Genomic DNA, 55897 nt, shown 5'->3' on the forward strand with positions numbered 1-55897 from the left:
CGAAGGGCAGGGTGACGAACGTCAGCGCCAGGGTGATGCCGATCGGGGTATAGGCGATCTTCACGCCCAGTTCGGCGGCCAACCGGCCGATCACGCCGTTGGGTGCATACAGGGCGGTCAGGGCGATGCCCGCCACGGCGGTGGGCAAGGCGAAAGGCAGGTCTATCATCGCCTCGATGATTTTGCGGCCGGGGAAGCGATAGCGCACCAGCACCCAGGCCAGCAGCGAACCGATCACGCCGTTGATCAGCGCGGCGACAAAAGCGGTAGCGAAGCTCAGCTTCAGCGCCGCGACCACGCGTGGCGCGGTGACGATGGCCCAGAACTGGTCCCAGGTCAGCTGTGCCGCATGGACGAACAGGGCACCGAGTGGGATCAGTACCAGCAGGCTGAGGTACACCAGGGTGTACCCCAGCGTCAGCCCGAATCCGGGTATGACGGGGGACGTGCGGGTAGACATCGAAAAGGTCTCGGTCAGGGTAAACGCAAGCCGGCAAACGCGGGCGGTGCGAACCGCTCCCGCGTGGGCGTCCAGCTGGACATGTCAGTGCGCCTGGTAAATCTCGTCGAACACGCCGCCATCGTTGAAGAACTTCGGCTGGGCGTTGCTCCAGCCGCCGAAGTCCTGGTCGATGGTCACCAGCGTCAAGGCTGGAAACCGATCGGCGAACTCGGCTGCGACCGCCTGGTTGCGGGGACGATAGAAGTGCCTGGCGGCGATGCGCTGGCCCTCATCGCTGTAGAGATAGTTCAGGTACGCCTGCGCCACTTCGCGAGTCCCCTTGCGCTCGACATTCTTGTCGACCACCGCAACCGGAGGCTCGGCGAGGATCGACAGTGACGGCGCGACGATTTCCAGGGCATCGCCGCCCTCTTCCTTGAGCGCCAGGAAGGCTTCGTTCTCCCAGGCCAGCAAGACGTCGCCAATCTGGTTGTTGACGAAGGTGATGGTCGAGCCACGCGCGCCGGTGTCGAGCACCGGCACCTGCTTGTAGAGTTGGGCGACGTACTGCTTGGCTTGCTCTTCGCTGCCGTACTGCTGCCTGGCCCAGGCCCATGCGGCAAGGAAATTCCAGCGCGCGCCGCCGGAGGTTTTAGGATTCGGGGTGATCACCTCGACGCCAGGCTTGACCAGATCGTCCCAGTCCTCGATGCCCTTCGGGTTGCCCTTGCGAACCAGGAATACGATGGTCGAGGTATAAGGTGTGCTGGCATCCGGCAGGCGGCTCTGCCAGTCGGCAGGGATCAATTTTCCGATCCGGTGCAGCTCATCGATGTCGCCCGCCAGCGCCAGCGTCACCACGTCGGCGCGCAGGCCGTCGATCACCGCGCGGGCCTGCTTGCCCGAGCCGCCATGGGATTGCTGAATGCGCAGCGGTTCGTGGCCCTGCGCCTGCCAGTGTTTGTTGAAAGCGGCGTTGAAATCGACATACAGCTCGCGTGTCGGGTCGTAAGACACGTTGAGCAGTTCGCTGGCGGCAACTGCCTGGCCGACGATGAGGGTGCTGGCCAGAACGGCCAGGATGGATTTTCCGATGGACATGACGGCTCCTTCTCGCATCCGTGCGGACGCGTTGATGTGATGAGGTTGCAGCGTGGTCTGGCGGCGTCAGGGCCGCATTCGGCAACGACAAGGATGCGTCTGAAGGGCTTTTCGATATGGCGTGGACATGGTCTGGCTTCCTGGGTGATTGCGCATGTCACGCCCTCCGGTGGTCCGGTCGGGGTGGGCTGGGTCAGGCCTGCTTGCCGGAGGGCTGCAGGCGGAATTTCTCTTTTCGCTCGATCTGTACGACCAGGCCGTTATGCAGGGTGATCTCCACCGAGCCGAACCTGAGGTCCTGCAAAGCGCTGCGGATTTCACGCAGGACGCTGGCATCGTCCTGACTCTCCGGCGTGCGAAGCGTGTCGTTCATTGTTGTTTCCTCTGGGTATGCAGCCACACGATGGCGCGACGACTGGACCGGGGCAGGGCAAATCATAAAAGCGGTTACTTATTCTTTAAAATAATGTTTAGTAACATTTATAGACTGTTTTGGAATATATGGCTCGCGCGCGGGTCGGCCAACCCCGCGGGGTTCGTTACACTCGGGTTCCCTCGCCCGTCACCATGAGTTGTTGCATGCCCAATCCCGCGCCGTCCGATGCCGTTACGACTCTGCCGCTTGTGCTCGCCGGCCCGATCCTGCGGCGGCTCGAGGCCGGACGCCTGGTGCTCTGGCTGGTGGGCAGCGAGTCGCTGTCGCTGCGTCTGGCGCTGCACCCGGAGGGCGAGGCGGCGCGTGTGGTGACGCTGGACGAAGAGGGTTGCCGCCGCCTACGCCTGGGCACCTCGGCCTGGCTGCATCTGGTGGACGTTCGTCTGGAGGTGCCGCTGCCCCGGGATCGCCTGGTCGAGTACGACGTCCTGGTGGCGCGCAACGGCGTCACCCGGGGAGTCGCCGATTGGGCGCCGCACCTGATTCACGGGGGCACCGAACGTCCGGCCTTCGTCATCCGTTCGCGCTATGACGACCTGCTGCACGGCTCCTGCCGCAAGCCGCATTATCCAGCGGCGGATGGGTTGCTGGTGGTCGACGCGCTGGTGGCCGACGTGCGCCAGGACCCGCTGCGTTGGCCCGCGGCGCTTCTGATGACCGGCGATCAGGTCTACGCAGACGATGTCGCCGGGCCAACCCTGGTGGCCATCCACGCGCTTATCCGCCGTCTGGGCCTGTATGGCGAATGCCTGGAGGGGGCGGTGGTCGCCGACAGTGACGAGCTGATGACCCATCCGGCGACTTACTACCGGCGCGAGCAATTACTGCCGGCGTTCAAATCCAACGAGGCCTTGCGCGAGCGCTTCTTCGGCGGCGTGGAGAAGCCGGTATTCACGACCTCCAATGCGCATAACCATCTGGTCTCGCTGGGGGAGGTACTGGCCATGTACCTGCTGGTCTGGTCGCCGCTGCCCTGGCAGCTGATCGAGCTGCAGGCGCCGCCGCTGGACGGCGACCTGGCCGAGCGCTATGCCCGAGAGGCGCGCTGCATCGAGGCCTTCCGCGCAGGCCTGCCGCAGGTCGCGCGGGCCCTGGCACATCTGCCGTCGCTGATGATCTTCGATGATCACGACATCACCGACGACTGGAACCTTAGCGCGCGCTGGGAACAGACCGCCTACGGTCACCCGTTTTCGCGCCGTATCATCGGTAACGCGTTGCTTGGCTATCTTCTCTGCCAGGGCTGGGGCAATGCGCCCGATGGCTTTGCCGCACCGCTGGATGCAATCGAGACGCTACTGGCGAGCGGCGACGATGGCAGGCTCGACTGCGCCTTGCATGATCGGGTGGTGGACGAGGTGCTGCATCGTGGTGACTGGGGCTACGTACTGCCCAGCGATCCGCCGCTGGTGGTACTCGACACCCGCACCCGCCGATGGCGCAGCGAGCGCAACCTGAGCCGCCCGTCGGGCTTGATGGATTGGGAAGCGCTCACCGATTTCCAGCAGGAACTGCTCGATCATCGCTCGGTGATCATCGTCTCGCCGGCACCGATGTTCGGCGTCAAGCTGATCGAGACCGTGCAGCGTGTGTTCAGTTGGGCCGGGCTGTCGCTGTTGGTCGACGCGGAAAACTGGATGGCGCATCGCGGTGCTGCCCAGGTGATGCTCAACATCTTTCGGCATACCCGCACGCCGGGCAACTATGTGATCCTCTCCGGCGATGTGCATTACTCCTTTGCCTATGAGGTGCGCATTCGCGGCCGTGCTGAAGGGCCGCGCCTGTGGCAGATCACCAGCAGCGGGGTGAAGAACGAATTTCCGCGGCGCCTGCTGGATTTTTTCGACCGCCTCAACCGCTGGCTGTACTCGCCCCGTTCGCCGCTGAACTGGTTCACCAAGCGCCGCCGTGTCCGGGTCCAGCCGTGGCTGCCGAGTCGCAGCCAGTCCGGCGAACGGTTGTGGAACGGCGCCGGTATCGGGCGCGTCCGGCTCGACGCCGAGGGTCGGCCGGTGCGTGTGGAACAGCTCAACGCCGACGGCTCGCCCCCGGTGGCTTTCGCGCCCGAGCGCGATGAGCGCAACCTCAGCTGAACGCGTCGCGCAGCTGCGCAAGTGTCGCGTAGTAATAGGCGGGCGACTCGGCCATCAGTTCGGCGTGGCTGCCGAAGCCGTAGCCCACCGCCGCCGCGCGCAGCCCGTTGCGGTGCGCCCCGATCAGATCGTGCTTGCGATCGCCGATCATCAGGGTCTGGTCCGGCTCGAGGCGTTCCTCGGCGAGCACGTGGCGAATCAGTTCGCCCTTATCGGTGCGGGTGCCGTCCAGCTCGCTGCCGTAGATGACCTTGAAATGGTGATCGAAGGCGAAATGCCGGGCAATCTCACGGGCAAATACCGATGGCTTGGAGGTGGCGACATACAGTGTCCGCCCTTGGCCGCGCAGGTGCTCGAGCAATTCCAGGACGCCTTCGAACAGTAGGTTCTCGTAGAGTCCCAGCGTCTGGAACCGCTCACGGTAGAAGCCCACCGCCTGCCACGCGCGCGTTTCGTCGAAGTCGTAGAACTGCATGAACGCCTGTAACAGCGGCGGGCCGATGAAGGGCTCAAGCTTGCCCAGGTCAGGCTCATCGATGTCCAGCTTGGCCAGCGCGTACTGGATGGACCGGGTGATGCCCTCGCGCGGGTCGGTAAGTGTGCCGTCGAGGTCGAACAGAAGGGTGGGCTGGTGCATGGATTGACTCGTCGAGATGTGGGCGTCTGGCTGGCTTGCGGCACTGGATGGCTTCAGGTGCCTTCGGCCATGTGCAGGTTCTTCAACTTCACGTAGTTGCCGGCGGTGTAGCTGAAAAAGCTGCGCTCCTTGTCGGTCAGTGGGCGTGCCTGTTTCACCGGGCTGCCGACGTACAGGTAGCCGCTGACCAGCGTCTTGCCTGGTGGCACCAGGCTGCCGGCACCGATGATCACCTCGTCCTGCACCACGGCGCCGTCCATCACGATCGAGCCCATGCCGACCAGGATGCGGCTGCCCAGCGTACAGCCGTGCAGGGTGACCTTGTGGCCCACGGTGACCTCGTCGCCAATGGTCAGCGGAAAACCGTCCGGGTTGAACGGGCCGGCATGAGTGATGTGCAGCACGCTGCCATCCTGGATGCTGGTCCGCGAGCCGATGCGGATGCGGTGCATGTCGCCGCGGACCACGGTCAGCGGCCATACCGAACTGTCTGCGCCGATTTCGATGTCGCCGATGAGTACCGCGCTGGGGTCGACGAACACCCGCTCTCCGAGTTTCGGGGTGTGATCCTGATAGGTGCGTATGTTCACGGGCATCTCCTGAGGTCGCAGCGGGGTCATCGGCGAGCGGCCGATACCGGACGGTAGCCTGCGCGATGATTAATTGACACGGCCGCCTGGCACGCCGGGGCGAAAGAATTCGCCTGGCGTGGCGCCGAATTGTTCGCGAAACGCGGCGATGAATGCCGATAACGATTCGTAGCCGCAGCCCAGCGCCACGTCGGTCACGCGTTCGCCGCGCTCCAGAGCGGGCAATGCGCTGAGTAGCCGCAGGCGCTGGCGCCAGGCGCGAAAGGTCAGCCCGGTTTCGCGCAGAAACAGCCGGCTCAACGTGCGTTCGGACACGTTCAACGTGCGGCTCCAGTCAGCCAGCCCTTCCTGGGAGTCGGGATGGGCCTGCAGACGCTTGCACAGCCGTTGCAGGCGCGGTTCGGCCGGCAACGGTAGCACCAGCTCGACTTCCGGTGCGCAGCCAAGCTGATCGAGTAGCACCTGCACCAGCCGACCCTCGGCGCCGTCTTCGGCATAGGCTTCGGGCAAGGTGCTGAAATGGCGGATCAACTCGCGCAGCAGGGGGCTCACTTGCAGTACACGGCAATGCGCCGGTGCATCGCCTGCCACGCTGCGATCGATGTACAGGCTGCGGATGCAGGTGTCCGGCGCGCAGAATACCTGGTGCGAGACCCCGGCGGGTATCCACACGGCGCGCAGCGGCGGCGCAATGAAGCGACCCATCTCGGTGCGCACTTCGAGTACCCCTTCTACCGCATGGGACAGCTGCACCCAGGGGTGGCTGTGGCGATAACCCAGCTTGAGATTGGGCGGTGAGTCGAGTTGTCCATAGACAGGGCGAGGAAGCCGTTCGAGTTCGCTAAGGCGCGCCATCAAGGCGAGACTGTGTCCGTTTGAAGACATTTCGTGCCTGCTTGGCGTTAGTCGGAAACTGGCGTCCACGTTAAGGTCCATTTTCGTTGCCCGCAAGCCCTGAGGAATTCGTAGATGGCCAAGCTCCGCATACTGTTCGACAACTTCACGCTCGCCCTGCTCGCGGTCATGGCGATCGCCACGGTGTTCCCGTGTGAAGGTCGGGGCGCGGTGTTCTTCGATTGGCTCACCACGCTGGCGATTGCGCTGCTGTTCTTCATGCATGGCGCGAAGCTGTCGCGCGAGGCGATCCTCGCTGGCGCCGGCCACTGGCGTCTGCATCTGCTGGTGTTCGCCTGTACCTTCGTCCTGTTTCCGTTGCTTGGGCTGGCGCTCAAGCCGGTGCTGACTCCGCTGGTGGGCACCGAGCTGTACCTGGGCATGCTGTACCTCTGTGCCCTGCCGGCAACGGTGCAATCGGCGATTGCCTTCACCTCGCTGGCGCGTGGCAACATCCCGGCGGCGATCTGCAGTGCAGCGGCATCGAGCCTGATCGGCATTTTCCTTACGCCGGTGCTGGTGCTGTTGTTGATGGGCGTAGAAGGCGAAGCCGGCTCGACGCTGGATTCCATCGGCAAGATCGTCATGCAATTGCTGGTGCCCTTTATCGCCGGCCAGATTGCCCGTCGCTGGATCGGCGACTGGGTGACCCGCAACAAGGGCTGGTTGAAAACCGTGGACCAGAGCTCGATCCTGCTGGTCATCTATGTCGCCTTCAGTGGCGCGGTGGTCGAGGGGCTCTGGCGCCTGGTGCCGCTGACCCATTTGCTGGGTCTGGTGCTGGCCTGTTGCCTGCTGCTGGCGATCGTATTGTGGCTCACGCAGTTCCTCGCCAAGCGGCTGGGCTTCGATCTGGAAGACCGCATCACGATTCTGTTCGCCGGCTCGAAGAAGAGCCTCGCCACCGGCGTGCCCATGGCGCAGGTGCTGTTCGCCACCCATGCGGTGGGGATGATCATCCTGCCGCTGATGATCTTCCATCAGATTCAGCTGATGGTCTGTGCAGTGCTGGCTCAGCGCTATGCGCGACGCCCCGAATTGCCTGAGCAGGCGGCTGTCCAATAGCCGTATGGATGTCCGCACGCTGCGCCGTTTCGTTGGAAATAGAGCGGCGCTATCGCCTCGTTTCCAGGCTGCGCGGTCGGGCATTTGTCTTTAACATGCACGGGTGATTATTTCTTCAGAAGGGGCAACCGCCGTGACCGATACCAACCCGCTGCTTCGGGACTTCGACCTGCCGCCCTATTCCGAAATCGGACCGGAGCACGTCGAGCCGGCGATCGACACCATCCTTGGCGACAACCGTGTCGCCTTGCAGGAACTGCTCAGCCGCCCCGCCGAAAACCTCGACTGGTCGACCCTGGTGGTCGGCCTGGACGAAATGAACGAGCGCCTCAGTCGTGCCTGGGGCCCGGTCAGCCACCTCAATGCGGTGCGCAACAACCCCGAGTTGCGCAATGCCTACGAGGCCTGCCTGCCCAAGCTGTCCGCCTATGCCACCGAACTCGGCCAGAACGCCGATCTGTTCGCCGCCTATCAGGCGCTGGCGTTGAGCCCCGAGGCCGACGGCTTCGATGTGGCGCAAAAGACCATCATCGAGCACGCGCTGCGCGATTTCCGCCTGTCCGGTATCGATCTGCCGCCGGCCGAACAGCAGCGTTTCGGCGCGATCCGCATGAAGCTCGCCGAGCTTGGCAGCAAATTTTCCAACCAACTGCTCGATGCCACCCAAGCCTGGACCAAGCACGTCACCGATGAAAGCCTGCTGGCTGGCGTCACCGAGTCGGCCAAGGCACAGATGGCCGAAGCGGCCCAGGCCAAGGAACTCGATGGCTGGCTGATCAGCCTGGAATTTCCCAGCTATTACGCAGTGATGACCTACGCCGACCACCGCCCGCTGCGCGAAGAGGTCTACATCGCCTATTCCACCCGCGCCTCCGATCAGGGCCCGAATGCCGGTCAGTTCGACAACGGCCCGGTGATGGAAGAGATCCTCGACCTGCGTCAGGAACTGGCCCAGCTGCTGGGCTTCGGCAACTACGCCGAGCTGTCACTGGCGACCAAGATGGCCGATAGCACCGATCAGGTACTCGGCTTTCTGCGCGATCTGGCCACACGCAGCAAGCCGTTCGCCGAGCGCGACCTGAAGGAGCTGCGCGCGTTCGCCGCCGAGCAGGGCGTCAGCGACCTGCAGAGCTGGGACGTCAACTACTTCGGCGAGAAGCTGCGCCAGCAACGCTACAGCCTGAACCAGGAAGAGCTGCGCGCCTACTTCCCGATCGACAAGGTCTTGTCCGGGCTGTTCGCCATCGTCCAGCGCCTGTACGGGATCAAGATCCACGAACTGGAAACATTCGACAGCTGGCACCCGGATGTGCGTCTGTTCGAGATCCGGGAGAACGGTGAGCACGTCGGGCGGTTTTTCTTCGATCTTTATGCGCGCGCCAACAAGCGTGGCGGTGCCTGGATGGACGGTGCCCGCGACAAGCGCCGCACCTGCCTCGGTACGCTGCAGACGCCGGTGGCCAACCTGGTGTGCAATTTCACGCCGCCGGTAGGCGAGCGCCCGGCGCTGCTGACTCACGACGAAGTGACCACGCTGTTCCATGAGTTCGGCCATGGCCTGCACCATCTGCTGACGCAGGTCGAGCATGCCGGTGCTTCCGGCATCAACGGTGTGGCCTGGGACGCGGTGGAACTGCCGAGCCAGTTCATGGAAAACTGGTGCTGGGACCCCGAAGGCCTGGCGCTGATTTCCGGCCACTACCAGACCGGCGAGCGCCTGCCGCAGGACAAGCTGGACCAGATGCTGGCCGCGAAGAACTTCCAGTCGGGCCTGATAATGGTGCGTCAGTTGGAGTTCTCGCTGTTCGACTTCGAACTGCACGCCACGCATGGCGACGGGCGCAGCGTACTCGAGGTGTTGGAGAGCGTTCGCCAAGAGGTCTCGGTGATGCGTCCGCCGGCCAGCAACCGCTTTCCCAACAGCTTCGCGCATATTTTTTCCGGCGGTTACGCCGCCGGCTACTACAGCTACAAATGGGCCGAGGTGCTGTCTTCGGATGCCTTTTCGCGCTTCGAGGAGGAGGGCGTGTTCAATGCCGAAACCGGCCGCGCGTTCCGTGACGCCATCCTGGCGCGCGGCGGTTCCCAGGAACCGATGGTGCTGTTCGTCGATTTCCGTGGCCGCGAGCCGTCCACCGACGCCCTGCTGCGCCACCTCGGCCTGAGCGAGGAGGTCGCATGACCGATAGCCCCAGGGTAACCACCAAACGCTTCATTGCCGGTGCGGTGTGCCCGGCATGCAGCGCCACCGACAGCATCAAGATGTGGGACGTTGACGGCGTTCCGCATCGCGAGTGCGTCGAATGCGGCTATGCCGACACGCTCAACGCCCAGGGCCAATCGGTGCCCTCGGAGCTGGGTACGCGGGTCAACCAGGGCAAGCCGAAGGCGGCCGACCCGCAGGTGCAGGCGGTGCAGTTCTTTCCCAATCCCAAACTGAAGAAAAAGCCCGACTGATCGACGGGAGGGTCGCTCATGTGGCATCTCACCTGTGGCGACCTTGCGGCCGACTGCATACGACCGTTGCTGGGCGATGGCGAAGCGATCCATGTGCTGCGTGACGACCTCGCCGTCGGGCCGCTGGTCGACATCCAATCCCCACCGTGCGCGGAGCGCGTGGCGTTCTGGGAGCGCCTCTGGCCGGACGCGCTGGTGCCGCGACCGGATTTCACAGGGATTGGCGCCGACGCCGAGTGGCTGGCGCAGCTGGGCCGCCAGTCGCGCTCAGTGCTCGTCTGGCATGGCGACAGCGCCAGCGAACAATTGATGCTGGCCCGCGTGGCGGCGGCCCTCGACGCGTCGTCGTTGCGGTTGCGGGAGGTGGTTTGCGGTACTGGCGACAGCCGCGTCGGCACGCGGATGGCGGTGTCCATGCACTCGCCGGACGCGCTGGCGGCGCTCTATCAGCCACGCACGGTCGAGCCGCTCAGGCGCGCCGGGCTCGCCAGCCAATGGCGCACGGCGGTGCGGGAAAACGCGGCCGTACGGCGCTGGGTGGACGGGCGCTTCGTGAGTGAGGACTACGCGCGCATCGATCAGGCCTTGACCGCCGCCTGTATCGGCGACGAGAAACCACTGGCCCGGGCCATGGCCGATGTGATGGGCCACTGCGACGGATTCTTCCCCACTGACCTGTTCCTCTACTGGCGAGCTCGCGAGCTGGCCAGGCGGGGCGTGATCGAACTGAGCGACCGCGCCGCGGCGCACTACACCGGCGTGCAGGTTCGCGGCGCGGGCTGAGCGTCAGGTATCGCCAGTGCATGCCCCGGCCATCCGCGCCAACCGACCCAGGGGCGGGTTCATCCGAGGGTCTTGCGCGGCGCCAGCCCCAGTTGCGGCGCGCGTGCGAAGCGCTGCTTGAGCGTCATCGCCGGCGCCTCGACCAGATGCCAGGACAGGATGGCCAGCAGCAGGGTCGGCACGAGGCTGATGACGGTCAACCAGAAAACGCCGATCTCGTGCCCCAGCAGGTAAACGGTCAGTTGTTGAAACGGGAACGCGTAGATGTACATGCCGTAGGAGAAATCGCCGTACTTGCCGAACCGGGCAATCAGTGGAATCGGCGCATACGCGAGGTAGATCACCAGATAAGGCAGGGCGACCATGTAGACGTAGGGGCCGGCAGCGGTATGAAACGTGAGTACCAGCGCCGCGACGAACGCCGCCGCGATCCAGCCGCGCCAGGGTAGCGCCTCGCGGTAGAGAAAAATCGCGGCGCCGGTGTAATACAACAGCCCGAGCTTGAACAGATTGTTGATGAAGAACGACTCGATGCCGAGCCTCCCCAGCAGCCAGAAGTGGCCCAGGGCGAGGCCGGCGATCGGCAGGAAGATCAGGCGGCGTTTCAGCAATCCGGTCAGGCCCAGGACCAGGACACCCAGGTACATCATCACTTCGAGTGGCAGTGTCCACAGCGATCCGTTCACCACGTTCGGATAGATGTTCTGGCTGAACACCCCTGGCAATTCGAAGCGCGTCACGAGCAACAGGTTCTGCAGGTAGGTCCAGGTGATCGGGGACGCGAAATAGCCGCTCAGGGGACGCTCGGTGACCAGCGGGCCGATGACGAACACCGACAGCAGAACCGCCAGTATCAAGGCGGGAAAGACGCGCAGCGCCCGTTTGATCAGATAGCTTTTCGCGCTGCTGCTGTTCAGCCACGACGAGGTGATCAGGTAACCGCTGATCACGAAGAAGACCGCAACGGCGAATTCACCGCCATTCTCGTAGCCGGTCAGCCGCTCGATCGGCTCGTCCGGCCGTCGCCCGGTCAGCGGATAGCTGTGGACGAGCAGGACCAGCGTGGCGGCAAAGAATCTCAGGAAGTCGAAGTTGTTTTCGCGCGTAGACACTGCGCCTGGGTGGGCGGGCATCTTCACCTCCTTGTGGACACCGAAAAAACGGACTACCGCTTTGGTTTCGTTTGGCAGAAGCGAGGCGGAAAAATTCCCTGCCGTTCCGCTTTTTTTCCCGACGGCTGGCATGGAAGCACCGGTTCGATGCGGCATACTGTATATACAAACAGTAATCCAGAGGTCGCCATGCGCTCTCCTTCGAGCATCCCGCGCGGTCGCGGCACCGCGATCAATCCGGATAATCGTTTCGCCCCGACACGCAGCGAAGCCTATGACGATGGCTGGGAGCAGGACGTGCCGCCTACGCGTGCCACCGAGGTGCGTATCGAGACAGCCAAGACGGTGCTCACGCGCAACCAGTCGCCGGATGTCGGTTTCGATCGTTCGGTGAACCCTTATCGCGGCTGCGAGCACGGTTGCATCTATTGCTTCGCGCGGCCCAGCCATGCCTACTGGGATCTGTCGCCCGGGATCGATTTCGAGACGCGGTTGATCGCCAAGACCAACCTCGCCGAGCGTCTGGAGCAGGAATTGAGCAAGCCCGGTTATGTCCCGCAGCCCATCGCGCTGGGCGTCAATACCGATGCCTACCAGCCGCTCGAGCGCGAACAGCGGTTGACCCGCCAGGCGCTGGAAATCCTGCTTCGCTTCAAGCATCCCGTGCACATCATCACTAAAGGGTCGCTGGTGCTGCGCGACTTGGATCTGCTGATGCCACTGGCCGAGCAGCGACTGGTCAGCGTGTCGGTGAGCCTGACAACGCTGGACGACGAGCTCAAACGCATCATGGAGCCGCGTGCTGCATCGCCCTCGGCGCGGTTGCGAGTGCTGCGTACCCTGCACGAGGCGGGCGTGCCGGTCAGCGTGATGTGCGCGCCGATGATCCCGATGATCAACGACATGGAGCTGGAGCGCATGCTCGAAGCCGCGCGGGACGCCGGCGCGCGTTCGGCCGGCTACGTGTTGCTGCGCCTGCCGCATGAGGTCGCGGCCTTGTTCGACGACTGGCTGCAGGCGCATTTCCCCCAGCGTGCTGCCCATGTCATGAGCCTGGTGCGGCAATCGCGCGGCGGCAAGGACTACGACAGCCGCTTCGGCAGCCGCATGCGCGGCGAAGGTCAGTTCGCCCAGCTGCTGGCCCAACGCTTCCAACTGGCATGCAAACGGTTGGGATACAACCGCCGGGACCAGAATGACGGCCTCGATTGCAGCCGCTTCGCCCCGCCCGGCCAGCAGATGAGCCTGCTCTGAGCCGGCGGGCACAGGCGCTCGACGTTCCCTGCGGCGGCCGTTTGCGCCTGCACCGTAGGTCGGTTCGGACGCCGTGTCGCCTGGCGGGGCCATGCCGTGTCGGCGTTGCGATGGGCGAACAGGGAACTAACCCCGGCGGGCATGCCACCAATCCCTGTATTCCCACCGAGGAGGCATCGTGGATTGGATCGATCTGCTGCAATGGCCAGCCATGCTGGTCACGGTTCTCGCGGCGTGGCTGATCGGCTCGCTGAAGCCGAGACGTCGCACGGTGGGATTCTGGTGTTTTCTGCTGAGTAACCTGCTCTGGGTTATCTGGGGCTGGCACGCACAGGCCTGGGCGCTGATCACGTTGCAGGTGTGTCTGGCCCTTATGAATATCCGCGGTGTGAAGAAGAACGTGCGCCCCGCGGATGCAGAAGTCAGTGCCTGAATCCGACCGAATTGCCAGTCTTGGATCGCTGTCTATACTCCGATCGTAAGCGTACCGATTGAATCCGACTGCGCGTGCAGTGCGCGAGCTGGCTACCAGGAATTGGGGGGAGCCGGGTCGCAGCGTGGTCAGGCCGTCGAAACGAGCATCTGCTCCATTCGCGGCCGGACACAAGCAGTCGGCGGGATAACAAGAACCATAAGGGGAACCCGCAATGTCGCGACATCCACGAGTCTGGATGGGGATTGGGCTGTGGTCGCTATTCGGCCAGGCTCAAGCGGCCTGGGACGTGAATATGCGCTCCGGTGCCACGGACGTCAGTCGATCCGTGTTCGATCTGCACATGACCATCTTCTGGATCTGCGTGATCATCGGCGTGCTGGTGTTCGCGGCAATGTTCTGGTCGATGTTCGCCCACCGCCGCTCCAAGCGGCTGGAGTCGGCGAATTTCCATGAGAACACTCGGGTCGAGGTGCTCTGGACCATCATTCCTTTGCTGATCCTCATCGGTATGGCGATCCCGGCGACCCGCACGCTGATCCACATCTACGACGCGTCCGAGTCGGATGTGGATATCCAGATCACAGGCTATCAGTGGAAGTGGCACTACAAGTACCTGGGCGAGGACGTCGAGTTCTTCAGCAACCTCACCACGCCGCGAGACCAGATCAACAACCTCGAGCCCAAGGGCGAGCATTACCTGCTGGAAGTGGACGAGCCGCTGGTGATTCCGGTGGGCGCCAAGGTGCGCTTCCTGATCACCGCAGCGGACGTCATCCACTCCTGGTGGGTGCCGGACCTTGCGGTGAAGAAGGACGCCATACCGGGTTTCATCAACGAATCCTGGACCCGCATCGACGAGCCCGGGATCTACCGTGGGCAGTGCACCGAGCTGTGCGGCAAGGACCACGGCTTCATGCCGGTGGTCGTCGAGGTCAAGTCACAGGATGACTACGCCGCCTGGCTCGGCGAGAAGAAGGCAGAGGCGGCCAAGCTGGCCGAGCTGACCAGCAAGGAGTGGACGCTCGAGGAGTTGGTGGCGCGCGGCGAGACGGTTTACCAGACCACCTGCGCATCCTGTCACCAGCCCACGGGCGAGGGCCTGCCACCGATGTTCCCGGCGCTCAAGGGCTCGCCGATCGCCACCGGGGAGGCAGAAGACCACATCAGCATCGTCGTCAAGGGCTCGCCGGGCACGTCGATGCCGGCTTTCGGTCCGCAACTCTCGGAGGTCGACCTGGCTGCTGTGATCACCTACGAGCGCAACGCCTGGGGCAACGACAAGGGCGATATGGTCACGCCGAAAGACGTGCTCGACTTCAAACAGGCCGAAGAAGCCAGTCAATAGGGGTAGGCAGCGATGAGTGCAGTGATCGACGATCATGGTCATGTCGGGCATGACCATCACCATGGCCCAGCCAAGGGGCTGTCCCGCTGGCTATTGACCACCAACCACAAGGACATCGGCTCGATGTACCTGTGGTTCAGCTTCTGCGCCTTCCTGCTGGGCGGCTCGATGGCGATGGTGATCCGCGCCGAGCTGTTCCAGCCGGGATTGCAGATCGTGCAGCCCGAATTCTTCAACCAGATGACCACCATGCATGGCCTGATCATGGTCTTCGGTGCGGTGATGCCGGCGTTCGTCGGCCTGGCCAACTGGATGATTCCGTTGATGATCGGCGCGCCGGACATGGCGCTGCCGCGTATGAACAACTTCAGCTTCTGGCTGCTGCCGGCCGCGTTCGGGCTATTGGTTTCGACCTTGTTCATGGAAGGCGGCGGGCCGAACTTCGGCTGGACGTTCTATGCGCCGCTGTCGACCACCTACGCGCCGGAGTCGGTGACCTTTTTCATCTTCGCCATCCACCTGATGGGCATCAGCTCGATCATGGGCGCGATCAACGTGGTCGCCACCGTGCTCAACCTGCGCGCGCCGGGCATGACCCTGATGAAGATGCCATTGTTCGTCTGGACCTGGCTGATCACCGCTTTCCTGCTGATCGCGGTGATGCCCGTGCTGGCCGGTGTGGTGACCATGATGCTGATGGACATCCACTTCGGCACCAGTTTCTTCAGCGCCGCGGGCGGCGGTGACCCGGTGCTGTTCCAGCATGTGTTCTGGTTCTTCGGCCATCCGGAGGTATACATCATGATCCTGCCGGCGTTCGGCGCGGTCAGTTCGATCATCCCGGCGTTCAGCCGCAAGCCGTTGTTTGGCTACACCTCCATGGTCTATGCCACCGGAGCCATCGCCTTTCTCTCGTTCATCGTCTGGTCGCACCACATGTTCACCGTCGGCATCCCGCTGGTGGGCGAGCTGTTCTTCATGTACGCGACCATGCTGATCGCGGTGCCGACCGGCGTGAAGGTGTTCAACTGGGTGTCGACCATGTGGCGCGGCTCGCTGACCTTCGAAGCGCCCATGCTGTTCGCGGTGGCCTTCGTCATTTTGTTCACCATCGGCGGATTTTCCGGCCTGATGCTGGCCATCGCGCCGGCCGATTTCCAATACCACGACACCTATTTCGTGGTGGCGCACTTCCACTATGTGCTAGTGCCGGGAGCGATCTTCGGCATCTTCGCCTCGGCCTATTACTGGTTGCCCAAGTGGACCGGGCACATGTACGACGAAACCCTGGCCAAGCTGCACTTCTGGATGAGTTTCGTCGGCATGAACCTCGCGTTCTTCCCGATGCATTTCGTCGGCCTGGCGGGCATGCCGCGGCGTATCCCGGACTACAACATGATGTTCGCCAACTTCAACATGGTGTCCAGTATCGGCGCCTTCATGTTCGGTGCCACCCAGCTGTTGTTCCTGTTCATCGTCATCAAGTGCATCCGTGGCGGTCCCGCGGCGCCCGCCAAGCCCTGGGACGGTGCAGAAGGCCTGGAGTGGAGCGTGCCGTCGCCCGCGCCGTACCACACCTTCAGCGTTCCGCCGGACATGCATACCCTGCATGAGCACCGGACGGGACCGAAGCATGACTAGCCCGTCGGATTCGAGGAGGCGCCATGAACACTGAGTTGCCGCTGGGCCGCCTGGTTCGTCGACTGCTGCTGGTCGTCGTGGCGATGTTCGCGTTCGGCTTCGCGCTGGTGCCGATCTATGACGTGATGTGCAAGGCCTTTGGCATCAACGGCAAGACGGCCGGCGCCTATGACGGCGTGCAGATCGCGGACGAGGCTCGCGAAGTGCGGGTCCAGTTCCTCGCCACGAATGCCGCCGGGATGGTCTGGGAGTTCAAGCCGGCGGCCGATCAGCTCAGCGTGAATCCCGGTGCCAGCCGCGAGATGCGCTTCGTCGCCTATAACCCCACGGACAAGCCGATGACCGCGCAGGCGGTGCCCAGCGTGTCGCCGGCCAAGGCAGCGGCCTACTTCCACAAGACCGAGTGCTTCTGCTTTACCCAACAGGTTCTGCAACCCGGTGAACGCATCGAGATGCCGGTGCGCTTCATCGTCGACCGTGATCTGCCTGCGGATGTGCGTCACCTGACGCTCGCGTACACCCTGTTCGACATCACGTCTCGCCAACCGCCCGTCGCCGTCGTTGATCGGGCGTCCCGGGTGGTGGCCAAGGAGAGTCTGCAATGAGCCAACAGACCACCCCGCATGAGAATTACTACGTTCCTGCCCAGAGCAAATGGCCGATCGTCGGGACGGTGGCGCTGCTCACGACCGTCTATGGCTTGGGCACCTGGTTCAACGACCTCAAGGCTGATCGTGCCGAGTCCAATGGGCCGCTGATCTTTTTCATCGGCGGTCTGCTGATCGCCTACATGATGTTCGGCTGGTTCGGCTCGGTGGTGCGTGAAGGCCGCGCCGGGCTGTATAGCGCGCAGATGGACCGCTCGTTCCGCTGGGGCATGAGCTGGTTCATTTTCTCGGAAGTGATGTTCTTCCTGGCCTTCTTCGGCGTCCTGTTCTACATCCGCTACTGGGTCGGTCCGTGGCTCGATGGTGACGGCGCCAAGGGCGTCAGCGGAATGCTCTGGCCGAACTTCGAGTACACATGGCCACTGCTGAACAATCCCGATCCCAAGCTGTACCCGGCGCCGGAGGGCACCATCAGCCCCTGGGGATTGCCGTTGATCAACACGATTCTGCTGGTCTCCTCCAGCTTCACCTTGACCTGGGCGCATCACGCCCTGCGCAAGGGAAACCGCCAGCAGCTCAAGATGGGGTTGGGTGTCACCGTGCTGCTGGGCGTGATCTTCCTGATCCTGCAGATCGAAGAGTACGTACACGCCTACACCGAGCTTGGCTTGACCCTCGGTTCGGGAATCTATGGCGCGACATTCTTCATGCTGACCGGCTTTCACGGTGCCCACGTGACCATGGGCGCGATCATCCTGACAGTGATGCTGGTGCGCAGCTTTCGCGGCCATTTCACACCCGAACAGCACTTCGGTTTCGAGGCCGCAGCCTGGTACTGGCACTTCGTCGATGTGGTGTGGATCGGCCTGTTCGTATTCGTCTACGTACTCTAGCGCACCGCTCAGGCACCGAACCCCGGGTGTAGCTGCCCGGTATGGAAGCCCCAGGCGATCAGGGCGACGGTCAGCGCGGTCAGGGTGACGCGCACGAAGAGGGCGGTGACCAGGCGTGAGGTACGACCCTCGTCCTTGACCAGGAAGAACAGGCCACTGAACAGACTGACCAGCGTGGCCACTAATAACAGAACGATCGCCGCCTTGAGCATGAGCGAGTCCGTAGCAGGGGAAGTGGGGGTGCAGTATAGCCAGCCGTATCGATATGCCGTGGGGCGTGGCATGAACCGATTCAAGCCCGGCCTGCTGCCGACCCTGGTGGTCCTGACAGTGCTGCCGCTGCTCGTCTGGCTGGGCTTCTGGCAGCTGGAACGGGGCGAGCAGAAGCGCGACATGCTGGCCCGCCAGGAAGCGCGACAACAGGCCGAGCCCGTGGGCCCGGACCAGATCGAGCGCCTCGAGGATCCCGCCTACAGCCGTATCCATCTGCAGGGCAGTTTCGATGCCGAGCACAGCTTTCTGCTCGACAGCCGCACCCGCGACGGACAGGTCGGCGTGGAGCTGTTGCAGCCCTTTCAGGATCAGCCCAGCGGTCGTTGGGTGCTGCTCAACCGTGGCTGGATTCCCTGGCCGGATCGGCGAATCCCGCCGAAGTTCGACACCCCGGATCGTCCGTTGAAGTTGTCTGCGTGGGTCTATGCGCCGTCCGGAAAACCGTTTCTGCTCAACCGTCGCATGGCCGAGGGCTGGCCGCGGCTGCTCAATCATGTCGAGGTCGACGCGCTCTGGAAGTTGCTCGGGCGTGATGGGGTCGAATACGAACTGCGCCTTGAAGCCGGCCCGGCGGCATACCGGACAGACTGGCCGATCACCAGCATGCGACCGCAGCAGCATCTGGGCTATGCCGTTCAATGGTTTGCGCTGGCAGCGGCATTGCTGGCGCTGTTCATCTACTTCGGCGTGCATCAGGCACGAGGGAGCACCCAGTGACCGCAATGAATCCAACCTTCGAACCCGCACAACCGCAACGACGCCGTGGTCGGCTGCAACTGCTGCTGATCGTGGCTGTGGTGATCGGCCCGATGCTGCTGGCCGCTGCGATGTATCGCTTCGGCTTCTGGGTACCGGAGACGCGCAGCTACGATGGCGTGCTGGTGGCGACCGGGCAGGGCCGTGAAGCGCTGGGAATCGGGGTGCCAGCCACGGCCGAACCGCGCTGGGAACTGCTGGTCACCGCACCGCAAGGCTGCGCCGAGGACTGCCAGCAACTGGTCTATCTGGCGCGGCAGATCAACATCGGCCTGGCCCGTGAGTCCGGCCGTGCCAGCCATGCACTGGCGAGCGGGCAGGCACTGAGCGCTGACTACGACCAACGCCTCCAGCGCGAATACCCACAACTACAACGCTATGAGCTGGACCCGGTGGCCTATGCGCGCAACCCGGAGGCACCCGGTGGCGCCCAATTATGGATCGTCGACCCGCACGGCAATCTGGTGCTGCGCTACGACGCCAAGGCGAACGGCAAGGCGATTCTCGATGATCTCAAATACCTCCTGAAAATCTCCCAGATTGGTTGATCCCAGGCACTTGGCCGTCTCGCTGGAGTCCTAACGAGGCTGCCCAAGGAGAACCCGATGGCAAAACCCGGATACCGCCTCGCCCTCGTCGCTACGCTGTTGACCGTTGTGGTCGTGCTGCTGGGCGCCTATACGCGGCTGACCCACGCCGGTCTCGGTTGTCCGGATTGGCCCGGCTGTTACGGTTTTCTCAGCGTGCCGATGAGCGAAGACAAGCAGCATCTGGCCGCGCTGCGCTTTCCCGATGCGCCGCTGGAAGTGAACAAGGGTTGGAACGAGATGGTGCACCGCTACTTTGCCGGTGCCCTGGGCGTGGTGATCCTCGCGCTTGCGGTGCAGGCGCTGCGCCGGCGCGCGCAACCGGATCAGCCGGTCGGGCTGCCGCTGTTGCTGCTGGCGGTGGTCGTCACTCAGGCGGCGTTCGGCATGTGGACGGTGACCCTGCAACTCTGGCCGCAGGTGGTGACGGCGCATCTGCTGGGCGGATTCACCACCTTGAGCCTGTTGTTCCTGCTTTGCCTGCGTTTGTCGGGGCACCAGCCTGCCCTGGCTCCGATACCGGCTTGGGTCAGACGGTTCGCGGCAGTCGCGCTTTTGGCGGTGATTGCGCAGATCACCCTCGGCGGCTGGGTCAGCAGCAATTACGCGGCGGTCGCCTGCACCGATTTCCCGACGTGCCACGGGCGCTGGTGGCCGGACATGGATTTCGCCAATGCATTCAACCTGACCCACCACGATATCGGCCCCAACTACCTGGGCGGCATGCTTTATGGCGAGGCGCGCACCGCCATCCATGTCACTCACCGCCTCGGCGCACTGGTCGTCACGGCATTGCTGCTGGCGTTGAGCTGGCAGCTCTGGCGCAACGGGCTGTCGCGGCTCGCCGGGCTGTTGCTGGCGGCGTTGGCGCTGCAGGTCGGGCTGGGCATCAGCAACGTCCTGCTGAACCTGCCCCTGGCTGTTGCCGTCGCCCACAACGGCGGCGGTGCGTTGCTGCTGCTGGTGACCGTGCTGATCAACCATCGCCTTTACCTGAGCCGTCGGCACGCTGCCACGGCGGGCGACCCGGCGCGCTCGAACGCGAACACGATGGGCGGGCTCGACCTGCCCCGCGCATGACCCTAAGGAGAACCCCATGGCCACACTACTCAGCGAACGCAGCGCCCGGGTCAGCTGGCGCGACTACCTGGAACTGACCAAGCCGAAGGTGGTGCTGCTGATGCTCATCACATCGTTGGTGGGCATGTTTCTCGCAACGCGCGCAGGGGTTCCCTGGACCGTACTGGTGTTCGGCAACCTCGGCATCGCGCTTTGCGCTGGCGGCGCGGCGGCGGTTAATCACGTGGTGGATCGGCGTATCGACTCGGTGATGGCGCGCACCCACAAGAGGCCGTTGGCCGAAGGGCGTGTATCGCCGGCTTCGGCCTTGCTGTTCGCGCTGCTGCTGAGCGTTGCCGGCATGGGATTGCTGCTGGTGTTCACCAACGCGCTGGCCGCCTGGCTGACGCTGGCGTCGCTGATCGGCTATGCGGTCATTTATACCGGTTTTCTCAAGCGTGCAACGCCGCAGAACATCGTCATCGGCGGTCTGGCCGGGGCGGCGCCACCGCTGCTCGGTTGGGTCGCGGTGACCGGGCAGGTGACCGCCGAGCCGCTCTTGCTGGTATTGATCATCTTCGCCTGGACGCCGCCACACTTCTGGGCGCTGGCGATTCATCGCAAGGCCGAGTACGCCAAGGTCAACGTACCCATGCTGCCGGTGACCCATGGCGAGCACTACACTAAGGTGCATATCCTGCTGTACACCGGCGTGTTGCTGGCGGTGAGCTTTATGCCGTTCGCCATCCACATGAGCGGCCCGCTGTACCTGGCGGCAGCTGTGCTACTGGGCGCGCGCTTCCTGTACTGGACGCTCGTGCTGTACCGGGACAGCCGCCCCCATGCGGCCATCAAGACATTCAAATTCAGCATCTGGTATCTGTTCGCGCTGTTCATCGCGCTGCTGGTTGATCATTATCTGCTGTTGAATATCTAGTGGCCGCGCCCGCGCGTCTGGCCGGCCTGACCCCGTCATTACAGGAATTCCATGACCCGCATTCAGAACACCGTCTTCATTCTCGTGGCGCTGGTTGCGCTGGTCATTGGCCTGACGGTCTACAAGGTGCTCAATAGCGCGCAACCGCTCGATACGGCCGAGCTGCTCGATGCCGGCATCGTCATGCTGCCCCAGGGGCGGGACATGCCGGAGCTGACACTGACCAACCAGGACGGCGAGGCGATGGCGCTGAAGCAGCTCGAAGGCCGCTGGAGCCTGCTGTTCTTCGGCTATACGTTCTGCCCCGATATCTGCCCGGCCACGCTCGCCGAGCTGCGGCAACTGCGCGGCATGCTGCCTGAAGAGGCGTTGCCGCGGGTGCAGCCGATCCTGGTCAGCGTCGATCCGGAGCGCGACACGCCCGAGCAGTTGAAGAAATACCTGGATTACTTCGGTGCCGGGTTCATCGGCCTGACGGGGCCGCTGGACGATATCCAGACCCTGGCCAACGCAGCCGGCGTGCCGTTCATCCCTGGCGACACCTCGAAAGAAAACTACACCGTCGACCACGGCGGCAACCTGGCGCTGATCGGGCCGGACGGCCGTCTGCGCGGGTTCATCCGCGCTCCGCTTCGCACCGAGAAGCTTGCCACGCAATTGCCGGCGGTACTGGCGCTGGAGTAACCCGTGCGGCAATGGCGGGGCCGATCCGAAGCGCGGAGCGCTGCGTCATGAAAAAGGCCCGCACATGGCGGGCCTTGGTGTTGCCGGGCTGACGATCAGAACGCCGGGACGACGGCGCCCTGGTACTTCTCGCTGATGAACTGCTTCACTTCGTCGCTGTGCAGGGCCTGGGCGAGCTTCTGCATGGCATCGCTGTCCTTGTTGTCCGGACGGGCAACAAGGATGTTCACGTAGGGCGAGTCGCTGCCTTCGATGTACAGCGCGTCTTCGGTGGGGTTGAGCTTGGCTTCCAGCGCGTAGTTGGTGTTGATCAACGCCAGGTCGACCTGGGTCAGTACGCGCGGCAGGGTGGCGGCTTCCAGCTCACGGATCTTGATGTGCTTTGGATTTTCGGCGATGTCTTTCGGCGTCGCGGTGATGCCCGCACCGTCCTTGAGGGTGATCACGCCGGCCTTGGCCAGCAGCAACAACGCCCGGCCGCCGTTGGTGGCGTCGTTGGGGATGACCACGGTGGCACCGTCTGGCAACTCGTCCAGCGACTTCAGTTCACTCGAATAAGCGCCGAAAGGCTCGATGTGCACGCCGGCGACGCTGACCAGCTCGGTGCCCTTGCCCTTGTTGAATTCATCGAGGTAGGGCTGATGCTGGAAGAAGTTGGCATCCAGGCGCTTCTCGGCGACCTGGACGTTGGGCTGCACGTAGTCGGTGAATACTTTCACCTTGAGGTCGACGCCCTGCTGGGCCAGCTGGGGTTTGACGAACTCGAGTATTTCCGCGTGCGGAACGGCGGTGGCGGCGACGTTCAGCTCGTCGGCGGCCTGGGCGGAGAACGCCGCAACAGCGGCAAAGGCGGCAAGCAGTTTTTTCATGGAAAGCTCCTGTCTGATTCGACGAACATCTGTGATTGGAAACATCGCGAGCGATGGCTCGCCAGACCCGCTCGTTTCCTGCCGGTTAGGCCGTTATTTACGAGAAAAATGAGTGACCAGTTTGTCACCGACGCTCTGCAGTACCTGCACCAGCACCAGCAACAGGATTACGGTGACTACCATAACGTCGGTCTGGAAGCGCTGATAGCCGAAGCGGATCGCGAGATCGCCAAGACCGCCCGCACCGACCACCCCGGCCATCGCGGTGTAGGACACCAGCGTAATGGCCGTCACGGTAATCGCGGCAATGATGCCCGGGCGCGCCTCGGGCAGCAGTGCATTGAAGATGATCTGCCGGGTGCTGGCGCCCATCGCCTGGGTCGCTTCGATGATGCCGCGATCGACCTCGCGCAGGGCGGTTTCCACCAGCCGCGCGAAGAACGGCGCGGCGCCCACCACCAGCGGCGGGATCGCTCCGGCGACGCCCAGCGAGGTGCCGGTGATCAACACCGTGAAGGGAATCATCACGATCAGCAGAATGATGAACGGCAACGAACGCAGCACGTTGACCACGAACGAAAGGAAGGCGTACAGCGGGCCATTTTCGAACAGCTGACGCGGGCCGGTGAGGAACAGCAGCACGCCCAGCGGCAGGCCCAACAGGATGGTGAACAACAGCGAGCCACCGAGCATCAGCAGGGTGTCGAGGGTCGCCAGCCAGATTTCGTACCAGTCGACGTTTGCCAGCAGGGCTTCCATCAGCGCAGTACCTCCACATGCACGTCAGCGGCATCCAGACGGGCCAGCGCGGCGGCCATGTCGCCGCCGACCAGCGCCAGGGTCAACTGGCCGTAGGGGGTGTCCTTGATTCGGTCGATGCGCCCGGAAAGGATGCTGAAATCGACCCCGGTTTCGCGCGCGACAGTGCCCAGCAGCGGCTTGTAGGTGGCCTCGCCCTGGAACGTCAGGCGCAGAATACGGCCCGGTACATGCGCGAAGTCGTCGCGCTGTTCGCTTTCGTCGACGGCCTCGTCTTCGAGAACGAAGCGCTGTGTGGTGGGATGCTGGGGGTGCAGGAAGACCTCGGTCACCGGCCCTTGCTCGACGATTTCGCCGCCGTCCATCACCGCCACGCGATCACAGACGCGGCGGATCACGTCCATTTCGTGGGTAATCAGGACGATGGTCAGCTTCAGCTCGCGATTGATTTCGGCCAGCAGTTGCAGCACCGAGGCGGTGGTCTGCGGGTCGAGCGCGCTGGTGGCTTCGTCGCAGAGCAGAATGTCCGGCTCGGTGGCCAGTGCCCGGGCGATGCCGACGCGCTGCTTCTGCCCACCCGACAGCTGCGCCGGGTATTTGCGGGCGTGCTCCTTGAGGCCGACGCGCTCGAGCAGGGCGGCCACGCGGCTATCGATCTCGCTGCGTGAATAGCTGCCGGCCAGGCGCAACGGCATGGCGACGTTGTCGGCCACGGTCTTGGACATCAGCAGGTTGAAGTGCTGGAAGATCATCCCGACACGTTGGCGAAAACGCCGCAGGCCGTCGGCGTCCAGTGCGGTGACATCCTCGCCGTTGACCAGGATGCGTCCGCCCGAGGGTTCTTCCAGGCGGTTGATCAGGCGCAGCAGCGTACTCTTGCCAGCACCGGAGTGGCCGATCAGGCCAAACACTTCCCCGGCGCCGATCTCCAGCTGCGTCGGCTTGAGCGCGGGAATCTCGCGGCCGGCATCGCGGCGGTCGGTGCTCCGGTAGGTCTTATGGACTTGGTGAAATTCGATCACGGGCGAACCTTGTGGGTGCGTCGTCAAACAGCCGGATGATTCGGCCAAAGGTAGGCATTCTACGCGTTTGCGGCCCGTCGGCGTAGCGAAGCTGGCAGGTTTCGAGACGCGCCACCGGAGCGTGGCCCCAGCGCGGCCCGGCTATCGAGCGTTGCGCGGTCGAATCCTGGCGCGACGGGTTTCGCACGTATCAGGCGTTTTGCAGCTCACGCCAATGCAGGTAGCAGCGCAGGTCGAACTCGGTTTGCGCATAGCCCGGCATCATGTGCTCGCAGAGCTTGTAGAAGGCGCGGTTGTGATCGCTTTCGCGCAGGTGCGCCAGCTCGTGGACGACGATCATCTGCAGGAATTCGGGCGCCGCTTCCTTGAACAGGGCGGCGACGCGGATCTCCTTCTTCGCCTTGAGCTTGCCGCCCTGGACCCGCGATACGGCAGTGTGCAGGCCGAGCGCGCGGTGGGTCAGGTCCAGGCGGTTGTCATACAGCACCTTGTCGATGCCGGGTGCGTTTTTCAGATGGGCCTGTCGCAACTGCTGGACGTAGCCGTACAGTGCCTTGTCGCTCTGTACCTGATGACGCTGCGGGTAGCGACGCTGGAGGTAGTCGCCCAGCCGCCCATCGGCGATCAATTGACGGACCTGTTGCAGCAAGGGGTCCGGGTAACCTTGCAGATAACGCAGGGAGGCGGCGCTGTTCATGTCTGTCTGCCTTGGAGTCGCTGAAGGGGTCGAGCCGGCTGCGATCGCCCGGTGTCAGCCCGGGCGGCGGCGCCAGGCGAAGCTCAGCAGGAACAGCGCGGCCGCCGACACCACGATCGAAGGCCCTGCCGGCGTATCCTTGAACCAGGACAGCGTCAGCCCCATGCAGACCGCCAGCAGGCCCAGCATGCTGGCGCCAGCGGCCATCTGCTCCGGCGTGCGGGCGTGGCGCTGGACCGCCGCGGCCGGAATGATCAACAACGAAGTGATCAGCAGAACGCCGACGATCTTCATCGCCACGGCGATGACCATGGCGATCAGCAGCATCAGCGCCAGCCGGATGGCCGCGACCGGCAGCCCTTCCACCCTCGCCAGCTCTTCGTGCACGGTCACCGCCAGCAAGGGTCGCCACAACGGTATCAGGGCCAGCAGCACCAGCGCGCTGCCACCGACGATCCAGGCCAGATCGGTCGGGCTGACCGCCAGCAGGTCACCGAACAGGTAACCCATCAGATCGATGCGGACGTCCTGCATGAAGCTCAGCGATACCAGGCCGAGGGACAGGGTGCTGTGCGCGAGGATGCCGAGCAGGGTGTCCGAAGCCAGCGGCTGGCGTTGCTGCAGCGTGACCAGCAGAACGGCCAGCAGCACGCAGCACACGATGACCGTCAGGGTCAGGTTGACCTCCAGCATCAGGCCGAGCGCCACGCCAAGCAGCGCGGAGTGCGAAAGGGTATCGCCGAAATAGGCCATGCGCCGCCACACTACGAATGAGCCGAGCGGGCCGGCCACCAGCGCCAGCGCAAGGCCGGCAAGCAACGCGTTGAGAAGAAAGTCGGGCATATCTGAAGCCTATCGATACCTCGGTACGTGCCGCGCAGACGCAGCGAATGGCGCGGTCAGGCGTGGGGCGCAAGGCCTGATATCAGGCCCCGCGCCTGGGATGGTTGGCGTCGCCTGCCGCGTAACCGTTCCGGATGGGCTGGTTCGGACGAAGCGCAGCATTGTTCATCGCATTCCTTGGACCACAACGGTCTTTTCCTCTTCCCTGGCCACACGGCAAGGCCGGCCCCGTCGAGGGCGCATCGAAACACCGACCGGCCCGTCAATGCTTGCAGCCGGGACCGTGAACATGGGATTTGCCGGTCACCACGCTGCCGTGCAGGTCATGGCTATGGTCGTGCTGGTGGTGATAGACCGCGAGGCTGCGTGCGTCCTGGCCGAACAGCTCGACGAAGGCCGGATCGGTGCTGACCTGCTCCGGATGGCCTGAGCAGCACACGTGGCGATTCAGGCAGACCACCTGATCGGTGGCGCTCATCACCAGGTGCAGATCATGGGACACCATCAGCACGCCGCAACCGTAGCGTTCACGCAGTCGGCCAATCAATCGGTAGAGCTCGGCCTGCCCGGCGACATCGACGCCCTGGACCGGCTCGTCCAGCACCAGCAGCTCCGGCTTGCGCAGCAGTGCGCGGGCCAGCAGCACGCGCTGCATCTCGCCACCCGATACGGACTGCAGCGGGCTGTCGATCACCTGCTCGGCGCCAACTTCCTCCAGCGCCGCCAGGGCGCCGGCGCGATCCACGCCAGGGACCAGGCGCAGAAAGCGCAGCACCGAGAGCGGCAGGGTCGGATCGACATGAAGCTTCTGCGGCATATAGCCGACCCGCAGCTTCGGCTTGCGCCAGACCGTCCCGCTGTCTGGCTTCAACAAGCCGAGCACGGCGCGTACCAGCGTGGTCTTGCCGGCCCCGTTAGGGCCGATCAGGGTAACGATCTCGCCGCAATGCACGCGCAGGTCGGCCCCTTCGAGCACCACCTGCTTGGCGAAATGCACATGGATATCATCCAGGCGGATCAGCGCCTCGCTCATGCCGCGCTCCGGCATATGGCGCAAAGGCCGACCACTTCCACCGTCTGGCCTTCTACCTGGAAATCGACGCTGCGCGCCGCGTGGTCGATGGCTGCGCTGACAGTGGCCTGCTCCAGCTCGATGGCGGTGTGACAGTTGCGGCAAATGAGAAACTGCCCTTGGTGAGGATGCTCCGGATGGTTGCAACCGATGAAGGCATTGAGCGAGGCAATGCGGTGGACAAGCCCGTTCTCCAGGAGAAAATCCAGCGCTCGATAAACGGTCGGCGGTGCGGCGCGGCGGCCGTCCTGAGTGCTCAGCTCGGCAAGAATGTCGTAGGCACCGAGCGGCTTGTGGCTTTGCCAGACCAGTTCGAGCACGCGTTTGCGCAAGGTAGTCAGGCGCACGCCGGCGCGTTCGCAAAGCGTATCGGCTTCCGCCAGCGCGCTGCTGACGCAGTGACGGTGGTCATGGGGGGTACAGGCCAGCGGTGTGTTCGACATGGGCAGCGAGACGAGGTAGCACAGAGACGTTATTATGTTACCCATTCAGTCCAGCCGAGTGTTGCCCGTGTTCCGTCTTTTTTCATTGCCATTGCTGTTGACCGCCTTCTTCCTGGGTAGCGCGCCCGCCCGCGCAGAGGTGAATCTGCTGGCCAGTATCAAGCCGCTGCAACTGATTGCCGCGGCCGTTCAGCAGGGTGTCGACGAACCCCAGGTGTTGCTTCCGGCTGGCGCCTCGGCCCATCACTACGCCCTGCGACCATCCGACGTACGGCACATTCGCAGCGCCGACCTGTTTTACTGGATCGGACCGGATATGGAAGGTTTCCTGGAGCCGATGCTCAACGGGCGCAAAGGGCCGACCCTCGCCGTGCAGTCTCTGCCCGGATTGACGCTGCGTCATTTCGGCGGCGGACACGCCGATTCCCATCAGGATGAACACCACGACGACCACGCAAGCGATGACCCGCATGCGGGCCACGACGACCACGCACACGGGGCGCACGCCGGGCATGAAGCCCATGACGCGCCCGCAGCGGCGGGCCACGCCGGGCACGATCACGCCCACCGTCCAGGCAGTCTCGACGCGCACCTCTGGCTGCTGCCGGCGAATGCTGGAATCATCGCCGCCCGGATGGCCGAAGACCTGGCCGCCGCCGATCCGGCCAATGCGCCGCGCTATCGCGCCAACCTCGAGGCGTTCAGCCAGCGCCTGGAGGCCCTCGATTCGCGGCTGCGCAAGCGGCTGGGCGCGGTCAGCAGCCAGCCCTTTTTCGTGTTCCACGAGGCCTACGACTATTTCGAGGCGGCCTATGGCCTCGAGCACACCGGCGTATTCAGTGCCGGTGGCGAGGCCCAGCCCGGCGCCCGGCACGTGGCCGACATGCGCCAGCGTCTGGAACAGGCCGGCCCGAGTTGCGTATTCCATGAGCCACCGATGCGCCCGCGCCTGGCCGATAGCCTTGTCCGAGGCCTGCCGGCCAAGGTGGCCGAACTGGACCCCATGGGGCATGGCGTCGAGACCGATGCGACGGGTTACGAGCAACTGATCGAAAATCTGGGGACCGCTCTTGCCGAGTGCCTGGAGTCGCTCTAGCGGCCGGTAGCCAACGGGCGGCTGCACCCTCGTTAGCCGCCCGGCAGTGAGCGGAGTCGGCGCCTCCAGCGATCCGGAATGCGGGTTTTCTATGCGTCGGTAACAGCTGATTGATATCTGTCATGGAAGCTTTCGATGCTCTTGGCATAAGCTTCGTGCTTCGGTTTCCCCACCATCGACACGAGGATGCGCAGCGCATGGCGAAGACGGACGGGCCCATCGCGGCAGAGAGCAGAAGCACTTCCGGCATCGCCTTGCAGGCAGCCTCCGAAGATATCTGGGCGCAGAAGTACCGCCTGACCAGCAAGGACGGCGCCCCGATCGACGACAGCGTCGATGCGACCTGGCAACGGGTGGCGCGCGCGCTGGCCGAGGTCGAGCCGACCGAGCAGCGCGAGCAGTGGTATGAGCGCTTTCTCTGGGCGCTGCGCAATGGGGCCATTCCCGCCGGACGGATCATTTCCAATGCCGGCGCGCAGGACTACAAGCCGGCCACCTCGACCATCAACTGCACCGTGTCGGGCACCATCACCGATTCGATGGACGATATCCTCGGCAAGGTCCACGAGGCCGGGCTGACGCTCAAGGCCGGCTGCGGCATCGGCTACGAGTTCAGCACGCTGCGTCCGCGCGGCTCCTTCGTCTCGGGGGCCGGCGCGCATACCAGCGGGCCTCTCTCGTTCATGGATATCTTCGACAAGATGTGCTTCACCGTCAGCTCCGCGGGCGGTCGGCGCGGGGCGCAGATGGGCACCTTCGACGTGGGCCATCCCGATGTGCGCGAATTCATCCGCGCCAAGCGCGAGGACGGTCGGCTGCGTCAGTTCAACCTCAGTCTGCTGATCACCGATGAGTTCATGCAGGCGGTCGAGGGTGACGCCGACTGGCCGCTGGTCTTCCCGTTGCACCTGAAGGAGAAGGCCGAGCTCGACCTCGACGATCCAGCGCAAGTGGTCTGGCGCGAGTGGCCGAGCCACGACGGGTACATCGTCCGCAAGGACGGCCTGGTGGCCTGCAAGATCTACGGTCGGGTCAAGGCGCGGCACCTGTGGGACATGATCATGGTCTCCACGTACGACTACGCCGAGCCGGGATTCATCCTCGTCGACCGCGTCAATCAGCTGAACAACAACTGGTGGTGCGAAGCGATCCGCGCCACCAATCCCTGTGGCGAACAACCGCTGCCGCCCTATGGCTCCTGCCTGCTGGGCTCGATCAACCTGACCCGCTTCGTGGTCGATCCGTTCGGCGTCGATGCCCGCTTCGACTGGGACAAGTATCGCGAAGTGGTGCGCCTGTTCACCCGCATGCTCGACAACGTGGTGGAGATCAACGGCTTGCCGCTGGAACAGCAGCGCCACGAGATCGAGAGTAAACGCCGCCACGGCATGGGCTTCCTGGGCCTGGGCTCGGCGCTGACGTTGCTCAAGCTGCGTTACGGCAGTCCCGAAGCCTGCGTGTTCACCGAAGAAGTCGCGCGTGAAATGGCGCTGGTTGGCTGGGAAGTCGCCCTTGAGCTGTCGAAGGAAAAAGGCCCGGCGCCACTGCTGACCGAAACCTTCGAAGTGACCGCCGAGATGCTGCGTAAACGCCCGGAGATGAAGAAAGACGGTTACAAGATCGGTGACCAGGTGCCGGGACGCGTATTGCACGCCAGGTATTCGCGCTACATGCAGCGGGTTGCCGAGTACGCCCCCGAACTCATCGACCAGTTGGCCGAGCAGGGCGCGCGTTTCACCCACCACAGCTCTATCGCACCCACCGGCACCATCAGCCTGAGCCTGGCCAATAACGCCTCCAACGGCATCGAACCGAGTTTCGCGCATCACTACTCGCGCAACCTGATTCGTCCCGGACGCAAGGCCAAGGAAAAGATCGAGGTGTTCAGCTATGAGTTGCTGGCCTATCGCACCCTGATCAATTCCAGGGCGCAGCCGGGTTCGAGCGACCCGGCGCAGCAGCTGCCGGACTATTTCATCACAGCCGACGACATCACCCCGACGCAACATGTCGACATTCAGGCGGCTGCGCAGAAGTGGGTTGACTCGTCGATTTCCAAGACCGCCAACGTACCCACGGACTACCCGTTCGAGGCGTTCAAGGACATTTACCGTTATGCCTGGCGGCAGGGCCTGAAGGGCTGCACCACGTTCCGCTTCAACCCGGCGGCCTTCCAGGGCGTGCTGGTCAAGGAAGCGGACCTGGAAAAGACCCTGTACCGCTTCATCCTCGAGGATGGCAGCGTGGTCGAGCTCAAAGGCAATGAAGAAGTCGAATACGACGGCGAGGTCAATTCCGCCGCCAACCTGTTCGACGCCCTCAAAGAAGGCTATTACGGCAAGTATTGAGCCCCGACTGATAGCCGGGCGACAGGTGTCGCCCGGACGGAGAACCTGTAATGACCGTCAAGATTACCCAGCGCATCAAGGGCTTCAAGGTTGTCGACGAAACGCTCGAACGCCCAGCCGTAGCGGCTGACAGCAACACCCACAGCGCGAGCAAGGCCACCGTCGTGGAAATGGACGAAAGCCTGCAACGCCCGGAAACGCTGATCGGCATGACCTACAAGATCAAATCGCCATTGTTCGAGCATGCGCTCTACGTGACCATCAACGACGTTGTGCTCAATGCGGGCACCCCGCACGAGCAGCGCCGACCGTTCGAGATTTTCATCAACTCCAAGAACATGGATCACTTCCAGTGGATCGTCGCGCTTACGCGGATCATGTCGGCGGTGTTCCGCAAGGGCGGCGACTGCACCTTCCTCGTGGAGGAACTCAAAGCGGTGTTCGACCCGCGTGGTGGTTATCTGAAGAAGGGTGGCATCTATATGCCGTCCATCGTCGCTGAGATTGGCGGCGTGCTGGAGCGTCACCTGATTGCCATCGGCATGCTCGAAGGCCATGCGCTGGACGAAACCCAGCTGAAATACCTGGCCGAGAAGCGCGCCGCCTACGAGGCCAGCCAGGGTGCGGTGGCGGTGGAGCCGGGCGAAGGCTTTCCGGCAGGCGCGCAATTGTGCAACAAGTGCAACACCCAGGCCGTGGTGCAGATGGATGGCTGCGCCACCTGCCTCAATTGCGGCAACTCGAAGTGCGGCTGATCGCAGGCGTGCAAGCCTGAAGTCAGGCTCGCCTGCAGGCAGGACAAGCCTCTGGCAGGCCGCTTGCGCTGCTTTGTAAGCGGCGCAAGCGACAGCGAATAAGCTCGATCCCGCCTAAATGACCCAGTGTATTTCACCGTCCTGGATCGCGCTCAACGTCCCACGGTGCTGGCGCGTGGGGCGACGTTTCAGGTCACCACGCGGTAGCACGGTACGTAGGGGCGGCCGCCGGGAAGTTTCATCCGATGCTGTACGACGAAGGCCTGCAGCAGTTCGTCGAGCGGCTTCATGATCGCCGCATCGCCATGGATTTCGTAGCGGCCATATTCCTCGATGCGCCGAATGCCCTTGTCCTTGACGTTGCCCGCCACGATCCCTGAAAACGCCCGGCGCAGGTTCGCCGCCAGTGCATGAGGCGGCACGTCGCGGGTCAGTTGCAGGTTGGCCATGTTTTCGTGGGTCGGATCGAACGGTCGCTGGAAGCCTTCTTCGATCCTGAGCAACCAGTTGAAGTGGAACGCGTCGTTGCGCTCGCGGCGGAACTGCTTGACCGCCTTCAGTCCCTCGACCATCTGGCGCGCGACCTCGGTCGGGTCGTCGATGACGATCTGGTAAAGCCGCTGCGCTTGCTCGCCCAGCGTCGCGCCGACGAACTCGCGCAACTGCTGCAGGTAGGGCGCCGCGCTTTCAGGGCCGGTAAGGATGACCGGGAAGGGCACGTCGCGGTTATCCGGGTGCAGAAGGATGCCCAGCAGGTAAAGAAATTCTTCCGCTGTGCCGACGCCGCCCGGGAAGATGATGATGCCGTGGCCCACGCGGACGAAGGCTTCCAGGCGTTTTTCGATATCCGGCAGGATCACCAGTTCGTTGACGATCGGGTTCGGCGCCTCGGCGGCGATGATGCCCGGTTCGGTCAGGCCCAGGTAGCGACCGGCGAGAATCCGTTGTTTGGCATGGGCGATGGTCGCGCCCTTCATCGGGCCTTTCATCACGCCCGGGCCGCAGCCGGTACAGACGTTCAGATTGCGCAGGCCCAGCTCATGGCCGACACGTTTGCTGTATTTGTATTCCTCGGTGCTGATCGAGTGCCCGCCCCAGCACACCACCATGTTCGGCTCGATGCCCGGACGCAGCGTGCGGGCGTTGCGCAGCAAGTGGAAGACGTAGTCGGTGATGCCCTGCGAGCTGCTCAGGTCGATGCGGGCGCTACCCAGTTCGCTCTCGGTGTAAACGATGTCCCGGAGCGCGCTGAAGAGCATTTCGCGGGTGCTGGCGATCATTTCGCCATCGACAAACGCATCGGCCGGAGCATTGAGCAGCTCCAGCCGTACGCCACGGTCCTGCTGATGGATGCGCACTTCGAAGTCGTCATAGGCTTCGAGGATGGTTTTCGCGTTGTCGATCCGCGCGCCGGTGTTGAGGATCGCCAGGGCGCACTGGCGGAACAGCGTGTAGGTACTGCCGGAGCTGGCTTCGCTGAGTTGTTGCACTTCCCGTTGGGACAGCGTTTCCAGGCTGCCCTTGGGGGTTACCGAGGCATTGATTACGTAGCGTGAAGTCATTCGTTCTTTTCCCTGAAAACAATGCTACCGAGCCAGGCAGGTCCAGGTGCATCAGGAGGTGATACGCCCAGGTCGGCCAGGGCGCATGATTGCAAGGGTCGGGCAGCGCGACGCCGCCGTTGGTCCGCCGTCGCAGCAGGGTGAGGTCGCCATCTTACCGCAGCCGTTGCAACGCACGGGCGGGGCTTCTTGACGCCGCGAACGCAGAAACGTTCCTCGGCCTCGCATAATCCTCGCTGCCATGATCTTCGACCGCGAACGGCCGCGATTATCCATCGCTCGAACGGTATTTGGCCGATGGCGTACCGGTGTCGTCAGTTGGCGCGACCGGACGGACGGTCTACAGCGCGAACGGGAGCACGCTGTGGCAATGCTGGCGAGCGCCGAGCAGGCGGCGGAACTCATCCGGGTCCTTGATCAGTACCGATTGGCCGGCAAAGTTGTGTGCCGCAATCAGGCGCGACAGCCAGAAGCGCACACAGGCGACGCGCAGCATGGGTTTCCACAGCTCGGCTTCGGCTGGAGTGAAACGGCGCAGGCTGGAATAGGCGGCAAGCAGCGCCTGGCTGCGATCTTCGTCGAGTTCGCTGTTGGGGTGCGAGCACCAGTCGTTTACCGAGATGGCAATGTCGTAGAGCATTGGCCCGGAGCAGGCGTTATAGAAGTCGATCACGCCGGTCAGGTGGCTGCCCTCGAACAGCACATTGTCGCGGAACAGGTCTGCGTGCAGATTGGCACGCGGCAGCGCGAGGATTTTCGGTTTCAGCTCGGCGATTTCCGCCAGACCGTCGCGCAGCAGGGGCAGGTGGTCGTCGGGTAGCGCCATGGCAAGGCTGGGGCCTTCGGCCTGCATCCAGTCGAGCCCGCGGTCGCTGCGGCGTTCGATGATCCGGTCGCGGGTCGCCAGGTGCAGTCGCGCCAGCAACCGGCCCACTTCGGCGCAGTGATGAGCGTTGGGCGCCGCGACGTGCTTGCCCGGCAGTCGTGGCTGCAACATCGCCGGCTTCTGCGCCAGCGTGCGTAGCGCCTCGCCGCGCTCGGTGCGCAGGGCGTAAGGCACCGGCAGACGTGCACGGTGCAGCACGTCGAGCAGCTCGATGAAAAACGGCAGGTCCTGCGTCGGCCCCCGTTCGACAAGGGTCAGGACGTACTCGCCCTGCTCCAGGCTGACGAAGAAATTGCTGTTCTCGCTGCCGGCGGCGATCCCCTCGAAGTCGCGCAGACGCCCGAGGCGGTAGGGCGCCAGAAAGGTCTCCAGCTCCTCGCGTTGAAGCGGCGTGAATACCGACATGAGTGCCTTCCGTTATGTCGTGGCTGGGTTACCAGCTGAAGATCTGCCAGGCCGGAATCAGCATATCGGGCTTGTCGGCGTGGATGAAGTTGTTGTCCCCATCGGCGCGCACCAGGAAGTACGGCTTGCCGGTCTTCGGGATGATTTTCACGGCGTAGAGGAAGCCGTTGACACGGTATTCCTCGACGGTCCGCTCGCCTTCCTGGCGGATGGTCACGTCGGGTTCGCCTTCTACCGATTCCTGGGCGTAACCGGTCAGCGGCACAAGCGCCAGGAGGCTGGCCAACATCAGAGGTTTGATCGCACGCATGATAACCTTGTCCCTTTGTCGTCAAGTGGTCCGATGCATTCTAGCCGCGGGCCCGCCGAAAAGGTTGATCCTGCTCATGAGCCAAGCGCCCCTCGTTCTGGTGGACGGTTCGTCCTACCTCTATCGCGCGTTCCACGCACTGCCTCCGCTGACCACCTCCACCGGCAAGCCTACCGGGGCGGTGAAAGGCGTGTTGAACATGCTGCTGGCGCTGCGCCGGCAGTACCCGGACAGCCCGTTCGCGGTGGTCTTCGATGCCAAGGGGCCGACCTTTCGCGACACCCTGTTCGCCGAATACAAGTCGCATCGCCCGCCCATGCCGGATGACCTGCGCAGCCAGGTCGAGCCGCTGCATGCCAGCGTGCGTGCGCTGGGCATGCCCCTGTTGTGTGTCGATGGCGTCGAGGCCGACGATGTGATCGGCACGCTGGCACGGCAATGCGCGGCGTTTGGGCGCGACGTGATCATCTCCACCGGCGACAAGGACATGGCGCAGTTGGTCTGCCCGCACGTCACGCTGGTCAACACCATGACCGGCAGCGTTTATGACATCGACGGCGTGAAGAACAAGTTCGGCGTCGGCCCCGAGCTGATCATCGATTTCCTGGCGTTGATGGGCGACAAGGTGGACAACATCCCGGGCGTGCCGGGCGTCGGTGAAAAAACCGCCTGCGGCCTGCTCAACGGCATAGCCGGTGGCCTCAAGGGCTTGTACGAGAACCTCGACAAAGTCTGCGAGCTGCCGATCCGTGGGGCCAAGTCGCTGGCCGTCAAGCTCGAGGAACACCGCGCGGCGGCGTTCATGTCCTATGAGCTGGCGACCATCAAGATCGACGTACCGCTGGATGTGCAGGTTGCCGACCTGATGCCGGGCGAGCCTCATCGCGAGGCACTGATTGCGCTTTACCGTGAGCTTGAATTCAAGAATTGGCTCGACGAGCTGCTGCGCGAAGCCAAGGCGGCGGGCGAGCACTGCGAGGTGCAGCCCGAAGGCTGCTCGATCCAGGCCGAGGCGCGTTACAGCACAGTACTCGAGCAGGCTGAATTCGACGGCTGGCTGGCGCGGTTGCAGGCCGCCGACTGCTTCGCCTTCGACACCGAGACCACCAGCCTCGATGCCCAGAAGGCGCAGCTGGTGGGCGTCTCGTTCGCCATCGAGGCGGGCGAGGCCGCGTACGTGCCGCTTTGCCACAGTTATATGGGCGTGCCGCAGCAGCTCGACCGCGACGCCGTGCTCGCCGCGCTCAAGCCGTTGCTGGAAGACCGGGGCAAGCTGAAGATCTGCCAGCACGGCAAGTACGACATGAACGTGCTGATGCATTACGGCGTGGAGATGCGCGGCATGTGTTACGACACCATGCTCGAATCCTATGTGCTCGACGCCACGGCCACCCGCCACGATATGGACAGCCTGGCGCTGAAATACCTCGGGCGGGGCACCATCCGTTTCGAGGATATCGCCGGCAAGGGGGCCAAGCAGCTGACCTTCGACCAGATCGCCATCGAACAGGCGGGGCCTTATGCCGCCGAGGATGCCGACGTCACCCTGCGCCTGCACCAGAACCTGCTGGCCAAGCTGCAGGCCACGCCGTCGCTGCTCAAGGTGCTGAACGAAATCGAGATGCCGCTGGTGCCCGTGCTCGCGCGCATCGAGCGCAATGGCGCGCTGGTCGACGCGCAACTGCTCGGCCAGCAGAGCGTCGAACTGGGCGGCAGACTGATGCAGCTCGAGCGCGAAGCGTTCGACATCGCCGGGGAGGAGTTCAACCTCGGCTCGCCCAAGCAGCTCTGCGCGATTCTCTATGACAAGCTTGGATGCCCGGTACTGTCGAAGACAGCGGGCGGCCAGCCGTCGACTGCCGAGAGCGTGCTGGCCGAGCTGGCAGAGCGGGATTATCCGCTGCCCAAGGTGATCATGCAGCACCGAAGCCTGAGCAAGCTCAAGGGCACCTACACCGACAAGCTGCCGCAGCAGATCAATCCGCGCACCGGACGCATCCACACCAGCTATCACCAAGCAGTGGCCGCGACCGGGCGGCTATCCTCCTCGGACCCGAACCTGCAGAACATCCCGATCCGCACCGCTGAAGGCCGACGCATTCGACAGGCCTTCATTGCGGCTCCGGGCTACAAGCTAATGGCCGCCGACTATTCGCAGATCGAGCTGCGCATCATGGCCCATCTGGCTCAGGACGCCGGATTGTTGCATGCCTTCCAGAATGACCTGGACGTGCACCGCGCCACTGCGGCCGAGGTATTCGGTGTGCCTCTGGAGCAGGTCAGCACCGACCAGCGTCGCAGCGCCAAGGCGATCAACTTCGGCTTGATCTACGGTATGAGCGCGTTCGGCCTGGCGAAACAGATCGACGTCGCCCGCGGTGAGGCGCAGGCCTACATCGACCGCTACTTCGCGCGCTATCCCGGTGTGCTTGCCTACATGGAGCGCACCCGTGCCCAGGCGGCCGAGCAGGGCTATGTCGAGACATTGTTCGGGCGCCGGCTGTATCTGCCCGAGATCAACTCGAAGAACGGCGCGATGCGCAAGGCCGCCGAGCGCACCGCGATCAACGCACCGATGCAAGGCACCGCCGCGGACATCATCAAGCGCGCCATGATCAGCGTCGATGACTGGCTCCAGCAAAGCGGACTGGATGCGCGGGTCATCCTGCAGGTGCACGACGAACTGGTGGTCGAGGTACGCGACGATCTGGTGGACGAGGTTCAGGCACGCATCTGCCCATTGATGAGCCAGGCTGCCGAGCTGGACGTTCCGCTGCTGGTCGAGGCAGGCGTCGGCAACAACTGGGACGAGGCGCATTAAGCCGTTCGGGACCGCGCAGGGCGCCCTTGTGACGCACATGGGACGGCGGCTGGGAGGCAATCGAAAATATTTTTCAGTTTCGACTGAACTCCGGGACCCGACAGGCGGTCTGAGGCTACGAAGGGTGTAAAAGCCCTTCGATGCTCCTTGTTGTGTTAAGTGTTGGCAGATCTCTGGACCTCGCCCTAGCGGTCCGGATTTGGACCTCGAACTTCCCCCTCCCCCAACGAAGTTCGAGGTTTTTTTTCGCCCCGAGAAAAGCCGCCGCCCATCGCGAGGCCGCGATCAGGGCAGTTGCAGACCGCCCCCGGCTTTGTGCAGGCCGCGCAGGTGGCTGCCGATTTGCGCCAGGTTGGCTTCCACGCTTTCCAGCTCATGGCGCCGCGCATCGCCCAGCAAGGAGCGGACTTCTTCGTTCAGCGTCTCGGTGAGTTGCATGAGCCGCGCCTGGCGCTGACTGCTCTCCTGCTCCAGACGCTGCCATTCGCGGGCCTGCGGCAGGCCGTAGCCGCGGCCATCGAGCAGCTCGGCCGGACGGCTGAGATAGCCGCTGTTGGCGAGGATGCCCTGCAGGGTTTCGTCGGCCTTGGCCAGGCTCGTGTCGCCGTTATCGCGACCGCTCAGGTAGCGCTTCTTGAGCTCCTCCTGAGCCAGCAGCAGGTGCCGGCGCAGGGCGGCCTGTTCGACCAGTAGCAGTGCCGCGCTGGCACGCAGGTCGGCCTGCGCTATCCATGGGCGGCGCTGCTCGGCTTCGAGCGCCAACCACTGCTCGACATCCGCCTGCGGCAGACCGAGGCGCTCGCGAAGCACGGCGAACATGGCCTGGTAGCGGTCCCGGTATGAATCGAAGCGATAACCCAGGCGCAGGGCCTCACGCGGATCGTCGAGCACGCTGGCGTCGGCCACGCCGCGATTGATCAGAATGTCCAGCAGGCCGCTGGGCAGGATGCTGTCGAGCGCGTTGAGTTCCGGTCGCGCGGTGCCGCTGCGCAGCAGCTTGAGGGTTTCCACGGCGCAGTTGTTGGACAGGAAGTAATAGTTCCCGTCGTAGCTCCAGTGCATCTCGGCGCTGCGTTCGACCAGCCTGTCGATCTCGTTGCGCTGCAGCTTGAGCGGGATCGAGGCGAGGCTGCGCAGCTCGACCTTGGTGTACTCGTCGATCACCTGAGCCAGCGGCAGGACGAACAGGCGTGACGGGTAGACGCCTGTCAGGCCGTCCCAGCTGGACAGCTGCACATCGCCAACGAAGGCGCGGAACGACAGCACCAGGTGATGATCCAGATCCAGCCGGCACTCGGGCCCGCGTGGCCGGCCCGGTGCGCAGATGACCAGGCGCAGCATGCTGTGTCCCCAGCGGCTGACCCAGGCGTCATTCGCCTCCGCGAACAGGTAGTCGACCTCGTAGACCCGCTGGGGATCGAGTTCGACCAGCGGCGTGCGGGCAAAGTCGTGACCGGCGTTGAGGATTGGCAGGCCGGCGACGCAATCGTCGACCTGCGCCGGTTGCCAGTCGAAATGCTCGCGCAGATAGCGGTGCAGCGTTGGACGCCGGCAGGCGTAGCTGGGGTCGAGCAGGAAATACTCGAGGTTCACCGCGACGAATTCCAGCGGGCTGGTCAGTTCGTAGGGGTCCGGGCTGCGCGCGGCCTGGGCATTGATGGATTCCCGTTCGCCGCGCCGTCCGACACGCTGCGGCCAGCCGGCCAGGTCCAGCAGGCGTGGGTCATCGCTCAAGGTGAAGCGGCGTTCGGTTTGCCCCCGGCACAGGTCCGGCAGCCCGACTGCGCCAAGGCTGGCGGCGCGCTGGCCGCAGAAGGCCCATTGCTGGCGGTCCTCGGTGGGCCAGAGTCGAGCGCGGTCGTAGAGGTGTCCGACTTCGTGGATCAGCGTGGCCAGGAGTTCACGGCGAACGCTGCCGTGCGGGCGATCGGTGCGTTGGGTGGCCGCCGAGCCATCGGTCAGCGCAGGCAGCAGGCGTCGGTTGAGCAACACGAGGTCGCCGCCCGCGCTGCCATAGACATCGTGTGTCAGGCCATCATGCCAGCGAACCCGGACGTTGCGGTCGAGCCGCTCGATGATCCGCGGCGGCAGCGCGGCCATGGCTTCGTCCAGCAACGCTTGGCTGGCAGCCTGCTCGGCCGGTTGCAGATCGCTGTGGTGCAGCGTCAGCCGCAGCTCGGCCTGACTCGAATTGGCGAGCGCGGTGAGCGCAAGGACTGCCCACCAGGCGCGTGGTGATCTCACTGCGCGAGGATGAGTTCAGCCAGTGCCAGGTCGCTGGCCTGACGCGTTTCTGGAAACGCGTCGCGCAGCCCGTTGAAGGCGGCTTCCAGCCGCGCGCCGCGGATTTCGCCAGCGCTGGCAACGAATCCGGCGGCATCGTCACGGGCTTCGCTGACGACCTTCATGTCGCTGATGCGACTGGTGACATCCGAGGTGAAGTTGATGCTTCGGTCCAGCGCATTGATCACGATGTTACTGGTGGCCACCAGGGTTTGTGCCTGGACGCCACCGGCGAGCAGGGCCAGTGCGAACGGCACGGCGAACAGCGTAGGTTTCATGAAGGTTCTCGTGAATACGGGTGGGCTATTGGACGAGGATCGCTTCGGCCAGTTCCCGGTCGCTTGCGGCCAGCTGCGGCTGATGTTCGCGCAGCCAGCGCAGTGCGGCTTCGAGTCGCGCGTTGCGGACCTCACCGTGGCTGGCCACGAAGCCGGCCGCATCGTCACGCGCATCGCGAATCACCTTGTTGTCGAAGGGCGCGCTCGTCACCTGGCTTGCGACATAACTGGAGGCGACGGTGCCGGCGAGCGTGGTGTCGAATGCTTGCGCGCTGCCACAGAAGCAGCAGCCAGCGAATACAAGGTAGAGCGAGCGCATGTGGATCCCGGTACGGAAAAACAGCCGCATAGGCTAGCGAAACGCTAGCCCGACGGCCAGTGCGGAGGCCGGGACGCAGCGTCGCGGTCAGAGCGCCAGTATGGCGCTGGCCAGCTCCAGGTCGCTGGCTTGCAGGGCGGGTGCCTGGCTGCGGATGTGCCCCAGCGCGGCTTCGAGCTGGGCGCCACGTGTTTCGCCGTTGCTGGCAACGAAGCGGGCCGCGTCGTCACGGGCGTCGAGTACCAGCTTGTCGTCACCAAGGTTGGAGGTGATGTCGGAGGTGCCTTCGACGGTGTTGACCAGCGAGGCGCCAATGGCGTCGATGGTCCCGGTGATGCTTCCGGCCGAGGCGGTACCTGCCACCAGGCAGGCAGCGGCGGCAATGGACAACAGATAGGTTTTCATAGGCTTCTCCAGGCTGAACGCGGCTTCCCGCCGACAGCCGCTTGGACCGCCCGACGGGTGACGCCGTTCAGCTTAGGCCGAGCGGCCTCGGCTGGGAAGCACGATTTCATCGCCAGAAGGGCTTGGCCAGCTCAGCCATGCGATCGCTGCGGCTGACGCCGATGTCCGACAATTGGTGATCGTCCAACGCTGCCAACTGGCGCCGCGTACGAACACGCTGACGCCACAGGCGCATCAGTTGGAATAACCGGCGCAGCGACAGCGTACCGGTACCGAGCGTGAGCGAGCGGGGCAGAACGCGCTCCATGTGCCTCTCCTTCCCGCGCGTTGGCGGGCATGGGTGATGGGCATATAGCGTCGCGCGCCGCGCTGTTGCGCAACAGTCACAGGGACTCTGGATTGTGCCGGTTCAGTTGCGAACGGTAGCCAACTGTACTGCTGCTCCATTGGCTGAACTGTTTGCCCGCTTTCGCTTGGCATCATGGCCCACGGCTAGGGACGCGGGTGTCAGGGTTTTGCGATCGAAGGGCTCAGCAGCCATTCGGCGCTGTCGTTCCACACGTCCATGCGGGTGATCTTGCCCGCGCGAACTTCAAAGCGATCCAGATAGCGATTTCCGGAAAAACTGCTGCCGTCGGGCCACTCCCCGTACAGGGTGCCGTTGGAATACACGACGGTGTAATCGTCATGCTCGGTCCAGTCGAACGGGCCCAGCTGTTTTTTCACCCAGCGATAGCGATTGGCGTTGAACGCGGTGATGTCCTGGGCGCTCGGCATCACGCGGCCACCCGTGAACGTGATGCGCACGTCGGGCGACATGAAGGTGGCGGCCTTGACGGGGTCGGGCGCCATGGATGCGTCCAGGAAATCGCTGACAATCTGGACGGCGTTGTTTTCGAATTTCATTCTCGATCCTCTGCGGGGATATCTCGGGTGGTTGCCAGCAATCGGTGCGCGAGCGCACGAAAAGCGTGCGCCCTTGCGACGATTGCCGCGCCAAATGGCGGGTTTTGCATGGCTTTCGCCTATGGCATCCACTTTGCTAGCAAAGATCGTACAAATGCTAGCTATCTGGAGTGTCGCCTTATGTCACAGCTATCCAAGCCCTTGCTTCGGCGGTGGTCCAAGGCCGTTGCGGCCGCCTTCGGGCTCTTTCTGCTCGCACCGGTTCACGCCGAGGAGCCCATCAAGATCGGGCTGGTTGCGGCCCTTTCCGGCCAGTCGGCCAAATCCGGCGAGGCGCTGACGCGCGGCCTGAACGTGGCCATCGACGAACTCAACGCGGCAGGCGGCATTCTCGGACGCCCCGTGGAGCTGGTACGTCGCGACGATGAGAGCAACCCCGCCAAAGGGATGCTGGCGGCGCGCGAACTGATCCAGCGGGAGAAGGTGGCCGTGCTGTTCGGTGGGCTGGATACGCCGGTATCGCTGGCCATCGTACCCCTGGCCAATCAACTCGAAGTCCCGTTCATGGGCGTCTGGGCCGCTGGCACGGGCATTACTCGCAATGGCGCCAAGGACAACTACGTCTTTCGGGTTTCGGCAGTCGACGAGTTGGTCGACGAGGCGCTGGTCGAATATGGCGTCAGCAAGCAGGGCATGCAGAAGCCGGGCATGATTCTGGTGAACAACCCCTGGGGTGAGTCCAACGAACTGGGCCTGCGCGCGGCGCTGGAAAAGCGCGGCATGCCGTACGCCGGGATCGAGCGGATCGAGGACAGCGATCTCGATGTCGTGCCCCAGCTGACCCGGCTGAAGAACGCTGGCGCGGATGCGCTGCTCATGGTCGGCAACGTCGGGCCATCGGCTCAGGTGGTCAAATCGCTCGACCGCATGAACTGGGACGTACCGGTGATCTCCCACTGGGGGCCGGCCGGCGGTCGCTTCAGCGAACTGGCGGGCCCCAACGCCAGCCGTGTGCATTTCATCCAGACCTATGTGTTCGGCGAGCAGAACAGCGGCAAGGGCGATGCGGTCATGGCGGCGCTGAAAAAGCGCTACCCCGAAATCAAGACGCTGGCAGACGTGACGCCCGCGGTGGGCATCGCCAATGCCTACGACGGCATGCACCTGGTCGCGAAGGCGATCGAGAACGCCGGCTCCGTGAAGGGCAGCGAGGTCCGTGAGGGTTTCTACGCCATCGAGCAGCACGACGGACTGATCAAGCAGTACAGCAAGCCGTTCACAGCCGATCAGCACGACGCCCTGGGACCGGAGGACTATTTGTTCACCCACTTCGTCGACGGCCAGATCGTCCCCCTGCAACCCTGACCGATGCAGCCGCTTCGGTGCTAGCGCGGCGGCTGCAAGGAGCTTTTCATGATCACCGCCGCCATTGTCACCGGGCTCGGGCTGGGCAGCATGTATGCCTTGCTGGCGCTGGGTTTCCACATGACCTACGTCGTCTCGCGGACCGTCAACTTCGCCCAGGGCAGCGCCATGATGGTCGGCGCGGTGCTGGGCTACAGCTTGCACATCACCTGGGGCTGGCCGTTGTGGCTGGCCATCCCGATGACGCTCGCACTGTGTGCCCTCTATGGGCTGGCGGTGGAGCGCTTTCTGGTCCGCCCCTTCCATTCGCGTGGATCGGAAGCCTGGCTGATGGCGACGGTGGCGGCGGGAATCCTCGTCGATAACCTGGCGATGTTCACCTTTGGCAAGGAGCCCAGGCAGTTCACCTCGGAGTTGGCGACGACCAGCGTGGCGCTGTTCGGCTCGAACATTTCGCTGCTGCAGATGCTGATCCCGCTGGTCGGGGCCGGCATCGCGCTGGCATTGCTGCTGGTGCGTCGCTATACGCGCCTGGGCAAGGTGCTGGAAGCCTGCGTGCAGAATCCGGTCGCGGCCCGCTTGATGGGCATCAGGGTCAACCGCGTGGTGGCGATTTCCTTCGCGGTGTCGGCGGTGTTCGCCGCGATTGCCGGACTGCTGATCGCTCCGTTGTTCAACGTCAGTGCCGAAATGGGCACCTTGTTCGGCCTCAAGGCGTTTGCCGTCGCCATCCTCGGCGGAATCGCCAGTGCCAGCGGGGTATTCGCTGCGGGGTTGCTGTTCGGCTTGGTGGAGGCGGTAGTGACGCTCTACTTCGGATCGGCCTTCACCCAGCTGTTCACCTTCGCGCTGGTCATCCTGGCGCTGGCGTTACGGCCCAACGGGCTGTTCGGCAGCAAGACACTGGTGAAAGTATGAAGACTTCGATTCTCGCCCCGGCAGGCATCGCCGTGCTGGCGGCCGCGAGCACGGCGCTCTCGCTGATGCTCGACAGCTATTCGTTACTGGTTTTCAGCTTCTTCGCGCTGACGGTGGTGGTCGGCGTCGGGCTCAACATCCTGATCGGCCTCAGCGGGCAGATATCCTTCGGCCATATCGCGTTCTACGCCATCGGCGCATATGCCTCGGCGCTGCTGACCATGGCCGGAGTGCCGCTGGCGTTGTCGATGTTCGCCGCTGCGCTGCTGTGCGGGGCGGTCGGCGCGCTGCTGGCGATTCCGGCGCTGCGGGTCAGTGGCCCCTACCTGGCGATGATCACCATCGCCTTCGCGCTGGTGGTGCACCATGGCCTGATCGAATGGCGCGGGCTGACGGGCGGCGCGAATGGTCTGATGGGTATTCCGATGCCGGAAATCGGCGCATTGGACCCGGCCGTCGTGATGGCACTGATCGCCAGCGCAATGATGGTCGGCGCGCTGATCTTCTATCAGCGCTTGCGACACAGTGGCTGGGGTACGGCGATGCGGGCGGTGAAGGCTTCCGAGATCGCGGCACGCTCGCTCGGCTTCAACCCGGTACAGACCAAGACCCTCGCCTTTGCGCTGTCGGCGTTCCTGACCGGGTTTGCCGGTGCGCTGGTGGCGCCGCTGATGATGTTCATCAACCCGGCCTCGTTTCCGTTTTCACAGTCGATCCTGTTCGTCCTGGCGGTGATCGTCGGCGGCGCCGGCACGCTGTTCGGGCCGCTGCTCGGCGCGCTGCTGATCGTCCTCTTGCCAGAGCTGCTGGCGGATTTCGCCGAATATCGGTTGCTGATGTTTTCCGCATTGCTGCTCGCGGTGCTCTGGGTCGCCCCGCGCGGCCTGCTCGGCAGCCTCGCCCGACTGTGGTTGCGTCCGGACAGGGTGCTGCCTCCCGCTGTCGCCAATCAGGCCCTGCTGGCCGGGTTTTTCGGCAATGCCCGGCAATCCGCCGGGCTTGAGGTCGAGAACATCAGCATCGGCTTTGGCGGTGTGCAGGCAGCGGACGGCGTCAGCTTCGAGGCGCCACCGGGTAGCATCACCAGCATCATCGGGCCCAACGGCGCTGGCAAAACCACGGTGCTCAACATGATCAGCGGGTTCTACGCGCCGGACAGCGGCAGCATTCGCCTCAACAACGAGGTCGCCGGTCTGCCCGCCTGGAAGATCGCCCGCGCGGGCATCTCGCGAACCTACCAGACGACCCAACTGTTCGGTGAACTGACGGTGCTGGAAAACGTTCTCGCCGGTCTGCAACAGGGCCGTCTGGGCAGCATCTTCCGACGCCCCGATGCACAGCAGCGAGAGCTGGCGCTTCACCTGCTGGCACTGGTGGGCTATCGCGGTTCGGTCAACACCCCGGCTGATGATCTGCCCCATGTCGACCGCCGTCTGGTGGAGATCGCTCGTGCGCTGGCGTCACGGCCCAACGTGCTGCTGCTGGACGAACCGGCTGCCGGCCTCGGTCGTGCCGATACCGACAGCCTCGCCGCATTGTTCAAGGTGCTTGCCGGCTTCGACATCGCGGTGATTCTGGTCGAGCATGACATGGCGCTGGTGATGGCGGTCTCCGAGCGGATTCTGGTGCTCGATGCCGGGAAGCCGATTGCCTGGGGCCTGCCCGAGGAGGTCCGGGCCAATCCGCGGGTGGTCGCCGCGTACCTGGGCGGCACGCGCTACCAGGCGCCACCGCGCGACGAGCCCTGGGCCGGTTCACGCGACGCACGCTTGTACATCAACGATCTGGTGGTGGATTACGGAGCTGCGCCGGTGGTCGAAGGCATCAGCCTGGTCGTCAATCCCGGCGAGCTGATCGCCATTCTCGGGGCGAACGGCGCCGGCAAATCGAGCATTCTCAAATGCCTGGCCGGTCTTCATCCGGCCACCTCTGGCAGCATCGTGCTGGACAACCGGAACATCGAACGCGAGGACGCCAGCACTATCGCGACCCGTGGCCTGGCGCTGGTGCCGGAAGGACGGCAGGTGTTCGCGCAGCTCAGCGTACGGGACAATCTTTTGCTGGGCGGCTATTCGCGCATCGAGGCGTTCGACGCCGAGGCGGAAATCGAGGCCATCCTCAGGCGCTTTCCGCGGTTACGCGATCGCATCGACAGTCCGGCGGGGCTTCTCTCCGGCGGGGAACAACAGATGGTGGCCGTGGGCCGGGGGTTGATGGCCAAACCGAAGATTCTGCTGCTCGACGAGCCGTCTCTCGGCCTCTCGCCCGCGATGATCGGCGAGCTGTACGACGCCTTGGCGGGTCTGCGCGACGAGGGGGTGACCTTGCTGCTGGTCGACCAGATGGCCAATCTCGCCTTGCAGGTTGCCGACCGCGCCTATGTGCTGGAAACCGGTCGTATCGTCAAATCCGGCACGGCCGAACAACTGCGGGGCGACCGCGACCTGGAAGCCGCCTATCTGGGCCAAGGAGCCGCCGCATGAACGCCTTGCACCTTCTCAATGCGCGGCGCAGCGGTACCGAGCCGTTGAGCGAACTGCTGATCGAGCGGGGGCATTTCGTCAGCCGATTCAGTCCCGGCAGTTCGCCACAGGTGCTGGACCTGGGTGGGCGCCTGGTCTTGCCCGGGCTGGTTGAAACCCATATTCATCTGGACAAGGCGTGCATCCTGGAACGCTGCCAACTGGCCGAGGGCACGCTCGCCGAAGCCATCGCCCAGACGCGGATTGCCAAGGCCTCGTTCACCGAGGCGGACGTCTATGCGCGCGGCGCGCAGGTCGTGGAGAAGGCGATCATGCAGGGCACCACTCACATGCGCACGCATGTCGAGATCGACCCGCAGATCGGCCTCGCAGGTTTTAACGCCATCGAGCGACTGAAGTACGATTACGCATGGGCCATTACGCTCGAGATCTGCGTGTTTCCTCAGGAGGGCATGCTCGACAGCCCCGGCACGGAGTCGCTGCTGTGCCAGGCGCTGGAAAAAGGCGCTGAAGTGCTCGGCGGATGCCCCTATACCGACAGCGATCCCGAGGCGCAGATACGTCGCCTGTTCGAGCTGGCGGTGCGCTATGACCGCGACCTGGATTTTCATCTGGATTTCGATCTCAATCCCGAGGGCATGACCCTTGGCGAAGTGATTCGCTGCACCGAACTGCATGGCTGGCAGGGCCGGGTTGCGGTGGGCCATGTGACCAAACTTTCCGCGCTGCCGCTGGGGCATCTCGAGGAAGTGGCGCAGGCGCTGGCGCAGGCGGGCGTGAGCGTGACCGCATTGCCCTCCACCGATCTCTTTCTGACTGCGCGCGACCGGTTCCATGACAAGCCCCGTGGTGTCGCACCGCTGGCGCAACTGCATCGCTGCGGTGTTACCTGCTCATTGTCGACCAACAACATCGGCAACCCGTTCACCCCCTACGGCGACGCCTCGCTGGTGCGGCAGGCCAACCTCTTCGCCAATGTCACGCAACTGGCGACCGAGGCGGAGCTGCTCGATTGCCTCGGCTGGGTCTCCAGTCAATCGGCGCGCCTGTTACGTCTGGCCGATTACGGACTGGAACCGGGCTGTCGGGCTGACTTCATCGTCTTCGACGCGCCCTCGCCAGCGGCTGTCATTGCACAGATCAGCCCGCCACTGATGGGGTTCAAGGCGGGCCGGCAGACCTTCGAGCGCGCGTTGCCGCAGCTCCTGGCTCCACGCTAGCGCGGTATCGCAGTGGCCGATGCGTGGCTCAGCATTTCGATCGGACGGACCACCAGATCCTGGCTCAGGTATTCCATGCGCTGCGCATGGAAGTGCTGCATATGGGGCAGCGCCATGTGCACGGCCAGGTCTTCGGCACTCGTCCACACCTCGAAGAAGATAAACAGGTTCGGGTCCTGTTGATCGCGCAGCATGTGGTACTCGATGCAGCCAGGCTCGGCTCGGCTGGGTTCGACGTAGGCGCGAAACATCGCTTCGAATGCCTCGGCTTTTCCCGGTCGGGTGTGGGCGTGGAGAATGAATCCGCACGTGTCTGGCATGGCGTCGCTCCCGGTTGATGAATGGCAACGCTAACGCAACACAGCGCCAGAGATTGCTGAGCTTGAGTCAAAGGTCATTTGCGCGTGGAACGGGTTTCCAGCCGTATGGCGTCCGCTTAAGCTGCCGCCATCAAACATGACTCGGGTTCTTTCATGAAAAAAGTACTACTGCTCAACGGTGGGAAGAATTTCGCCCACTCCGAAGGTCGCTACAACGCCACCCTGCATCAGGCCGCACTCGCCTTCCTCGACCGCGCGGGCTTCGATGTCAAAGTCACCGAAATCGACCAGGGCTACGACCTGGCTGAGGAAGTCGCCAAATACCTTTGGGCCGATGTGATCGTCTATCAGATGCCGGGCTGGTGGATGGGCGCGCCCTGGACGGTCAAGCGCTACGTCGACGAAGTGTTCACCGAAGGTCACGGCAGTCTTTATGCCAACGACGGGCGGACCCGCTCGGACGCCTCGCAGAAGTACGGCAGCGGCGGACTGCTGCAGGGCAAGCAGTACATGATCTCAGCGACCTGGAACGCGCCGCAGCAAGCATTCGACGATCCGTCGGACTTCTTTGCCGGTCGTGGTGTGGATGCCGTCTACTTCCCGTTCCACAAGGCCAACGAATTCCTCGGCATGAGCGCCTTGCCGACCTTTCTCTGTGTCGATGTGATGAAGCGCCCCGCCATCGAGGCGGACGTCGCGCGGTACGAGCGGCACCTGGCGCAGGTGTTCGGTCTCCCGGCCTGAGTCAGAGGGCCCCGAGTATCTGGCGGAGGTCCACCTCGGGCTCGGCAAGCGCTTCGAGCGCGAGCTGAGCCTCCAGCTCATCCAGGTGTTCGATCATCACCCGCACCGCTGTCTGGCGGTCGCCTCGCTCCAGCGCGCCGATGATCTGCTCATGCTCGTCGGAGGCGCAGGCCGGATGGTCGTTGCGCTGGTAGAGCGCGACGATCAGCGAGCTGCGCACCATCAGGTTGCCGAGCATCTCAGCGAGCACTGCGTTGCCGCTGATTTCGCCGAGCATCAGATGAAATTCGCTGAGTTCGCGCACGATATCCCGGCGGTCGCTGGCGTTGGTAGCCTTGCGCTCGCTGCGCATATGGGCCGCCGTGCGCTGGCGGTGCAGGCGCATGACATCAGGGGTGATGCTTTCGACGATGGCGCGCTCGATAGCACGTCGCGCGGCGAAGACATCCCGCGCCTCCTTGGCACTTGGTTGCGCCACCAGCGCGCCCCGGTTCGGTTCGATGGTGACGATGCGCTGCATGGCCAGACGCTGCAACGCACTTTGCACATGGTTGCGATTGGCGTTGAGTGCGTCGACGATCTGGGCTTCGATCAGGCGCGTGCCGGGGTGCAAGCGGTGCTGGGCGATGGCCCGCGACAGCGCATCGACGATACGCTGGACTTCGATCTGTTTGCTGGTAACGGTCCTCGACCCCATAGTTCCTGCGACTCCGTCATGGCGACCTGCGAGCGATGAGCGCTAGCAATCCTGCATTATCGGCACTTGCCCCGCGCGATCAACCACGTCAGAACGCCGCAGCCTCATCCGCTCGCTCACTGTCCGAGACTGTTGCCCTGCCCGCGGGGGTCGTGCATCGCAAAGCGGCGGCCGTCGGTTTCGATGGCAATCGCGCCCGCCTGCCCGGTAAACGGGCTGAGCGCAGGGATGATCTCGATCTCATGTCCCATGGTTTTGAGCGTCTCGATCACCTCGGGCTCGATGTCCGCTTCCAGTTTCAGGTTGTCGGTGCTGTCGAAGAAGCTGCGCCCGAGCAGGAAGCGCGGCGTGCGCAGGGCCTGCTCGATCGGACGCTCGAAGTCGACCAGTTGCGTGGCCAGCACCATCTGCGTCTGCGGCTGGCCATCACCGCCCTGGGTGCCGAAGAACAGGCGTCGACCATCGTCGGCCAGGTAGCAGGAGGGGTTGAGCGTGTGTGCTGGACGCTTGCCGGGCGCCCAGGCGTTGGGATGCTCGGGGTTGGCGCTGAAGCCTGCGGCGCGGTTCTGCCAGAGCACGCCGGTGTCGCCCAGGATGCAGCCGGAGCCGAAGTCGTGGAACAGGCTCTGGATCAGGCAGGCGGTACGGCCTTCGGCGTCGGTGGCCGCCATCCAGACGGTGTCGGCCGGGCGCCCTGGCTCCGCCCAGGGCGCGGCATGCTGGGCATCGATGCGCTCGGCGTAACCCGCGACACTGGCGTTCGAAAGGCCGGCGGCATAGTCCCAGCCGCTGGCGCGCGGATCGTGCAACTCGCTGTTGCGGCGCAACAGTCCTTGTTTGATCGCCTCGACGAGGAAGTGGTAATAGCGGGCGCTGCCACTGCCGCTCTCGGCGATGGGCGTGTGTTGCAGGGCCGCCATGGCTTGCAGCGTGTACAGGCCCTGGCAGGGCGGTGCGACATTGAACAGACGACCCTGGCGGTAACGCACGGAGATCGGCTTGACTTGCTCGGCGCGCGTGACGGCCAGATCGTCCAGCGTCAAGCCACAATCGAGCCGGTTGAACGCTTCGGCAAAGGCCCGCGCCAACTCGCCTTGATAGAAGTCCTGCACGCCGTGGCGGGCCAGCTGGCGCAAGGTGTCGGCCAGTTGCGGCTGGCGCAGCCGGTCGCCCTGCTGCAACCAGCGGCCGTCGGCCTTGCACAGCCGAAGAAGGTCGGGCAGGCCTTCGATCAGATCCTTTCGCTGCTCCTGCCAGAACAGTTGCGAGGCGGAGATTTCCACCCCTTGCTGGGCGGTCTCGGCGGCGTCGCCGAGCAGATCGGACCAGCCCAGGCGTGACCCCCATTCGTCGCGGCTGATGGCGTGCGCGATCTGCCAACTGGCCAGTGCGCCCGCGGTGGTCGCGACCGCGCCGGGTCCGCGCAAATCGATCCTGCCTCCGGCCGGGAGCCGGCACCCCGCCTGGCCGATCCCCACAATGGTGCGCACGCGGCGGTCATGGATCATCCAGAGTGCATCACCACCCAGGCCGGTCATGTGCGGATAGACGGCGGCGAGCATGGCACTGGCGGCGAGCATCGCATCGATAGCGCTGCCGCCAGCATCGAGCATTCGCATGCCCGCGGCCGTGGCAGTGGGGTGAGGGGTGCAAATGACGCCGCGGCGGGATTCGGCCAACATGGCGGTGTCTCCTTGATTGCTAGCTATTCGTTTTCAGGTTGCTAACGTACAAGGCAATAACCGTTCCGCATCGGACGCCAGTGCGCTTCGACGCGGCCCGACGCGTCGACCGGCAAAACAAAACCCCTCGCGGCGATGCCGGGAGGGGTTTCGGATGACGCGGCGCCGTGCTTATTCCACGGCCTTGACCATGTCCTCGACGACCTTCTTGGCATCGCCGAAGACCATCATGGTCTTGTCCATGTAGAACAGCTCGTTATCGAGCCCCGCATAGCCGCTGGCCATGGAGCGCTTGTTGACGATGACCGTCTTGGCCTTGTACGCCTCGAGGATCGGCATGCCGGCGATGGGCGACTTCGGATCGTTCTTCGCCGCTGGGTTGACCACGTCGTTGGCGCCCAGCACCAGCACCACGTCGGCCTGGCCGAACTCGGAGTTGATGTCGTCCATCTCGAAGACCTGCTCGTAAGGCACTTCGGCTTCGGCCAGCAACACGTTCATGTGGCCGGGCATGCGACCAGCGACCGGGTGGATCGCGTACTTCACGGTCACGCCCATATGGGTCAGCTTCTCGGCCAGTTCCATCAGCGCGTGCTGCGCGCGGGCCACCGCCAGGCCGTAGCCGGGGACGATGATCACGGTGTCGGCGTTCGACAGCAGGAATGCCGCGTCATCGCTGGAACCCGATTTGACCGGACGCTGCTCCTGGCTGCCCTTGGCAGGGCCGGCATCGGCGTCACCACCGAAGCCGCCAAGGATCACGTTGAAGAACGAGCGGTTCATCGCCTTGCACATGATGTAGGAGAGGATCGCGCCGCTCGAACCGACCAGGGAGCCGGCGATGATCAGCATCGAGTTGTTCAGCGAAAAGCCGATACCGGCTGCCGCCCAGCCCGAGTAGCTGTTGAGCATCGAGACCACCACCGGCATGTCGGCGCCGCCGATGGGGATGATGATCAGCACGCCGATCACGAAGGCCAGCGCCACCAGCAGCATGAACGCGGTGAAGTTGCCGCTGAAGGTGTAGATCAGGCCCAGCACCAGGATCGCCACGCCAACGGCGAGGTTGATCTTGTGCTGGTTGGCGAACACCACTGGCGCGCCCTGGAACAGGCGGAACTTGTACTTGCCAGACAGCTTGCCGAAGGCGATCACCGAGCCGGAGAAGGTGATGGCGCCGATCGCCGCACCGAGGAACAGCTCCAGGCGGTTACCGGCCGGAATCGGATAGCCGATGGCCTGGACGATACCCAGCGATTGCGGCTCGAGCACCGCGGCGATGGCGATGAACACCGCGGCCAGGCCGATCATGCTGTGCATGAAGGCAACCAGCTCGGGCATTTTGGTCATCTCGACGCGCTTGGCCATCAGCGTGCCGATGCTGCCGCCGATCAGCAGGCCGAGGACGATAAAGCCCAGGCCGCTCCAGGGGCTGGCGCTCTCGGCCAGCTGTGAGCCGAGCTTGAACACGAGGAACACCGTGGTGACCACGGCGATGCCCATGCCGATCATGCCAAACAGGTTGCCACGGCGTGAGGTGGTGGGGTGCGACAGGCCTTTCAAGGCCTGGATGAAACTCACCGAAGCGATGAGGTAGAGCAGGGTGATCAGGTTCATGCTCATGGCTTGGACTCCGCCTTGGCGCTGCCGGCAACGGGCGCGCGCTCCTTCTTCTTGAACATTTCCAGCATGCGGCGGGTGACCAGGAAGCCACCGAAAACATTGACCGCAGCCAGGGTCACGGCCAGGGTGCCCATCAGCTTGCCCATCGGAGTGACGGTCAGGGCGGCGGCGAGCATGGCGCCGACGATGACGATTGCCGAAATCGCGTTGGTGACCGCCATCAGCGGCGTGTGCAGCGCGGGGGTGACGTTCCAGACCACGTGGTAGCCGACGTAGATCGCCAGCACGAAGATGATCAGGTTGTAGATGCCGTCAGAAATCAGGTCCATTGCAAGGCTCCCTTAACCGTTGGTGCGCACGATCTGGCCGTCACGGCACATCAGGCACGCGGCGACGATGTCGTCTTCGAGATTGAGCTGGAACCGGGCGTCGCCATCGATCACCAGCTTGAGGAAGTCCAGCAGGTTGCGCGCGTACAGCGCCGAGGCATCCGCCGGCACGAGGGTCGCCAGGTTGGTGTAGCCGACCAGCGTCACCCCATGCTTGACCACCACCTGATCGGCTTCGGTCAACGGGCAGTTGCCGCCCTGGGACGCGGCGAGGTCGATCACCACCGAGCCGGGTTTCATCTGCTGCACGGTCTCTTCCTGCAACAGCGTCGGTGCCTTGCGGCCCGGGATCAGCGCGGTGGTGATGATGATGTCGGCCTGCTTGGCGCGCTCATGCACAGCCTGAGCCTGACGGGTCATCCAGGACGCCGGCATCGGTCGCGCATAGCCGCCGACACCTTCTGCGCACTCACGCTCCTCGTCGGTCTCGAATGGCACGTCGACGAACTTGGCGCCCAGCGATTCGATCTGCTCCTTCACCGCCGGACGCACGTCCGAGGCCTCGATCACCGCGCCCAGGCGCTTGGCCGTGGCAATCGCCTGCAAGCCGGCGACGCCCGCGCCGAGGATCAGCACCCGTGCGGCTTTCACCGTGCCGGCGGCGGTCATCAGCATCGGCATGAAGCGCGGATACTGATTGGCGGCGACCATCACCGCCTTGTAGCCGGCGATGTTGGCCTGCGACGACAGCACGTCCAGGCTCTGCGCGCGCGAGGTGCGCGGCGCCGCTTCCAGGGCGAATGCGGTGATGCCGCGTGCGGCCATGCGCGCGATGTTGTCGTTGTCGAAGGGATTGAGCATGCCGATCAGCACCGTGCCTGGCTGCATCTGCGCCAGTTCGGTTTCGCTCGGTGCGCTCACCTTCAGCAGGATCTCTGCTGCGAACGCCGCAGCGGCATCGGCGATGGTAGCGCCTGCCGCCTCATAGGCACTGTCCGGGACGCTGGCCTGTACGCCAGCCCCGCTCTGCACCGTGACCCGATGCCCTTGGCCGATCAGCTTCTTGACGGTTTCCGGTGTTGCGGCAACGCGCGTTTCACCGGGCCTGGTTTCGAGAGGAACACCAATATGCATTGTTCTTGTTCTCCTGCTTGATCGTAACCAGCGATCTCGGCACGGTAGGCCGTCCCTCGGACCGCTGGTGGTCCTGTTCGCCCGACCACTGCGAATGGCGGTCGAGTGTTTGTATCGGCTACGGGCCCCCGCACTGCTGGTTTGAGCCTGCTGCGGCGCGGCATTCTGCAAGCGCCGAGAAAATCAAACAACTGTTTTAATCGGAACCCGAAGGCGCCTCTGCGTTCACTTCGTGACTGTTAGGTTGCTAGGTATCGCTGCAGGCTGCGCCGGTATTGGCTTGCAGCCATGCCACACACGCAGACGCCGGGTTATGCGCGGCGCAATCATGAATGACGGGCCATAGACGGGGTATTCGTCGCAGGCGTTGTCTATATTCGACCTGGGTGCCGTTTTGCGGCCGACCCGGTTCGACAGCGCGGAAAAAACTGTCAGCGGTTTGCAATGTCATGCATTCCTTGTAGTCCAAAGTGGTTGGTTGCGCCGACTTCGGACTGCCGACGAACTTCGATTGCATTGCTCGCGAGAAATTCAGCCATGGCCGAACTGGATGTGAACGAGATGACCACGCTGTTTGAAGAGCCGGTCCAGCGGCGTCTGCCGTTCGCCTTCGCTCGGCGTCACGGCGTGATTCTCCTGGACCGTCCGGAAGGCCTGCGGCTGTGTGCCCGCGAAGGCGCCCCGCTGACCGCGCTGCAGGAGGCTCAACGCGTCGCCGGTGGCCCGCTGGCGATGCAATGGCTGGCCCAGGACGAATTCGAGCAGGCGCTGAGTGCCGCCTACCAGCACGACTCCTCGGCCGCGATGCTGATGGTCGAAGGGCTGGGCGACGAGATGGACCTGCACAGCCTGGCCGACCAGATCCAGGAGACCGAAGACCTGCTCGAGCAGGAAGACGATGCGCCGATCATTCGCCTGATCAATGCCATTCTTGGCGAGGCGATCAAGGAAAACGCTTCGGATATCCACGTCGAGACTTTCGAGAAACGCCTGGTGATCCGCTTCCGGATCGACGGCATCCTGCGTGAAGTGGTTCAGCCCAAGCGCGAGCTGGCGGCGTTGCTGGTGTCACGCATCAAGGTCATGGCGCGGCTGGACATTGCCGAAAAACGCATCCCTCAGGACGGCCGGATTTCCCTGCGGGTCGGCGGCCGGGAGGTCGATATCCGCGTCTCCACCTTGCCCTCGGCCAATGGCGAACGGGTGGTGCTGCGTCTGCT

56 protein-coding genes (2 of these 56 cut by a window edge) are annotated in these 55897 nt (G+C 64.0%); 26 read left to right on the forward strand and 30 right to left on the reverse strand.

What is annotated here, in order from left to right; translation table 11 throughout:
* From cysT to oscA, 3 genes are all read right to left on the reverse strand, one after another.
* On the reverse strand, window positions 1–460 hold the 5' portion of the coding sequence (gene cysT, locus GQA94_RS03875) for a sulfate ABC transporter permease subunit CysT (RefSeq protein WP_158186831.1). Its footprint begins 359 nt before the window's first position; only the first 460 of its 819 coding nucleotides appear in the window; its start codon is at window positions 458–460; its stop codon lies off the left edge, out of view.
* Between the two features lie 84 nt (window positions 461–544).
* Complete coding sequence (locus GQA94_RS03880) at window positions 545–1543, reverse strand: sulfate ABC transporter substrate-binding protein (RefSeq protein ID WP_158186832.1); 999 nt, start codon at window positions 1541–1543, stop codon at window positions 545–547.
* A 193-nt stretch (window positions 1544–1736) separates the two neighbouring features.
* Window positions 1737–1916: a sulfur starvation response protein OscA gene (gene oscA, locus GQA94_RS03885; RefSeq protein WP_158186833.1), complete on the reverse strand. Its 180-nt coding sequence runs from the start codon at window positions 1914–1916 to the stop codon at window positions 1737–1739.
* A gap of 206 nt (window positions 1917–2122) precedes the next feature.
* On the opposite strand from oscA, the gene GQA94_RS03890 reads away from it, so the two are divergent.
* The gene (locus tag GQA94_RS03890; protein WP_199270099.1) at window positions 2123–4072 is read left to right on the forward strand and encodes an alkaline phosphatase family protein; all 1950 of its coding nucleotides are present in this window, start codon (window positions 2123–2125) and stop codon (window positions 4070–4072) included.
* Here GQA94_RS03890 and GQA94_RS03895 read toward each other — a convergent pair.
* The 3 genes from GQA94_RS03895 to GQA94_RS03905 form a co-directional block, all read right to left on the reverse strand.
* Window positions 4065–4709 (reverse strand): HAD family hydrolase, encoded by a 645-nt coding sequence (locus GQA94_RS03895; protein ID WP_158186834.1) that lies wholly within the window; start codon window positions 4707–4709, stop codon window positions 4065–4067. The genes GQA94_RS03890 and GQA94_RS03895 overlap by 8 nt on opposite strands.
* 53 nt (window positions 4710–4762) lie before the next feature.
* The gene (locus GQA94_RS03900) at window positions 4763–5299 is read right to left on the reverse strand and encodes a gamma carbonic anhydrase family protein (protein ID WP_158186835.1); all 537 of its coding nucleotides are present in this window, start codon (window positions 5297–5299) and stop codon (window positions 4763–4765) included.
* A gap of 69 nt (window positions 5300–5368) precedes the next feature.
* Window positions 5369–6184: an AraC family transcriptional regulator gene (locus GQA94_RS03905; RefSeq protein WP_158186836.1), complete on the reverse strand. Its 816-nt coding sequence runs from the start codon at window positions 6182–6184 to the stop codon at window positions 5369–5371.
* Window positions 6185–6268: 84 nt separating this feature from the next.
* Between GQA94_RS03905 and GQA94_RS03910 the strand changes: the two genes are divergently transcribed.
* From GQA94_RS03910 to GQA94_RS03925, 4 genes are all read left to right on the forward strand, one after another.
* A complete protein-coding gene (locus GQA94_RS03910) occupies window positions 6269–7258 on the forward strand; it encodes a bile acid:sodium symporter family protein (protein ID WP_158186837.1) in 990 nt (329 codons plus the stop codon).
* Between the two features lie 133 nt (window positions 7259–7391).
* Window positions 7392–9440 (forward strand): oligopeptidase A, encoded by a 2049-nt coding sequence (gene prlC / locus GQA94_RS03915; RefSeq protein ID WP_158186838.1) that lies wholly within the window; start codon window positions 7392–7394, stop codon window positions 9438–9440.
* Entirely contained in the window at window positions 9437–9715 is a 279-nt protein-coding gene (locus GQA94_RS03920; protein ID WP_158186839.1) for a YheV family putative zinc ribbon protein, read from the forward strand. The genes prlC and GQA94_RS03920 overlap by 4 nt, the downstream gene beginning before the upstream one ends.
* A gap of 18 nt (window positions 9716–9733) precedes the next feature.
* On the forward strand, window positions 9734–10498 hold the full coding sequence (locus GQA94_RS03925) for a DUF1835 domain-containing protein (RefSeq protein WP_158186840.1): 765 nt from the start codon (window positions 9734–9736) through the stop codon (window positions 10496–10498).
* 59 nt (window positions 10499–10557) lie between these two features.
* Here GQA94_RS03925 and GQA94_RS03930 read toward each other — a convergent pair whose 3' ends face one another.
* A complete protein-coding gene (locus GQA94_RS03930) occupies window positions 10558–11631 on the reverse strand; it encodes an acyltransferase family protein (protein ID WP_158186841.1) in 1074 nt (357 codons plus the stop codon).
* Between the two features lie 168 nt (window positions 11632–11799).
* Here GQA94_RS03930 and GQA94_RS03935 point away from each other — a divergent pair, with 168 nt between their 5' ends.
* The 6 genes from GQA94_RS03935 to GQA94_RS03960 all read left to right on the forward strand — a co-directional run bounded on the left by GQA94_RS03935 (window position 11800) and on the right by GQA94_RS03960 (window position 17787).
* On the forward strand, window positions 11800–12864 hold the full coding sequence (locus tag GQA94_RS03935; protein WP_158186842.1) for a PA0069 family radical SAM protein: 1065 nt from the start codon (window positions 11800–11802) through the stop codon (window positions 12862–12864).
* Between the two features lie 178 nt (window positions 12865–13042).
* Complete coding sequence (locus tag GQA94_RS03940; protein ID WP_158186843.1) at window positions 13043–13297, forward strand: hypothetical protein; 255 nt, start codon at window positions 13043–13045, stop codon at window positions 13295–13297.
* A 214-nt stretch (window positions 13298–13511) separates the two neighbouring features.
* Window positions 13512–14645, forward strand: coding sequence for a cytochrome c oxidase subunit II (gene coxB, locus GQA94_RS03945; RefSeq protein WP_158186844.1), 1134 nt, complete (start codon window positions 13512–13514; stop codon window positions 14643–14645).
* 12 nt (window positions 14646–14657) lie between these two features.
* Window positions 14658–16286: a cytochrome c oxidase subunit I gene (ctaD, locus tag GQA94_RS03950; RefSeq protein WP_158186845.1), complete on the forward strand. Its 1629-nt coding sequence runs from the start codon at window positions 14658–14660 to the stop codon at window positions 16284–16286.
* A gap of 23 nt (window positions 16287–16309) precedes the next feature.
* Complete coding sequence (locus GQA94_RS03955; protein ID WP_158186846.1) at window positions 16310–16891, forward strand: cytochrome c oxidase assembly protein; 582 nt, start codon at window positions 16310–16312, stop codon at window positions 16889–16891.
* On the forward strand, window positions 16888–17787 hold the full coding sequence (locus GQA94_RS03960) for a cytochrome c oxidase subunit 3 (RefSeq protein ID WP_158186847.1): 900 nt from the start codon (window positions 16888–16890) through the stop codon (window positions 17785–17787). The genes GQA94_RS03955 and GQA94_RS03960 overlap by 4 nt, the downstream gene beginning before the upstream one ends.
* A gap of 8 nt (window positions 17788–17795) precedes the next feature.
* Here GQA94_RS03960 and GQA94_RS03965 read toward each other — a convergent pair whose 3' ends face one another.
* Window positions 17796–17999 carry a twin transmembrane helix small protein gene (locus GQA94_RS03965; RefSeq protein WP_158186848.1) on the reverse strand — a complete coding sequence of 68 codons (204 nt, stop codon included), beginning with the start codon at window positions 17997–17999 and terminating at the stop codon, window positions 17796–17798.
* 70 nt (window positions 18000–18069) lie between these two features.
* Between GQA94_RS03965 and GQA94_RS03970 the strand changes: the two genes are divergently transcribed.
* The 5 genes from GQA94_RS03970 to GQA94_RS03990 are packed head-to-tail and all read left to right on the forward strand — an operon-like array spanning window position 18070 to window position 22083.
* Window positions 18070–18777 carry an SURF1 family protein gene (locus tag GQA94_RS03970; protein WP_158186849.1) on the forward strand — a complete coding sequence of 236 codons (708 nt, stop codon included), beginning with the start codon at window positions 18070–18072 and terminating at the stop codon, window positions 18775–18777.
* 5 nt (window positions 18778–18782) lie between these two features.
* The gene (locus GQA94_RS03975) at window positions 18783–19364 is read left to right on the forward strand and encodes a hypothetical protein (protein WP_158190020.1); all 582 of its coding nucleotides are present in this window, start codon (window positions 18783–18785) and stop codon (window positions 19362–19364) included.
* A 57-nt stretch (window positions 19365–19421) separates the two neighbouring features.
* On the forward strand, window positions 19422–20483 hold the full coding sequence (locus tag GQA94_RS03980) for a COX15/CtaA family protein (protein WP_158186850.1): 1062 nt from the start codon (window positions 19422–19424) through the stop codon (window positions 20481–20483).
* 16 nt (window positions 20484–20499) lie between these two features.
* Window positions 20500–21399: a heme o synthase gene (gene cyoE, locus GQA94_RS03985; protein WP_158186851.1), complete on the forward strand. Its 900-nt coding sequence runs from the start codon at window positions 20500–20502 to the stop codon at window positions 21397–21399.
* Between the two features lie 51 nt (window positions 21400–21450).
* Complete coding sequence (locus GQA94_RS03990) at window positions 21451–22083, forward strand: SCO family protein (protein ID WP_158186852.1); 633 nt, start codon at window positions 21451–21453, stop codon at window positions 22081–22083.
* 95 nt (window positions 22084–22178) lie between these two features.
* Here GQA94_RS03990 and GQA94_RS03995 read toward each other — a convergent pair whose 3' ends face one another.
* From GQA94_RS03995 to zur, 7 genes are all read right to left on the reverse strand, one after another.
* The gene (locus GQA94_RS03995; protein ID WP_158186853.1) at window positions 22179–22952 is read right to left on the reverse strand and encodes a MetQ/NlpA family ABC transporter substrate-binding protein; all 774 of its coding nucleotides are present in this window, start codon (window positions 22950–22952) and stop codon (window positions 22179–22181) included.
* A 93-nt stretch (window positions 22953–23045) separates the two neighbouring features.
* Entirely contained in the window at window positions 23046–23711 is a 666-nt protein-coding gene (locus GQA94_RS04000; RefSeq protein ID WP_158186854.1) for a methionine ABC transporter permease, read from the reverse strand.
* Window positions 23711–24733, reverse strand: a complete 1023-nt coding sequence (locus GQA94_RS04005; RefSeq protein ID WP_158186855.1) for a methionine ABC transporter ATP-binding protein — start codon at window positions 24731–24733, stop codon at window positions 23711–23713. Before GQA94_RS04005 ends, GQA94_RS04000 begins: the two co-directional genes overlap by 1 nt.
* 190 nt (window positions 24734–24923) lie before the next feature.
* Complete coding sequence (locus GQA94_RS04010) at window positions 24924–25430, reverse strand: M48 family metallopeptidase (protein WP_158186856.1); 507 nt, start codon at window positions 25428–25430, stop codon at window positions 24924–24926.
* A 54-nt stretch (window positions 25431–25484) separates the two neighbouring features.
* Window positions 25485–26273: a zinc ABC transporter permease subunit ZnuB gene (gene znuB, locus GQA94_RS04015; protein ID WP_158186857.1), complete on the reverse strand. Its 789-nt coding sequence runs from the start codon at window positions 26271–26273 to the stop codon at window positions 25485–25487.
* A gap of 262 nt (window positions 26274–26535) precedes the next feature.
* Entirely contained in the window at window positions 26536–27306 is a 771-nt protein-coding gene (znuC, locus tag GQA94_RS04020) for a zinc ABC transporter ATP-binding protein ZnuC (RefSeq protein ID WP_158186858.1), read from the reverse strand.
* The gene (gene zur / locus GQA94_RS04025) at window positions 27303–27788 is read right to left on the reverse strand and encodes a zinc uptake transcriptional repressor Zur (protein ID WP_158190021.1); all 486 of its coding nucleotides are present in this window, start codon (window positions 27786–27788) and stop codon (window positions 27303–27305) included. Before zur ends, znuC begins: the two co-directional genes overlap by 4 nt.
* 67 nt (window positions 27789–27855) lie before the next feature.
* Here zur and GQA94_RS04030 point away from each other — a divergent pair, with 67 nt between their 5' ends.
* The 3 genes from GQA94_RS04030 to GQA94_RS04040 all read left to right on the forward strand — a co-directional run bounded on the left by GQA94_RS04030 (window position 27856) and on the right by GQA94_RS04040 (window position 31987).
* Window positions 27856–28884 (forward strand): zinc ABC transporter substrate-binding protein, encoded by a 1029-nt coding sequence (locus GQA94_RS04030; RefSeq protein WP_233270215.1) that lies wholly within the window; start codon window positions 27856–27858, stop codon window positions 28882–28884.
* Window positions 28885–29081: 197 nt separating this feature from the next.
* Window positions 29082–31232 carry an adenosylcobalamin-dependent ribonucleoside-diphosphate reductase gene (locus GQA94_RS04035; RefSeq protein WP_158186860.1) on the forward strand — a complete coding sequence of 717 codons (2151 nt, stop codon included), beginning with the start codon at window positions 29082–29084 and terminating at the stop codon, window positions 31230–31232.
* Between the two features lie 50 nt (window positions 31233–31282).
* Window positions 31283–31987 (forward strand): NrdJb, encoded by a 705-nt coding sequence (locus GQA94_RS04040; RefSeq protein WP_158186861.1) that lies wholly within the window; start codon window positions 31283–31285, stop codon window positions 31985–31987.
* A 188-nt stretch (window positions 31988–32175) separates the two neighbouring features.
* Here GQA94_RS04040 and ppnN read toward each other — a convergent pair whose 3' ends face one another.
* The 3 genes from ppnN to GQA94_RS04055 all read right to left on the reverse strand — a co-directional run bounded on the left by ppnN (window position 32176) and on the right by GQA94_RS04055 (window position 35150).
* Window positions 32176–33549 (reverse strand): nucleotide 5'-monophosphate nucleosidase PpnN, encoded by a 1374-nt coding sequence (gene ppnN, locus GQA94_RS04045; RefSeq protein WP_158186862.1) that lies wholly within the window; start codon window positions 33547–33549, stop codon window positions 32176–32178.
* 340 nt (window positions 33550–33889) lie between these two features.
* Entirely contained in the window at window positions 33890–34840 is a 951-nt protein-coding gene (locus GQA94_RS04050; RefSeq protein WP_158186863.1) for a homoserine kinase, read from the reverse strand.
* A gap of 28 nt (window positions 34841–34868) precedes the next feature.
* Window positions 34869–35150, reverse strand: a complete 282-nt coding sequence (locus GQA94_RS04055) for a DUF2782 domain-containing protein (RefSeq protein WP_158186864.1) — start codon at window positions 35148–35150, stop codon at window positions 34869–34871.
* Window positions 35151–35226: 76 nt separating this feature from the next.
* Here GQA94_RS04055 and polA point away from each other — a divergent pair, with 76 nt between their 5' ends.
* A complete protein-coding gene (polA, locus tag GQA94_RS04060) occupies window positions 35227–37971 on the forward strand; it encodes a DNA polymerase I (protein ID WP_158186865.1) in 2745 nt (914 codons plus the stop codon).
* Between the two features lie 285 nt (window positions 37972–38256).
* Here polA and GQA94_RS04065 read toward each other — a convergent pair whose 3' ends face one another.
* The 6 genes from GQA94_RS04065 to GQA94_RS04090 form a co-directional block, all read right to left on the reverse strand.
* The gene (locus tag GQA94_RS04065) at window positions 38257–40215 is read right to left on the reverse strand and encodes a DUF4105 domain-containing protein (protein ID WP_158186866.1); all 1959 of its coding nucleotides are present in this window, start codon (window positions 40213–40215) and stop codon (window positions 38257–38259) included.
* Window positions 40212–40532 (reverse strand): DUF2388 domain-containing protein, encoded by a 321-nt coding sequence (locus GQA94_RS04070; protein ID WP_158186867.1) that lies wholly within the window; start codon window positions 40530–40532, stop codon window positions 40212–40214. Before GQA94_RS04070 ends, GQA94_RS04065 begins: the two co-directional genes overlap by 4 nt.
* Window positions 40533–40557: 25 nt before the next feature.
* On the reverse strand, window positions 40558–40851 hold the full coding sequence (locus GQA94_RS04075; protein ID WP_158186868.1) for a DUF2388 domain-containing protein: 294 nt from the start codon (window positions 40849–40851) through the stop codon (window positions 40558–40560).
* Window positions 40852–40938: 87 nt separating this feature from the next.
* Window positions 40939–41256: a DUF2388 domain-containing protein gene (locus GQA94_RS04080; RefSeq protein WP_158186869.1), complete on the reverse strand. Its 318-nt coding sequence runs from the start codon at window positions 41254–41256 to the stop codon at window positions 40939–40941.
* A 106-nt stretch (window positions 41257–41362) separates the two neighbouring features.
* Complete coding sequence (locus GQA94_RS04085; protein WP_158186870.1) at window positions 41363–41563, reverse strand: DUF1127 domain-containing protein; 201 nt, start codon at window positions 41561–41563, stop codon at window positions 41363–41365.
* A 200-nt stretch (window positions 41564–41763) separates the two neighbouring features.
* The gene (locus tag GQA94_RS04090) at window positions 41764–42162 is read right to left on the reverse strand and encodes a nuclear transport factor 2 family protein (RefSeq protein ID WP_158186871.1); all 399 of its coding nucleotides are present in this window, start codon (window positions 42160–42162) and stop codon (window positions 41764–41766) included.
* Window positions 42163–42342: 180 nt separating this feature from the next.
* Between GQA94_RS04090 and GQA94_RS04095 the strand changes: the two genes are divergently transcribed.
* Genes GQA94_RS04095 through GQA94_RS04110 form a run of 4 tightly spaced genes read left to right on the forward strand, consistent with a single transcriptional unit; the run spans window position 42343 to window position 48148 of the window.
* Window positions 42343–43527 (forward strand): ABC transporter substrate-binding protein, encoded by a 1185-nt coding sequence (locus GQA94_RS04095; protein ID WP_158186872.1) that lies wholly within the window; start codon window positions 42343–42345, stop codon window positions 43525–43527.
* A gap of 48 nt (window positions 43528–43575) precedes the next feature.
* The gene (locus GQA94_RS04100) at window positions 43576–44445 is read left to right on the forward strand and encodes a branched-chain amino acid ABC transporter permease (protein WP_158186873.1); all 870 of its coding nucleotides are present in this window, start codon (window positions 43576–43578) and stop codon (window positions 44443–44445) included.
* Entirely contained in the window at window positions 44442–46928 is a 2487-nt protein-coding gene (locus GQA94_RS04105) for a branched-chain amino acid ABC transporter ATP-binding protein/permease (protein WP_158186874.1), read from the forward strand. Before GQA94_RS04100 ends, GQA94_RS04105 begins: the two co-directional genes overlap by 4 nt.
* Window positions 46925–48148, forward strand: coding sequence for an amidohydrolase family protein (locus GQA94_RS04110; protein WP_158186875.1), 1224 nt, complete (start codon window positions 46925–46927; stop codon window positions 48146–48148). The genes GQA94_RS04105 and GQA94_RS04110 overlap by 4 nt, the downstream gene beginning before the upstream one ends.
* On the opposite strand, the gene GQA94_RS04115 is transcribed toward GQA94_RS04110, so the two are convergent.
* On the reverse strand, window positions 48145–48468 hold the full coding sequence (locus tag GQA94_RS04115) for a putative quinol monooxygenase (RefSeq protein ID WP_158186876.1): 324 nt from the start codon (window positions 48466–48468) through the stop codon (window positions 48145–48147). The two genes, GQA94_RS04110 and GQA94_RS04115, sit on opposite strands and share 4 nt — an antisense overlap.
* A 153-nt stretch (window positions 48469–48621) precedes the next feature.
* Here GQA94_RS04115 and GQA94_RS04120 point away from each other — a divergent pair, with 153 nt between their 5' ends.
* Window positions 48622–49212, forward strand: a complete 591-nt coding sequence (locus tag GQA94_RS04120) for an NAD(P)H-dependent oxidoreductase (protein ID WP_158186877.1) — start codon at window positions 48622–48624, stop codon at window positions 49210–49212.
* Between the two features lies 1 nt (window position 49213).
* Here the strand turns inward: GQA94_RS04120 and GQA94_RS04125 are convergent, their stop codons facing one another.
* The 5 genes from GQA94_RS04125 to GQA94_RS04145 all read right to left on the reverse strand — a co-directional run bounded on the left by GQA94_RS04125 (window position 49214) and on the right by GQA94_RS04145 (window position 54677).
* The gene (locus GQA94_RS04125) at window positions 49214–49909 is read right to left on the reverse strand and encodes a GntR family transcriptional regulator (protein ID WP_158186878.1); all 696 of its coding nucleotides are present in this window, start codon (window positions 49907–49909) and stop codon (window positions 49214–49216) included.
* A gap of 116 nt (window positions 49910–50025) precedes the next feature.
* Window positions 50026–51591, reverse strand: coding sequence for a gamma-glutamyltransferase family protein (locus GQA94_RS04130; RefSeq protein ID WP_158186879.1), 1566 nt, complete (start codon window positions 51589–51591; stop codon window positions 50026–50028).
* 171 nt (window positions 51592–51762) lie between these two features.
* Window positions 51763–53214: an NAD(P)(+) transhydrogenase (Re/Si-specific) subunit beta gene (locus GQA94_RS04135; RefSeq protein WP_158186880.1), complete on the reverse strand. Its 1452-nt coding sequence runs from the start codon at window positions 53212–53214 to the stop codon at window positions 51763–51765.
* On the reverse strand, window positions 53211–53543 hold the full coding sequence (locus GQA94_RS04140) for an NAD(P) transhydrogenase subunit alpha (RefSeq protein ID WP_158186881.1): 333 nt from the start codon (window positions 53541–53543) through the stop codon (window positions 53211–53213). The genes GQA94_RS04135 and GQA94_RS04140 overlap by 4 nt, the downstream gene beginning before the upstream one ends.
* Before the next feature lie 12 nt (window positions 53544–53555).
* Window positions 53556–54677, reverse strand: coding sequence for a Re/Si-specific NAD(P)(+) transhydrogenase subunit alpha (locus GQA94_RS04145; protein ID WP_158186882.1), 1122 nt, complete (start codon window positions 54675–54677; stop codon window positions 53556–53558).
* A gap of 537 nt (window positions 54678–55214) precedes the next feature.
* Here GQA94_RS04145 and gspE point away from each other — a divergent pair.
* Window positions 55215–55897: the 5' end (the start) of a type II secretion system ATPase GspE gene (gene gspE / locus GQA94_RS04150; RefSeq protein ID WP_158186883.1), read on the forward strand. Its footprint extends 832 nt past the window's final position; 683 of the gene's 1515 nt are visible here — the first part of the coding sequence; it begins with the start codon at window positions 55215–55217; its stop codon lies beyond the right edge, outside the window.

Origin of the sequence: Stutzerimonas stutzeri (assembly GCF_009789555.1) — a bacterium.
Classification (GTDB): Bacteria; Pseudomonadota; Gammaproteobacteria; order Pseudomonadales; family Pseudomonadaceae; genus Stutzerimonas; species Stutzerimonas stutzeri_R.

Bases quoted from the DNA above. Each gene is read 5' to 3' on its own strand.
- GQA94_RS03880 (WP_158186832.1), bottom strand. From the start codon at position 1,543: ATGTCCATCGGAAAATCCATCCTGGCCGTTCTGGCCAGCACCCTCATC.
- oscA (WP_158186833.1), bottom strand. From the start codon at position 1,916: ATGAACGACACGCTTCGCACGCCGGAGAGTCAGGACGATGCCAGCGTC.
- GQA94_RS03890 (WP_199270099.1), top strand. From the start codon at position 2,123: ATGCCCAATCCCGCGCCGTCCGATGCCGTTACGACTCTGCCGCTTGTG.
- GQA94_RS03895 (WP_158186834.1), bottom strand. From the start codon at position 4,709: ATGCACCAGCCCACCCTTCTGTTCGACCTCGACGGCACACTTACCGAC.
- GQA94_RS03905 (WP_158186836.1), bottom strand. From the start codon at position 6,184: ATGTCTTCAAACGGACACAGTCTCGCCTTGATGGCGCGCCTTAGCGAA.
- GQA94_RS03910 (WP_158186837.1), top strand. From the start codon at position 6,269: ATGGCCAAGCTCCGCATACTGTTCGACAACTTCACGCTCGCCCTGCTC.
- GQA94_RS03920 (WP_158186839.1), top strand. From the start codon at position 9,437: ATGACCGATAGCCCCAGGGTAACCACCAAACGCTTCATTGCCGGTGCG.
- GQA94_RS03925 (WP_158186840.1), top strand. From the start codon at position 9,734: ATGTGGCATCTCACCTGTGGCGACCTTGCGGCCGACTGCATACGACCG.
- GQA94_RS03930 (WP_158186841.1), bottom strand. From the start codon at position 11,631: ATGCCCGCCCACCCAGGCGCAGTGTCTACGCGCGAAAACAACTTCGAC.
- GQA94_RS03935 (WP_158186842.1), top strand. From the start codon at position 11,800: ATGCGCTCTCCTTCGAGCATCCCGCGCGGTCGCGGCACCGCGATCAAT.
- coxB (WP_158186844.1), top strand. From the start codon at position 13,512: ATGTCGCGACATCCACGAGTCTGGATGGGGATTGGGCTGTGGTCGCTA.
- ctaD (WP_158186845.1), top strand. From the start codon at position 14,658: ATGAGTGCAGTGATCGACGATCATGGTCATGTCGGGCATGACCATCAC.
- GQA94_RS03955 (WP_158186846.1), top strand. From the start codon at position 16,310: ATGAACACTGAGTTGCCGCTGGGCCGCCTGGTTCGTCGACTGCTGCTG.
- GQA94_RS03960 (WP_158186847.1), top strand. From the start codon at position 16,888: ATGAGCCAACAGACCACCCCGCATGAGAATTACTACGTTCCTGCCCAG.
- GQA94_RS03965 (WP_158186848.1), bottom strand. From the start codon at position 17,999: ATGCTCAAGGCGGCGATCGTTCTGTTATTAGTGGCCACGCTGGTCAGT.
- GQA94_RS03970 (WP_158186849.1), top strand. From the start codon at position 18,070: ATGAACCGATTCAAGCCCGGCCTGCTGCCGACCCTGGTGGTCCTGACA.
- GQA94_RS03975 (WP_158190020.1), top strand. From the start codon at position 18,783: ATGAATCCAACCTTCGAACCCGCACAACCGCAACGACGCCGTGGTCGG.
- GQA94_RS03980 (WP_158186850.1), top strand. From the start codon at position 19,422: ATGGCAAAACCCGGATACCGCCTCGCCCTCGTCGCTACGCTGTTGACC.
- cyoE (WP_158186851.1), top strand. From the start codon at position 20,500: ATGGCCACACTACTCAGCGAACGCAGCGCCCGGGTCAGCTGGCGCGAC.
- GQA94_RS03990 (WP_158186852.1), top strand. From the start codon at position 21,451: ATGACCCGCATTCAGAACACCGTCTTCATTCTCGTGGCGCTGGTTGCG.
- GQA94_RS03995 (WP_158186853.1), bottom strand. From the start codon at position 22,952: ATGAAAAAACTGCTTGCCGCCTTTGCCGCTGTTGCGGCGTTCTCCGCC.
- GQA94_RS04000 (WP_158186854.1), bottom strand. From the start codon at position 23,711: ATGGAAGCCCTGCTGGCAAACGTCGACTGGTACGAAATCTGGCTGGCG.
- GQA94_RS04010 (WP_158186856.1), bottom strand. From the start codon at position 25,430: ATGAACAGCGCCGCCTCCCTGCGTTATCTGCAAGGTTACCCGGACCCC.
- znuB (WP_158186857.1), bottom strand. From the start codon at position 26,273: ATGCCCGACTTTCTTCTCAACGCGTTGCTTGCCGGCCTTGCGCTGGCG.
- znuC (WP_158186858.1), bottom strand. From the start codon at position 27,306: ATGAGCGAGGCGCTGATCCGCCTGGATGATATCCATGTGCATTTCGCC.
- zur (WP_158190021.1), bottom strand. From the start codon at position 27,788: ATGTCGAACACACCGCTGGCCTGTACCCCCCATGACCACCGTCACTGC.
- GQA94_RS04035 (WP_158186860.1), top strand. From the start codon at position 29,082: ATGGCGAAGACGGACGGGCCCATCGCGGCAGAGAGCAGAAGCACTTCC.
- GQA94_RS04040 (WP_158186861.1), top strand. From the start codon at position 31,283: ATGACCGTCAAGATTACCCAGCGCATCAAGGGCTTCAAGGTTGTCGAC.
- ppnN (WP_158186862.1), bottom strand. From the start codon at position 33,549: ATGACTTCACGCTACGTAATCAATGCCTCGGTAACCCCCAAGGGCAGC.
- GQA94_RS04050 (WP_158186863.1), bottom strand. From the start codon at position 34,840: ATGTCGGTATTCACGCCGCTTCAACGCGAGGAGCTGGAGACCTTTCTG.
- GQA94_RS04055 (WP_158186864.1), bottom strand. From the start codon at position 35,150: ATGCGTGCGATCAAACCTCTGATGTTGGCCAGCCTCCTGGCGCTTGTG.
- polA (WP_158186865.1), top strand. From the start codon at position 35,227: ATGAGCCAAGCGCCCCTCGTTCTGGTGGACGGTTCGTCCTACCTCTAT.
- GQA94_RS04070 (WP_158186867.1), bottom strand. From the start codon at position 40,532: ATGAAACCTACGCTGTTCGCCGTGCCGTTCGCACTGGCCCTGCTCGCC.
- GQA94_RS04075 (WP_158186868.1), bottom strand. From the start codon at position 40,851: ATGCGCTCGCTCTACCTTGTATTCGCTGGCTGCTGCTTCTGTGGCAGC.
- GQA94_RS04080 (WP_158186869.1), bottom strand. From the start codon at position 41,256: ATGAAAACCTATCTGTTGTCCATTGCCGCCGCTGCCTGCCTGGTGGCA.
- GQA94_RS04085 (WP_158186870.1), bottom strand. From the start codon at position 41,563: ATGGAGCGCGTTCTGCCCCGCTCGCTCACGCTCGGTACCGGTACGCTG.
- GQA94_RS04090 (WP_158186871.1), bottom strand. From the start codon at position 42,162: ATGAAATTCGAAAACAACGCCGTCCAGATTGTCAGCGATTTCCTGGAC.
- GQA94_RS04095 (WP_158186872.1), top strand. From the start codon at position 42,343: ATGTCACAGCTATCCAAGCCCTTGCTTCGGCGGTGGTCCAAGGCCGTT.
- GQA94_RS04100 (WP_158186873.1), top strand. From the start codon at position 43,576: ATGATCACCGCCGCCATTGTCACCGGGCTCGGGCTGGGCAGCATGTAT.
- GQA94_RS04105 (WP_158186874.1), top strand. From the start codon at position 44,442: ATGAAGACTTCGATTCTCGCCCCGGCAGGCATCGCCGTGCTGGCGGCC.
- GQA94_RS04110 (WP_158186875.1), top strand. From the start codon at position 46,925: ATGAACGCCTTGCACCTTCTCAATGCGCGGCGCAGCGGTACCGAGCCG.
- GQA94_RS04115 (WP_158186876.1), bottom strand. From the start codon at position 48,468: ATGCCAGACACGTGCGGATTCATTCTCCACGCCCACACCCGACCGGGA.
- GQA94_RS04120 (WP_158186877.1), top strand. From the start codon at position 48,622: ATGAAAAAAGTACTACTGCTCAACGGTGGGAAGAATTTCGCCCACTCC.
- GQA94_RS04125 (WP_158186878.1), bottom strand. From the start codon at position 49,909: ATGGGGTCGAGGACCGTTACCAGCAAACAGATCGAAGTCCAGCGTATC.
- GQA94_RS04130 (WP_158186879.1), bottom strand. From the start codon at position 51,591: ATGTTGGCCGAATCCCGCCGCGGCGTCATTTGCACCCCTCACCCCACT.
- GQA94_RS04135 (WP_158186880.1), bottom strand. From the start codon at position 53,214: ATGAGCATGAACCTGATCACCCTGCTCTACCTCATCGCTTCGGTGAGT.
- GQA94_RS04140 (WP_158186881.1), bottom strand. From the start codon at position 53,543: ATGGACCTGATTTCTGACGGCATCTACAACCTGATCATCTTCGTGCTG.
- GQA94_RS04145 (WP_158186882.1), bottom strand. From the start codon at position 54,677: ATGCATATTGGTGTTCCTCTCGAAACCAGGCCCGGTGAAACGCGCGTT.